We start from the raw sequence: 55365 nt of genomic DNA, 5'->3' as shown, positions 1-55365 counted from the left end.
GGGGCGCCGGTGCCGTCACGGTCGGGGCGCAGCGGACCCGGAAGCCGGGTTCGACCATCATCAAGTGGTTGACCACCACTGACCACAAGACGATCGGCACCCTGTACCTGGGCACGTCGTTCGCCTTCTTCCTGATCGGTGGCATCCTCGCCCTGGTCATGCGCGCCGAGCTGGCTCGTCCCGGGACCCAGATCCTGTCGAACGAGCAGTTCAACCAGGCGTTCACGATGCACGGCACGATCATGCTGCTGATGTTCGCGACGCCGCTGTTCTCCGGTTTCGCGAACTGGATCATGCCGCTGCAGATCGGCGCCCCGGACGTGGCGTTCCCGCGTCTGAACATGTTCGCGTACTGGCTGTACCTCTTCGGCTCGATCATCGCGGTGGCGGGCTTCGTCACCCCGAACGGTGCCGCCGACTTCGGCTGGTTCGCCTACTCCCCGCTGTCCGACGCGGTGCACTCGCCCGGCATCGGCGGCGACATGTGGATCATGGGCCTGGCCTTCTCCGGCTTCGGCACGATCCTCGGTGCGGTCAACTTCATCACCACCATCATCTGCATGCGCGCGCCCGGCATGACGATGTTCCGGATGTCGATCTTCGTCTGGAACACCCTGCTGACCGCCGTGCTGATCCTGCTGGCCTTCCCGGTGCTGGCCGCCGCGCTGTTCGCCCTGGAGGCGGACCGCAAGTTCGGTGCCCATGTCTTCGACCCGGCCAACGGCGGGGCGATGCTCTGGCAGCACCTGTTCTGGTTCTTCGGCCACCCCGAGGTGTACATCATCGCGCTGCCGTTCTTCGGCATCATCAGCGAGATCATCCCGGTCTTCAGCCGCAAGCCGATGTTCGGTTACTCCGGTCTGATCGCGGCCACCATCGCGATCGCCGGTCTGTCGGTGACGGTGTGGGCGCACCACATGTACGTCACCGGACAGGTACTGCTGCCGTTCTTCTCGTTCATGACCTTCCTGATCGCGGTCCCGACCGGTGTGAAGTTCTTCAACTGGGTCGGCACCATGTGGAAGGGCTCGCTGAGCTTCGAGACCCCGATGCTCTGGACGGTCGGCTTCCTGGTCACCTTCCTCTTCGGTGGTCTGACCGGTGTCCTGCTGGCCTCCCCGCCGATCGACTTCCACGTCTCGGACTCGTACTTCGTCGTCGCCCACTTCCACTACGTGGTCTTCGGCACCGTCGTGTTCGCGATGTTCGCCGGCTTCCACTTCTGGTGGCCGAAGATGACCGGCAAGATGCTGGACGAGCGCCTCGGCAAGATCACCTTCTGGACGCTGTTCTTCGGCTTCCACACCACCTTCCTGGTGCAGCACTGGCTCGGCGCGGAGGGCATGCCCCGCCGCTACGCCGACTACCTGGCCTCGGACGGCTTCACCACCCTGAACACCGTCTCGACCATCGGCTCCTTCGTGCTCGGCCTGTCGATGCTGCCGTTCCTCTACAACGTGTGGAAGACGGCCAAGTACGGCGAGAAGGTCACCGTGGACGACCCGTGGGGCTTCGGCCGCTCGCTGGAGTGGGCGACCTCCTGCCCGCCGCCGCGGCACAACTTCCTCACCCTCCCGCGGATCCGCTCCGAATCCCCGGCCTTCGACCTCCACCACCCGGAGATCGCCGCGCTGGACTACCTGGAGAACCACGGTGAGCCGGCCAAGCACCTCGCCGGTGTGACCCCGGCGAAGTACGACGCTCCGCAGCTGGGCAAGGGCAAGAAGGAGGGCGACGCCTGATGAAGGAACAGGGAAAGATCTTCCTGGGCCTGTCCGTCTTCGTGCTGGCCATGGCCGTGACCTACGGCCTGTGGACCAACCACTCGGACAAGGGCATCGAGGCGGCCGGCACCACGGCGCTGTTCCTGGCCTTCGGCCTCTGCGCCTTCATCGGGTACTACCTCGCCTTCACCGCCCGCCGGGTGGACAGCGGCGCGGGTGACAACCCCGAGGCCGAGGTCGCGGACGACTCCGGCGAGCTGGGCTTCTTCGCCCCGCACAGCTGGCAGCCGCTCGCGCTCGCGCTCGGCGGCGCGCTCGCCTTCATGGGCGTGATCTTCGGCTGGTGGCTGATGTTCTGGGCCGCTCCGATCATCCTGATCGGCATCTTCGGATGGGTCTTCGAGTTCTACCGGGGCGAGAACCAGAACCAGTAGGGTTCTCCGCTTCCGGCACCAGGGCCGGTCCTCCCGCACGGGGGGACCGGCCCTGCTGCGTCCCCCGGGGTGACGGCCTCACTCCGGTGGGTGAACCGGGGGTCCCTCGGATGTCGCTTCGCCCGGGCGGGTTCCTACGATCTGATCAATCGTGCGAAACCTTCGGAGGCGGTCATGCCCGACAGACGCGGAATCGCAGCTCTCGGCGGCATCTCGCTGGCCCTCGCAGTACTGGCCCCGCTGGCCGGCTGCACCTCGGGGGAGGGCGACCGCACCACCGGGGGACCGCACCGGATCGACGCGGCCCCGCTGGTCCACCTCTCGGCGGAGGGCAAGGCCGACCCCTCCCAGCCGGTCACCGTGACCGCCGTCCAGGGCAGTCGGCTCACCGACGTCACCGTGGTCGGACCGGACGGCCGGGTGGTCGCCGGGAAGCTCGCCGAGGACCAGCGCAGCTGGCAGACCACCGGCCGGCTGAAGGCCTCCACCGCGTACTCCGTCCGGATCTCCGCCGACGACGGCAAGGGCGGCCGCGGCGACACCACCGCGAAGTTCAGCACCGTCGAGGCCCAGCGCCAGCTCACCGCCAAGCTCGGCCCGGACTCCTCCGGCAGTGGCGTCTACGGGGTGGGCCAGCCGCTCACCGTGCAGCTCTCCGAGGACGTCAAGGACCCGCAGGCCCGCCAGGAGGTCGAGCGGGCCCTGACGGTCAGCTCCCAGCCCGCCGTCAACGGCGCCTGGTACTGGGTGGACGACAAGAACCTGCACTTCCGCCCCGAGGACTACTGGCCGGCCGGTACGACCGTCTCGCTGGCCTTCGACGGCACCGGCAGCCGGATCGCCGACGGCCTCTACGGCGGCGACCGGAGCTCGCTGAAGCTGCGGATCGGCGAGCGGGTGGAGTCGGTGGTCGACGCGTCCGCCCACGTGCTCACCCTCAAGCGCGGCGGCGAGGTGCTGCGGACCATCCCGGTCACCACCGGCAAGCCCGGCTTCGACACCCGCAACGGCGTCAAGGTGGTGCTCGGGCAGGAGCGGTCGGTCCGGATGAACGGGGAGACCATCGGCATAGCGGCGGGCAGCTCGGAGGCCTACGACCTGGACGTGCAGTGGGCCACCCGGGTGACCTGGAGCGGCGAGTACGTCCACGCGGCGCCCTGGTCGGTCGGCTCGCAGGGCCTGGAGAACGTCAGCCACGGCTGTACCGGCATGAGCACCGAGAACGCGCAGTGGTTCTACCAGCACACCCGGGTGGGGGACCTGGTGACGGTGGTGAACAGCCGCGGCGGCGCGATGGAGCCCTTCGGCAACGGCTTCGGGGACTGGAACGTCGGCTGGACGGACTGGCTCAAGCACAGTGCCTCCGGACAGCCCGTCAGCACCACCGCGCCGGCCTCCCAGTCCCCGGCCTCGGGGATGATCCGCCCCGAGCTCTGACGGGCCGGCCCCTAACGCTCCTGGTAGGCCAGTCGCAGGGCGGTGTCCACGGCGGCCAGGGCCTCCGCGGCGGAGAGGCCCAGCCGGCTCGCCCGGGCCGCGTACTCGGCGGCGGCCTCGGCGGCCAGCCGGTGGGCGGCGTCCCCGGTGGCGGCGATCAGCGTGCCTCGCCGTCCGTGGGTCTCCACCACGCCGTCCGCCTCCAGCTCGCGGTAGGCCCGGGCGACGGTGCCGGCGGCCAGCCCCAGCTCCTCGGCCAGGGCCCGGACGGTGGGCAGCTTCAGCCCGGTCGGCAGCTCGCCGGAGCGGGCCCGCTCGGCGATCTGGGCGCGGATCTGCTCGTACGGGGGAGTGGCGGAGGCGGGGTCGACGGAGAGCTGCACGGGGGCTCCTGGTGGCGCGGGCGGCGGGTACACAAAGGCCCGAGGGCCGCTGACCAGATGAACTCTGGTCAGCGGCCCTCGGGGTGACGCGGTGGTGCCTACGGGATCAGTGGTGGCCGTGGCCGCTGGTGATCTCGTGGTGCTCCTCGGAGGTCGGCTTGGGGATCTGGCTGCCCTCGCCGTAGAAGCCGCGGGAGAGCTTGGCCTGGGCGCGGGTGAGGGCGCCGGCCTTGCGGGCCACGCCGTTCTCGTCCGTCTGGGCCGGCAGCTCGATCGGCTGGTTCTGCTCGTGCGCGGTGAGCTTGTGCAGGTCGCCCTGCGGCAGCTGGGCGTGCACCTCGACGAACTCGCCGTGCGGCAGGCGCTTGATGACGCCCGTCTCGCGGCCGTGCAGCACCTTCTCCTTGTCACGGCGCTGGAGGCCGAGGCACCAGCGCTTGGTGATGATGAAGACCGCGACCGGGACGACGAAGAAGCCGACGCGGACGAAGTAGGTGATCGCGTTGATCGACAGGTGCAGGTGGGTGGCGAACAGGTCGTTGCCACCACCGATCAGCAGCACCAGGTAGAGGCTGATCCAGGCGGCACCCAGGGCGGTGCGGACCGGGGCGTTGCGCGGGCGGTCCAGGATGTGGTGCTCGCGGTTGTCGCCGGTGACCCAGCTCTCGATGAACGGGTAGACCGCGATGGCGACCAGGACCAGCGGGAAGATCATCAGCGGGACGAAGACACCCAGGTTCAGGGTGTGGCCCCACAGGCCGATCTCCCAGCCCGGCATGACGCGGATCAGGCCCTCGGAGAAGCCCATGTACCAGTCGGGCTGGGCGTCGGTCGACACCTGGTCCGGACGGTACGGGCCGACCGACCAGATCGGGTTGATCGTGGCGATCGCCGAGATGGCGGCGATGATGCCGAACACCAGGAAGAAGAAGCCACCGGCCTTGGCCATGTAGACCGGCATCAGCGGCATGCCGACGACGTTCTTCTCGGTCTTGCCCGGGCCCGCCCACTGGGTGTGCTTGTGGTAGAAGACCAGGATCAGGTGCGCGACCAGCAGGCCGAGCATGATGCCGGGGATCAGCAGCACGTGGATGGTGAAGAACCGCGGGATGATGTCGTGGCCGGGGAACTCGCCGCCGAACAGGAACATCTGGATGTAGGTGCCCACCAGCGGGACGGCGAGGATCGCGCCTTCCATGAAGCGGATACCGGTACCCGACAGCAGGTCGTCCGGCAGCGAGTAGCCGAAGAAGCCGTCGAACATGCCCAGGACCAGCAGCAGGAAGCCGAAGACCCAGTTGATCTCACGGGGCTTGCGGAACGCGCCGGTGAAGAACACGCGCAGCATGTGCACGAGCATCGCGGCCACGAAGACCAGGGCGGCCCAGTGGTGGATCTGGCGGATCAGCAGACCGCCGCGGATCTCGAAGCTGATGTCCACGGTGGAGGCGTACGCCTCGGACATCGGGAGGCCCTTGAGCGGCACGTACGAGCCGTCGTAGACGACCTCGGCCATCGAGGGCTTGAAGAACAGCGTCAGGTAGACACCGGTCAGGATGATGATGACGAACGTGTAGAGGCAGATCTCGCCCAGCATGAAGGACCAGTGGTCCGGGAAGATCTTCCGCAGGTTGGCCTTGGCGAGGGAGTAGATCCCCACCCGGCCGTCCGTCCAGTCAGCCGCGGCTTCCCACTTGTTGGCGGGCTTCTCACGCGTGCTGGAGGGCTTGGCGGCACCGGTCGTGGTGCTGCTCGCGCTACTCATCGAGCACGCTCCCAGTAGCTCGGGCCGACGGGCTCAGCGAAGTCGCCGGTGGCGACCAGGTTGCCCTTCTCGTCAGTAGTGATCTTCAGCTGCGGCAGCGGGTGGCCGGCCGGGCCGAAGATGACGCGGGCGCCGTCCGCCAGGTCGAAGGTCGACTGGTGGCAGGGGCAGAGCGCGTGGTGGGTCTGCTGCTCGTACAGGCTGATCGGGCAACCGACGTGGGTGCAGATCTTCGAGTAGGCGAGGATGCCCTCGAAACCCAGATCCTTGGACTTGTCGTCCTTGATGTCCTCGGGCGCGATGCGGACCAGCATCAGGGCGTCCTTGGCGATCCGCTGCTGGAAGTCCTCGCTGTGCGTGGACAGGCCCTCCGGCATGGCGAAGGTCAGCGAGCCGATGGTGATGTCCTCGGGCTTCATCGGCTGCATGGTGTTCATGTTGATGAGCGGCAGCGGCTTGGCCTCGGTCGCCTCCTTCCAGCCGGTCTCCTTGAGCTTCTTCTCGGGAAGCGGGCCGAGGTCACGGAGCAGGACCACGCCGGAGAGCGGGACCAGCGCCATGGAGCCGATCAGGGTGTTGCGGATCATCTTGCGGCGGCCGAAGCCGGACTCGCCGGCGCCGGTCTTGAACTGCTCGATGACGTCCGCGCGGACCTCGTCGGAGGCCTCGATCGGGTGACGCTCGGCGGGCAGCTCGACGTCCGACATCAGGGTGCGGGCCCAGTGGACCGCACCCGCGCCGATCATGAACAGCGCGACGCCCAGGGTCAGGCCGAGCGCGAAGTTCAGCGCGCTGACGTGACCGAGCGGGAAGATGTAGACGATCTTGTCCGGGTCGATGGCCACGTACGAGGCGATGAAGCCGATGGTGGCGAGCATCGAGACCACGAACATCAGCGAGACCTGGCGCTCGGCACGCGACGCGGCCTTCTCGTCGATGTCGGTGCGACGGGGCTCGTGGGCCGGCAGGCCCGGGTCGGCGAACGGGCTGCCGTGGTCGGCGACCTCGCCGGCGGAGCCGTGGGGCTCCGGGAGCTTCTCTTCTGACATGTCGTGGCTCATGACTTCTTGGCCTTGGTGGTGTGGGCGGCGACCCAGATCGCGACCGCGATGAGCGTGCCGAGGCCGAAGATCCAGCCGAACAGACCCTCGGTCACCGGACCGAGGCTGCCCAGGGTGAGACCGCCGGGGTTGGGCTCATCGTTGGTGGTGTGGCGGACGAAGGCCACGATCTGCTTCTTCTGCTCCTCGGGCATGGTGGTGTCCGGGAACGACGGCATGTTCTGCGGGCCGGTCTGCATGGCCTCGTAGATGTGCTTGGCGTCCACGCCCTCGAGCGACGGGGCGTACTTGCCCTTGGTCAGGGCACCGCCCTGGCCGGAGAAGTTGTGGCACTGGGCGCAGTTGGTGCGGAACAGCTCGCCACCCTTGGACAGGTCCTCGGGGTTGGTCGAGGTGTACTGCTCCTCCTTCGGGGTCACCGGGCCGGGGCCGAGGGAGGCGACGTAGGCGGCGAGCTGGTCGATCTCGCCCTGCGAGTAGATGTTCTTCTTGCGCGGGACCTGGGCGCCGGGCTGCTGGGCCGGCATGCGGCCGGTGCCGACCTGGAAGTCGACAGCGGCCGAGCCGACGCCGACCAGGCTCGGACCGTCGCTGCTGCCCTGGCCGTTCAGGCCGTGGCAGGAGGAGCAGCCCACGGAGAAGAGCTTCTTGCCCTCATCGATCGCGAGCGACTGCGCGGCGACCTCGGCCTGCGCCTTGTCGGCGGGCGCGAACGCGGCGTACAGCCCCCCGGTTGCCGCCAGGGCGAGAAGTAGGACGACCAGCGCCGCCAATGGGTGGCGCCGTCGTGCGGAGAGCTTTTTCACGGAATAACCCCGGTGTCAGGATCTGGTCGACTGGTGGGTGCACCCGGCGGCCGGTCTGGCCGGCACGAGGCTGCCCGTCTAGGGCTGCGCGCGCGGTCGGTCGGTGGGAGCGTCGGCACCGGCAGAAGCGGCCCGTCGCCGGTGAGGGCGGGGGCCGCAGCCGGTGGCCAGCGACCTGATCAGCTGGTTACTTGATCAGGTAGATGGTCGCGAACAGGCCGATCCACACGACGTCGACGAAGTGCCAGTAGTACGACACGACGATCGCGGCGGTGGCCTGCTCGTGCGTGAAGCGCTTGGCTGCGTACGTCCGTCCCAGGACCAGCAGGAAGGCGATCAGACCACCCGTCACGTGCAGCCCGTGGAAGCCGGTGGTCAGGTAGAACACCGTGCCGTACGGGTCGGAGGACAGCGACAGGCCGTCCTTCTTGACCAGATCGGTGTACTCGAAGACCTGGCCGCCGATGAAGACCGCGCCCATGGCGAACGTGAGGATGAACCACGCCCGGAGCTTCTTCACGTCACCGCGCTCGGCCGCGAACACGCCGAGCTGACAGGTCAGCGAGGAGAGCACCAGGATGGTGGTGTTGACCGAGGAGAAAGGCACGTTGAGGGCGTGGGCCTTCTCGGTCCAGAACTCCGGCCCCTTGACGGAGCGGAGCGTGAAGTACATCGCGAAGAGGGCCGCGAAGAACATCAACTCGGAACTGAGCCAGACGATCGTTCCGACGCTGACCATGTTCGGCCGGTTGACCGATCCGTGCGCGTGCCCGGTTTCTACTGCTGTTGCTGTCGCCACGACGGACATTATGTCGGTCCCTTATTCCGTCTTCACGTCGGGGGGTGTCCCTCGGAGTGTCCGGTGCGTGCGGTATGCCCGCTTGGCGGCCGGTGGAGGGTCCGGACGGGAGCTGAGCAGCGGAGCGTCCCTTTTCTGATGGTTCCTCGGAGCAGCTTACGACCCCCTTGCCCAGCGCGTCGTTGCACGGTCGGAGCAGTCCCGGGAGATAAGGGAGAGCGCCCCCGGGTCGGCCGTACGGGTGGACCGGGCGGGGTCGGGTGACGGGCCGTCCTCCGGGCGGGTGAGCCCGGGGCGCGACGGCCGAGGGGGATCCTGCGCGAGGGGGACTCGGCGGCGGGTGATCGGGAGTAGCATCCGGATCAGGCGAACGTGGTCCGGATCACACTTGAGGGAGCAGGGCCCATGGCGTACACGACCGATGAGACGCTCACCGTCCTCGTCTACAGCGACGACCGCAACACCCGCGAGCAGGTGCTGACGGCGCTCGGCCGTCGGCCCGCCGAGGATCTTCCGGAACTGTCCTACCTGGAGTGCGCGACCACCCCCGCGGTGCTCAAGGCGCTGGAGAAGGGGGGTGTGGACCTCTGCCTGCTGGACGGAGAGGCGGTGCCGGCCGGCGGGCTGGGCCTCGGGCGCCAGCTCAAGGACGAGATCTACGGCTGCCCGCCGGTGCTGGTGCTGATCGGCCGGCCGCAGGACTCCTGGCTCGCCGCCTGGAGCAGGGCCGACGCGGCGATCTCCCGCCCGGTGGACCCGGTGGCCCTGGCCGAGGCGGTGGCCACCCTGCTGCGGGCCCGGCTGGCGAAGCGCGCTCCGGCGGTCCGCTGACCGCGGCCCCGGCGGTCGTCGGAAGAACAAGGGCCGGAAGAACAAGGGTCGGAAGAACAAGGGGAGAAGCGACCGCTTCGCTCGATAGGCTGGCTCCATCCGTACGGACGTCCCCCCGGAGCGGGGGAACCGACAACAGCTGGAGTCAGCCATGGTGAACGTGAACCCTGCGAACGGCGGTAGCGACCCCGCGCAGGTGGTCCGCTCCTGGCCGGACATCCTGACGGCGCTGTTGAAGGGGGAGGACCTCGACCGCTCGTCCACCGCGTGGGCGATGGGCCGGATCATGAGCGGCGAGGCGTCCCCCGCCCAGGTGGCCGGGTTCATGGTCGCGCTGCGGGCCAAGGGCGAGTCGGTCGAGGAGATCAGCGGCCTGGTCGACGCGATGTACGAGCACGCCGAGCCGCTGGACATCCCCGGCCCGGCGGTGGACATCGTCGGCACCGGCGGCGACCGGGCCAAGACCGTCAACATCTCCACCATGTCGGCGATCGTCGCGGCGGCCGCCGGGGCCAAGGTGATCAAGCATGGCAACCGGTCGGCCTCCTCCACCAGCGGCTCCTCGGACGTGCTGGAGAAGCTCGGGGTGGCGCTGGACCTGTCGGCCCGGCGGGTGGCCGAGGTGGCCGAGGAGGTCGGGCTCACCTTCTGCTTCGCGGCGAAGTTCCACCCCTCGATGCGGCACGCCGCCACCGCGCGGGTCGACCTCGGGGTGCCGACTGCCTTCAACATCCTCGGCCCGCTGACCAACCCGGCGAAGGTCACCGCGCACGCCATCGGCTGCTTCGACACCCGGCTGGCCGGGCTGATCGCCGGGGTGCTGGCCCGGCGGGGCGCGACCGCGCTGGTCTTCCGCGGCGACGACGGGCTGGACGAGCTGACCATCACCACCACCTCGCAGGTGTGGCTGGTGCGCGACGGGGTGGTCACCGAGACCACCTTCGACCCGAGGGACGTCGGCATCGAGCTGGTCGGCATCGAGGCGCTGCGCGGGGCGGACGCCTCGTACAACGCCGAGGTGGCGCGGCGGGTGCTGGCGGGCGAGCACGGGCCGGTGCGGGACGCCGTCCTGCTGAACACGGCCGCGGCGCTGGTGGTGCTGGACCTGGGCGAGGCGCCGCTCGCCGAGCAGCTGGCGGCGGGCATGGAGCGCGCCGCGAAGGCGATCGACTCCGGCGCGGCGCGGGACCTGCTGCGGCGCTGGTCGGAGGCCACCAGCCGTTCCTGAGACGGTACTTGGAAGCCCGTGCCGGTACGCCGGTGCGGGCTTCCATGCTGTGTCCGGATACTGGACGGCCGTTTGACCGCCCGCTGGACGGGACCTAGAGTCTTCGCCAGGTCATGAGTGACAGCGCCAAGCCCCAGCTTGCTGTCCGGCAACCCTCCGTCCGTGGCGGGGTGCCCTGGGTGAGGACCGGGTCGTCACGGCAAACCGTCCGTGCGACAAGCGCGGACACCGGACGAATCGCACTCCCGGGGTCCCTCACCCGTAGAAGGAGTGCATCCTCATGTCTTCCACCGCCACCGAAATCTGCGCCCCGCTCGCCGTCCTCGGCGCCGACGTCCAGGTCCCGCTCGCCAGCGGTGAGAAGGTCGGCTACGCGGCGCTCGACTACGCGGCCAGCTCGCCGGCGCTCCAGCGGGTGTGGGACGACGTCGCCGCCTACGCGCCGTACTACGGCAGCGTGCACCGCGGGGCCGGGTACCTCTCGCAGCTGTCCACCGACCTGTTCGAGCAGAGCCGCCGCACCGTCGAGGAGTTCCTCGACCTGCGCGACGGCGACCAGGTGGTCTTCACCCGGGCCACCACCGACTCGCTCAACCTGCTGGCCGCCGCCCTTCCGGCCGGCACCCGGGTGTTCGCCTTCGAGACCGAGCACCACGCCTCGCTGCTGCCCTGGGCGCACGCCGGACTGGACGTCACCTACCTGCGGGCGCCGCGCTCGCGGGCCGAGGCGGTGGCCGCGCTGGACGCCGCGCTCGCCGAGGCGCCCGAGGGCCCCAAGCTGCTGTGCGTCACCGGCGCCTCCAACGTGACCGGCGAGCTGTGGCCGGTCGCCGAGCTGACCGAGACCGCCCACCGGCACGGCGCCCGGGTGGTGCTGGACGCCGCCCAGCTGGCGCCGCACCACCGGGTCTCGGTGCGCGAGCTGGACGTCGACTGGATCGCCTTCTCCGGCCACAAGATCTACGCGCCGTTCGGCGCCGGGGTGCTGGCCGGCCGGGCGGACTGGCTGGACGCGGCCGAGCCGTACCTGGCCGGCGGCGGGGCGACCCGGACGGTGGCCCGGGAGACCGACGGCTCGGTGGCCGTGCAGTGGCACACCGGTCCGGCCCGGCACGAGGCCGGCTCGCCGAACGTCATCGGCGCCTACGCGATCGCCTCGGCCTGCCGGGCGCTGACCGAGGCCGGCTTCGACGCGCTGGAGGCCCGGGAGCAGCAGCTGATCGCCCGGCTGACGGCCGGGCTGGCCGGGATCCCGCAGGTCAAGGTCCTCAACCTGTTCGGGGCCGACTCCGCCCGGGTGGGCGTGCTGTCCTTCGTCGTCCAGGGCTGGAACAGCTCGCACTTCTCGGCCGCGCTGTCCGCCGAGTACGGCATCGGGGTGCGCGACGGCCTGTTCTGCGCCCACCCGCTGGTGCGCACCCTGCTCGGCGACGAGGACGTGGCCCCGTCCGAGTGCGGGGCGCCCGAGCCCTCGCTGCCGGGCGAGCGCAGCCTGAACGCGATCCGGGTGAGCTTCGGCGCCGGGACTCCGGACGAGCACGTCGACCGCTTCCTGACCGCCGTCCGGGAGCTGGTCACGGACGGCGCGGCCTGGAACTACCGCAACGAGGGCGGGCGCTGCGTCGCCGACACCCGGCGCGCGGGCTGACCGCTACTCGTCCAGGCCGAGGGCGAAGGCGGCTTCCAGGTCGTGCTGGGAGTAGGTGCGGAAAGCGATCTGGGTCTCGGTGTCGGCCACGCCCGGGACCTTGTTGAGCCGGCCCGGGATGACCTCGGCCAGGTCGTCGTGCCGGCGCACCCGCACCATCGCCACCAGGTTGTAGCCGCCGGTCACCGAGTAGACCTCGCTCACGCCCTCGATGGCGGCGATGGCCTCGGCGATCTCCGGGATGCGGTCGACACTGGTCTTGATCAGGACGATGGCGGTGATCACTGTTCGGGCTCCTTTGTGAGGTGCCGCCAGCGTATCGGGCGTCAGCCGGGTCGTCGCGGGGGGTGGCGGGCCCCGGCACAGGCGAAGAGGAACCCGGCACAGAAGCCGATCACGTGGACCAGGTACGCCACCCCCGGGCCGGCCGAGTGCACCGACCACCACTGCAGCGCGAACCAGAGGCCGAGCACCAGCCAGGCGGGGAAGCGCAGCGGCAGGAAGAACAGCAGCGGGACCAGAGTGGTCACCCGGGCCCGGGGATGGAAGCGCAGATAGGCGCCGAGGACGGCGGAGATCGCTCCGGAGGCCCCGATGAGCACCCGGGTGGAATCCGGCGAATGCGCCTCGGCGAGCGCGAAGCCGTACGTGCTCAGGCAGCCGGCCGCCAGGTAGAACACGGCGTGGCGGGCCCGGCCCAGCCGCCGTTCGACGGTGGGGCCGAAGACGTGGAGGAAGAGCAGGTTCCCCAGCAGGTGCAGCCAGCCGGCGTGCAGGAAGAGGCCGGTGAGGACGGACAGGGCCGGGTGCTTGCCGGGGGTCGGGGCGGCCGGGCAGCCGGGGACCGGGTCGGGGGCCTCGGCCAGCTGTTCGGTGGTCAGCGGTCGTCCGGCCAGCAGTTCGGCCGGGACGGCGCCCCAGCGCTGCTCGTACCGCTGCTCCGCGCAGACCCGGGTCGGGCCGGAGCCGTACAGCGGGTTGAGCCCGGCGGCCGGGCCGAGCAGGAAGACCAGGGTGTTGAGCGCGATCAGGGCGTAGCTGACCACCGGTGCGGCCGCCGCCGGGCGGTCGCCCCGGGCGGCGGTGTGGTCGGAGGCCGCGAGCGCCATGCGGCCAAGCATCCCTCCGGGCGCCGCAGGTGACACGACGGTTTACGGCAGGTGGACCAGTGCGGTTGTTCGGGCAACCGGTGGTCGCGGCGGTTGCCCCAGGCAATAGGCTTGGGGCGGGCATTCCCGCCTCCCGCCGCCGATGCCGGGGCTCCGTGGGGAGCGCCTAGCCCACCCAGGGACCACCCGAGAGGACCCCCGATGACCGTCCCCGCCCTGACCGCCGAGACGCGCTGGCGCTGCACCCTGTGCGGCAACCTCACCCGCTTCGACGTGACCCGCACCGCGCGGGTGACCGAGTTCCTGCACTTCGACCTGGCCGGCGAGTCCAAGGTCGAGGAGACCGAGGTCCTGAGCGAGACCATCGAGTCGGTGCGCTGCCGCTGGTGCAACGCGGTGGACCAGGTCGAGCTGGTGGCCCGCCCGGGTGCCGGGGGCACGGAGGCCCCTGCCGAGCAGGGCTGACGCCCGTCGGTGCGGCGGGCAGGTGCGCGGCGCGCCCGTCCGCCGCACGGGACAATACGGATACAGGACGCACGGAGCGTGACGACAGGGGCGGCCCCCGCCGTACCCCGCTGGACCAGGATCGGAGCCGAGGACGTGGTGGACGCAGCGAAGGAGCCCGGCGAAGCCCAGGGGCTTCAGCCCGCTGCGGCCGAGGCCCCGGTGGACGCCCCGGCCGAGGCGGCCGGAGTGGCGGAAGGCTCCGCGGCGCCCGAGGCGGAGCGCGTCGTCGAGAAGCTCGACCGGCCGCTGCCGGAGGGGGTGCGCCGGCGGGTGGTCGGGCTGGCCTCGGACGCGCTCGGCGGGCTGCCGCCGGCCGAGCTTCCGCAGAGCCTGCGCCAGTACGTCAAGTTCACCCCGGCCCGGCGGGCCAAGTACGCGGCCACCGCGCTGGCGGCGGCGCTGGAGGCGGAGCCGGCCTTCCGGGTGCGGATAGCGGAGCGGCTGCGACTGGGGCAGCCGGACCTGGTGAAGGCGCTGGAGTCGGGCACCGTCCCGAGCGCCGCCGACCCGATGGACGTCGCGGCCGCCGCCTACCTGGTGCGCTCGGCGGGCTGGAGCCGGCTGGTGGCCGAGGCCGGCGAGGAGGCCGAGCGGGCCGGTGCCGAGGACGCGGCCGCGGAGGCGGCCCGGCTGCTGGAGAAGCTCCAGGCCGAGCTGGCCGAGGTACGGGCCTCCGCGCGGGCGGACCTGGACCGGCAGCGGGCCGAGTCCGAGGGCGTCCGCAAGGAGGCCGAGTCGCTGCGCAAGAAGGTGCGGTCGCTGGAGAGCGACACCCGCCGGGCGCAGGCGGAGGCCCGCCGGGTGACCGGTGAGCTGGAGGCCGTGAAGGCGCAGGCCGCGGCCGAGCGCGGCGCGGCCGAGACCGAGGCGCGCAGGCTCCGGCACCGGGTCTCCGAGCTGGAGAACGCGGCCGAACAGGGCCGCCGGTCGGCCCGGGAGGGGCGCAGCGTCGAGGACATGCGGCTGCGGCTGCTGCTGGACACCGTGCTGCAGTCGGCCCAGGGGCTCCAGCGGGAGCTGGCGCTGCCGGTCTCCCAGATCCGTCCGGCGGACCTGGTGGAGGCCGTGGTGCCGGGGGCGGCCTCGCCGCACGACGTGGCCCGGCGCGGGCTGGCCGAGGACGATCCGGCGCTGCTGGACCAGCTGCTGGCGATCCCCCAGGTGCACCTGGTGGTGGACGGCTACAACGTGACCAAGACCGGCTATCCGACGCTGCCGCTGGAGCAGCAGCGGATCCGGCTGCTGGGCGGGCTGGCGATGCTGGCCCAGCGCACCCAGGCGGAGGTCACCTGTGTGTTCGACGGGCAGGACCTGGACGTTCCGGTGATCATGGCGCCGCCGCGCGGGGTCCGGGTGCGGTTCAGCCGGACCGGGGAGACGGCCGACGAGCTGATCCGCCGTCTGGTCCGGGCCGAGCCGCAGGGGCGTCCGGTGGTGGTGGTGTCCACCGACCGGGAGGTGGCGGAGGGCGTGCGGAAGGCGGGCGCGCGCCCGGTGGCCTCGGTGCTCCTGCTGAACCGGCTGGCCCGGCCCTGAGTCCGGATCAGGGCGTGATGATGCCTGGTCGGACGTGGTCCCGGGGGGTCGGCGCGGGTTCCGTGAAGTCAGTGTGGTGACCGGAATTCACGCCTTCGGGGGAGTGGCAGAACGGATAGAACTTCACTAGGGTCAGGTGTCAAACCTATTTTCCGGAATCTCATCCCATCAGGTGAGTCCGATGGAAGAAGGAGCCGGTCACTTGGCCTCCCACCGCCGTCCCAAGCAGCCGAGCCGCGCACGGATCTCCGTGCTCACCGCGGCCGCTGCGACCGCGGTCGCCCTCTCCGCCCAGGTGGCCGCGCACGCCGCGCCGCAGCCGAACACGTCGGACGTCAAGGCGCAGATCGACCAGCTCCAGCAGGAGCAGGAGCAGTCGGCGGAGAAGTACAACGGCGCCAAGGAGCGGGCCGACCAGCTGCGCAAGCAGGCCGACCAGCTGCAGGACCAGGTGGCCCGCGGCCAGGAGGAGATGACCCAGCTCCAGGGCGGCCTCGCCGAGGTGGCGGGCGAGCAGTACCGCACCGGCGGCATCGACGCGTCCGTCCAGCTGATGCTCTCCTCCGACCCCTCCGGCTACCTGGAGAAGGCCTCCACCATCCAGCAGGCCAGCAGCAGTCAGGCCGAGGCGCTCAAGAACCTGCTGGAGCAGCAGCGCCGGCTGGACCAGGAGAAGACCGAGGCGGCCGCGGTGCTCTCCTCGCTCGAGACCACCACCAAGGACCTGAACCAGGCCAAGACGGACGTCAACGCCAAGCTGAAGGCCGCCCAGGACCTGCTGAACTCGCTCAGCGCCGCCGACCGCGCCGCGCTGAAGGCCCAGCAGACGCAGGACGACCGCGCCTCGCGCGGCAGCGACCGGGTGGACCTCGGCAGCCTGCCGGCGGCCAGCGGCTACGCGGCCACCGCGGTGTCCAAGGCGATGGGCAAGCAGGGCTCGCCGTACGTGTGGGGCGCCACCGGGTCGACCACCTTCGACTGCTCGGGCCTGATGGTCTGGGCGTACGGGCAGGCGGGCGTCTCGCTGCCGCGCACCTCGCAGGAGCAGGGCCACTACGGGACCCGGGTGCCGTCGCTGGACCAGGCCCAGCCGGGCGACCTGGTGGTCTACGGCCCCGACATGCACCACGTCGGGATGTACATCGGCAACGGCATGGTGGTCCACGCGCCGCACACCGGTGACGTGGTGAAGGTGATGAAGGCCGACGCGATGCAGATCAACACCATCCGCCGGGTCTGACGGCCCGACATGCCCGAGGGGCCTTCGCGGCCCTGTGATCAGCGCCACCTCCGCTCGGGGGTGGCGTTGGGGTTTCCCGCCCCTTTCGCGACCACATGCTGAGAACCGATCAGCCTTGTGTGTATCAGTGGTCACCATCGGTCATTTTCACAAAAGAACTTGGGTAATCTTCTGTCTTTTTTCTGACAAGGATTTGAACGGATCACGGTTCAGTTACTAGGGTCATGATTCGAACCACCGCACTGTCGATCGCCCAGCCTGGGTGGCGGCGGTGGTTCCCGCCGAGTTCGCGAGGCAGCGGGGCAGGTCGAAGCGCCTGCCCGACAGGGGAGCCCAGTAGTCGGGGGCGCTGCGGAGCGGAGCCGGGGAACCATGTTCCTCCGGGGTGAATCGGCGCCAGGTCGGCCGCGGGAGCGGCCGTGAGGCGTCGTAGGGCATGCTTCCGGCCCGAACCCGTCAGCTCACCCGGTAGGCGGCCGCAGGAAGAAGGAGTCCGCCTTCGTGGCGTCCCATCGTCGTCCCAAGCCCGCCGGCCGCACCCGCGTCTCGATCATGACCGGCCTCGCCGCCGCAGCCGTCGCCCTCTCCGCGCAGTCCGGCGCCCACGCCGACCCGCAGCCGACCAAGGAACAGGTCAAGGAGCAGGTCGACCAGTACAACGAGCAGGCCGAGGTCGCGACCGAGAAGTACAACGCCTCGCTGGAGAAGCAGCAGGAGCTGGAGAAGCAGGTCTCCGGCCTCCAGGACCAGGTGGCCCGTCAGCAGGCCCAGGTGACCGAGCTCCAGGGCGGGCTCGCCGAGATCGCCGGCGAGCAGTACCGCAACGGTGGCATCTCGCCGACCGTCCAGCTGATGTTCTCCTCCAGCCCGGACACCTTCCTGAACCAGGCCGGGGCGCTGAACCAGGCCGGGGACAGCCAGAAGAACCAGCTGAAGCAGCTCCAGGAGCAGCAGCGCAAGCTCGACCAGGACCGCACCGAGGCCCAGGGCAAGCTCGCCGAGCTGGACTCCACCACCCAGCAGCTGAAGTCCTCCAAGGAGGAGGTCCAGGGCAAGCTGAAGGCGGCCCAGGACCTGTTCAACACGCTGTCCGAGCAGGACCGCCAGGCGATCCAGCAGGCCGAGCAGAAGGCCGCCGCCGACGCCAAGGCCAAGGCCGACGCCGCCCAGGCCCAGCAGGGCGGTGCCGACCGCGCCTCGCGCGACAACGGCCGCAGCGACCTCTCGGCCCCCTCGACCACCGCTCCGGTGAAGGTGGCCGCCGGCAGCTCGCGCGGTGCCGCCGCCCTCTCGTACGCGGCCTCCAAGATCGGCAGCCCGTACGTCTGGGGCGCCACCGGGCCGGGCTCCTTCGACTGCTCCGGCCTGATGGTCTGGGCGTACAACCAGGCGGGCGTGTCGCTGCCGCGCACCTCGCAGGCGCAGGCCGGGGCCGGCACCCGGATCGGCACGGACCTCTCCAAGGCCCAGCCCGGCGACCTGCTGATCTTCTACAGCGACGCCCACCACGTCGGCATCTACGCCGGCAACGGCCAGGTGCTGCACGCCCCCAAGCCGGGTGCGTCGGTGCGCTACGAGGCGGTCTCCAACATGCCGCTGGCCTCCATCGTGCGGGTCTGATCCCCGCTCGGACGCTTCCAGGTCCGGTCTTCCCCCAGGGGGAGGCCGGGCCTGCGGCTTTTCCGGGGTGGTCGATCTGATGTCCGATTAGTGGTCGAATATTCGGGTTGGTAGGGGTTTGGACTCGCCTGCCCGGACTCGCTAACGTCTGCCACCGGACTTCCGCTCGAAGGCCGCCCGCAGTGGTGCGGCGGCGGGGGCCCGCGCCGCAGGATTGGAGCCGCTGCCGCCATGCCCGTGCACCGTCGTTCCCCACTGCTCGCCCGGGCGCTGGTGCTGACCGCGGCCGCCGCCACCGCGCTGGGCGTGGCCGCCGGGGGCAGCGCCCAGGCCGCCCCCGGCAATCCGGACCCGGCCGACCGCCAGGACGTCAAGACACAGGTGGAGCAGCTGTACGACGAGGCCGAGCAGGCGTCCGAGAAGTACAACGCCGCGCAGGAGGCGCAGCGGCGCCTCCAGGGCGAGACCACCATCCTCCAGGGGGAGATCGCCCTCGCCCAGGACCAGCTCAACCAGCTGCGCGGCGACCTGGCGACGGTCGCCGGGGCCGAGTACCGCGGCGGCGGGATGACCCAGACCGCCCAGCTGATCCTCTCGCCCGACCCGGAGGGCTACCTGGCCCGGGCCCGCACCATGGGCCAGGCCGCCACGCGCCAGCAGGAGACCCTGCACGAGCTGCTCACCCGCCAGCGCCGGCTCGACCAGCGCCGCACCGAGGCGGCCGACAAGCTCGCCGAGCTGGACGAGACCCGCCGCTCGCTCGCCGACAGCAAGCAGCAGATCCAGCAGCGGCTGGCCACGGCGCAGAAGCTGCTCAACGGCCTGGGCTCCGGCGAACGGTCCCGGCTGGCGGCCCAGGACGCCCGGGACGCCGAGCGGCGCGCCACCCGGGGCACCGACCGGCTGGACCTCGGCTCCGCGCCGCCCGCCTCCGAGCGCGGGGCGGCCGCGCTGGCCGCCGCGGTGCGGATGATCGGCTCGCCGTACGTCTACGGGGCCACCGGCCCGAACGCGTTCGACTGCTCCGGTCTGATGTACTACAGCTGGCGGCAGGCCGGAGTGACCCTGCCGCGCACCTCGCAGGCCCAGGCGTACGCCGGGCAGCGGATCAGCCTGTCCGAAGCGCGACCGGGAGACCTGGTGATCTTCTACCGGGACATGCACCACGTCGGCATGTACGCCGGCGGCGGTGTGATCGTGCACGCGCCCCGCCCGGGTGCCAAGGTCCGCTACGAGAGCGTCACCGCGATGCCGGTCTCCGGGGTGGTCCGGCTCTGAACGCCTCGCCGTCGGGCTCCCCCCGGATACCCGGTCCCCGTCGCCCGCTGTCCCGGCGCGGCGCGCTGCTGCTCGCGGCCGGCGGGCTGGCCCAGCTGTCGTTGCCGCCGGCCGCCCCGTCGGCGGTGCCCTCGGCGCGGTCGGCGGACCGGCGCGCCGAGGTGGCCGGGGCGCTGGCGCGGCGGGCGGGCTCGGCGCCGCCCTGGGCCGGGCTGCCGGTGGCCGAGGCGGAGTACCGCAACGTGGTGCTCGCCGGGGCCGGTGGTCCGGAGCGGGTGACCGCCGCCGCCGACCTGGCGGTGCGGATCGCCGGGTACGACGCGTACCCGGTGGTGTACCCGCGCCGGATCGAGCTGGCCCTGGCCGGGGACGGCTGGCGGGTCGAGCGCGAGGAGAGCGCGAGCGGGCCGCCCGCGCCGTGGGACTTCGGGCCGCTCCGTTCGGCGCCGGGCACGCACTGCCTGGTCATCGGGCCCGCCGCCGGCCCCGACCCGGCCGAGCTGGTCGCGGTGGGGGACCGGGCGGTGCCCGCCGTCACCGAGGTCTGGGGTCGCGCCTGGCCGGAGCGGCTGCTGCTGGAGCGGCCGGCCACCGAGGAGCGGTTCGCCCGGCTGCTGGAGGGCGACCCGGCGGACTGGGCGGGCATGGCGGCGGTCACCGTGGCCGCCCCGGGCGCGCCCCGGCACACCCCGGCGGACCGGGTGCTGGTCAACCCGGAGGTGTACGGGCGGCTCAGCGACTTCGGCCGCCAGGTGGTCGTCACCCACGAGGCCACCCACGTCGCGACCAGGGCCGACACCCGGGCCTGGACCCCGATGTGGCTCTCCGAGGGCGCCGCGGACTGGACCGCCTACCGCGACTCGGGCCGCGCCGCGCGGCAGATCGCCCCCGAGCTGGCCCGGGACGTCGCCGCCGGGACGCTGCCCACCGCACTGCCCGCCGACCGGGCCTTCGCCGCCGGCGCGACCGGCATCGCCCAGGCCTACGAGCAGTCCTGGCTGGCCTGCGACCTGATCGCCCGCGACCACGGGTCGCAGCGGCTGGTCGCCTTCTACCGGGCCGTCGGCGCGGCCGACGGACAGGGCGAGGACCGGGAGGGCCGGACCGACCGGCTGATGCGCCGCGAGCTGGGCGTCGGCCTGGAGGAGTTCACCCGGCTCTGGCTGGAGCGGGTGGCGGCGCTCAGGGACTGACCGGGCGCGGGGGCCGTCCGGGTGCGACCGCAGGCCGCCGGATCAGCGACGCTGCCGGGCCGGGGCGCCCGGGTGGTCGATGCCGTCCAGCAGGTCCTGTTCGTAGGCGATGCCCGGGCGCACCGGGTAGCCGGCGGCCGGCAGCGCGGCGGGCTCGCGGTCCAGCACCACGGTCGGCGGCAGCGGCGCCTCGCCGCGGGTGGAGCGCCAGAGCCGGATGCCGGAGAGCACGGCCGCGGCCAGCAGCAGCAGGTTGCGCAGGGCCAGGACGGTGACGCCCAGGGGGTCGCTGGCCAGGACCTGGCTGAACACGGTCGGGAACTCGAGCTGGGTCAGCGGGCAGGCCAGCAGGATCAGCACCGCCACCGGCCGCTGGCTGGTGCCGCGCACCGTCAGGCAGACCGCCGCGACGCCGACCAGCCAGACCAGGTACTGCGGGCTGATCACCCGGCTGGTGACCACGAAGATCAGCAGCGCGCACAGCGCCGCGTCGTACATGGTGGCCGCGTTGCGGCGCTTGGAGGTGAAGCGCCACAGCAGCAGCCAGCCGAAGCCCAGCACGGTGCCGGCCATCATCACCTTGCTGATCACGCTGACCCACGGCCCGAGCATCTCGGGGGAGCCGTAGTTCATGGTGACCCTGCCGTCCCAGCCCCCGGCGAGCCGGGCGAAGTGCAGCGGCAGCGCGCCGAGCGACTCGACCTCGATGCCGCGGTCCTTCTGGAAGGCCAGGAAGTCGAAGGCGCCGTTCATCCCGGCCGCCAGGAGGAAGCCGATCGAGACGGCGGTGGCGCCGGCCAGCGTCCAGGAGCGGCGGGTGCGGCGGCCGGAGGGGGTGCCGATCAGGCCGAGCAGCGGCCAGACCTTGACGATGCCGCCCAGGCCCAGCAGCAGCCCGCCGATCGCCGGGCGGCGGATCAGCGCCAGCAGGCCGGCCACGGCGACCGCGGTGACGATGACGTCGAAGCGGTTGTAGATCATCGGGCCGAGCAGCGGGACGCCCACCACCCACATCCAGGCGCCGGTCAGCGCCCGGCCCCGGCGCAGGCCGGTGCGGACCAGCAGCGCGGCCGCGGCGGCGTCGGCGATCCCGCAGATCACCCAGAACGAGACCAGGTACGACCACGGCAGCAGGCCCGGCAGCAGGATCACCAGGGCGGCGCCCGGCGGGTACTGCCAGGTCACGTCGTCGAACGGGAAGGTGCCGGTCTGAAGCACGCCGTACCAGGCGTGGTAGATCATCCAGACGTCGGCCGTGACGTCGCCGCCGGGCCCCTTCAGCACGCCGGTCGTCAGCAGCACCAGCAGGGCCCGGGTGGCCACCCAGGTGGCGCCGAGCGCGGCCAGCGCCCCGAGCGGGCGGCCGAGGCGGCCGCGCGAAGAGCCGGGCTCGGTGGCCGGGGCCAATTCCACTGCGCTCCCTCGTTCGTCTCGTACGTCCCACCGGAGGCGTCGTACCGACGGACGCCCGGGCCGCGTCCTGGACAGCGGCCTAGGTACTAGGACAGACCCGGGGGTCAAACGGTTGCCGTGCGCGGTTCCGTTCCCGGCGGGTCGTGGTGTTGACCTATCGTACGGATCACCCAGCGGTACACCGCGCACCCCCCGACCGAGCGAGCCGTGGCCTGATGCACAGAACCTTGATCGTCACCAATGACTTCCCGCCCCGCCCCGGTGGCATCCAGGCCTTCGTCCACAACATGGCCGTCCGTCAGCCCGCAGGCAGCGTCGTGGTGTACGCCTCGACCTGGCGGGACGGCGGCGAGGTGGCCCGGTTCGACGCCGAACAGCCGTTCCCGGTGATCCGGGACCGGACGAAGGTGATGGTTCCCACACCGCGGGTCACCCGGCGGGCCGCCGAGATCCTGCGCGCGGAGAAGTGCGACTCGGTCTGGTTCGGCGCCGCCGCCCCGCTCGGGCTGATGGCCCCCACGCTGCGCCGGGCCGGCGCCGGGCGGCTGCTCGGCATGACCCACGGGCACGAGGCCGCCTGGGCGCAGCTGCCGGTCTCCCGGCAGCTGCTGCGCCGGATCGGCGCGGGCACCGACGTGCTGACCTACCTGGGCGAGTACACCCGCTCCCGGATCGCCGCCGCGGTCGGGCCGCGGGCCGCGGGCCGGATGGTGCAGCTGCCGCCGGGCGTGGACGAGACGACCTTCCACCCGGCCTCCGGGGGCGCCGAGGTGCGCCGCCGGCTGGGGCTGGCGGACCGGCCGGTGGTGGTCTGCGTCTCCCGGCTGGTGCCGCGCAAGGGCCAGGACACCCTGATCGAGGCGATGCCGCAGATCCTCGCCGACGTGCCGGACGCGGTGCTGCTGATCGTCGGCGGCGGCCCGTACCGGGCGGACCTGGAGAAGCTCGTGGACGCCACCGGCGTCCGGGACTCGGTGCGGTTCACCGGCGCGGTGCCGTGGGAGGAGCTGCCCGCCCACTACGGGGCCGGGGACGTCTTCGCGATGCCCTGCCGCACCCGGCGCGGCGGGCTGGACGTGGAGGGCCTGGGCATCGTCTACCTGGAGGCCTCGGCGACCGGCCTGCCGGTGGTCGCGGGAGACTCCGGCGGCGCGCCGGACGCGGTGCTGGAGGGCGAGACCGGGTACGTGGTGCCCGGCGGCTCGGCCCCGGCGGCGGCCGAGCGGATCGTCCGGCTGCTGCGGGACGAGGAGCTGCGCCGGCGGATGGGGGAGGCCGGGCGGCGCTGGGTGGAGCGCTCCTGGCGCTGGGACCTGCTGGCCGGGCGGCTGACCTCGCTGTTGGAGGGGCCGGCCGCCGGGTGACGCGTAGGGGCCCCGCCTCCTTCCCGGAGAGGCGGGGCCCGTACGGCTGTTCCCGGTCCTACTTCTGGTACAGGGCCTCGATGTCGGCCGCGAAGTCCTTCAGCACGACGTTGCGCTTGAGCTTGAGCGAGGGCGTCAGATGGCCGCTCTCCTCGGAGAACTCGGTGTCCAGCAGCCGGAACTTCTTGACCGCCTCGGCGTGCGAGACGGCCGCGTTGCCGTCGTCCACCGCGGCCTGGAGGGCGGCCAGCAGGTCCGGGTCGGTGGCGAGTTCGGCGACGGTGGCGCCGGCCGGCTTGCCGTTGAGCTCCTTCCACTTCGGGAAGAACTCCGGGTCGACGGTGATCAGGCAGGCGACGAAGGGCTTGCGGTCGCCGACCACCATGACCTCGCCGACCAGGGCGTGGCCGCGGATCCGGTCCTCGATCACGGCCGGGGCGACGTTCTTGCCGCCGGCGGTGACGATGATCTCCTTCTTGCGGCCGGTGATGGTCAGGTAGCCCTCGGAGTCCAGCGAGCCGAGGTCGCCGGTGGCGAACCAGCCGTCCTTGAGGGAGTCCGCGGTGGCCTGCGGGTTGTTCCAGTAGCCGGTGGAGATGTGCGGGCCCTTGAGCAGCACCTCGCCGTCCTCGGCGATCCGGACGGAGCAGCCGGGCACCGGCCGGCCGACCGTACCGATCTTCGGCTTGTCGCACGGGTTGAAGGCGGTGGCCGCGCAGGTCTCGGTCAGGCCGTAGCCCTCCAGGACGGTGAAGCCGATGCCGCGGTAGAAGTGGCCCAGGCGCTCGCCGAGCGGGGCACCGCCGGAGATGGCGTGGGTGGCCCGGCCGCCGAGCGCGGCGCGCAGCTTGCTGTAGACCAGCTTGTCGAAGACGGCGTGCTTGAGCCGCAGCACCAGGCCCGCGCCGCCCGCGTCCAGCGCCCGGCTGTAGGCGATCGCGGTGTCGGCGGCCTTGTCGAAGATCTTGCCCTTGCCGTCGGCCTGGGCCTTGGCGCGGGCGGTGTTGTAGACCTTCTCGAAGACTCTGGGCACGCCCAGGATCAGGGACGGCTTGAAGGCGGCCAGCTCGGCGGTGACGTCCCGGATGTCGGAGACGTGGCCGAGCTTGATCGGGGCCATCGCCGGGGCGATCTCGGCGATCCGGCCGAGCACGTGGGCCAGCGGCAGGAAGAGCAGGACGGAGCTCTCGCCGGTCCGGAACAGTGGGGCCAGCTGCTCGACGACGTTCCCGCACTCGGCCAGGAAGTTGCCGTGCGTCAGCTGGCAGCCCTTCGGCCGGCCGGTGGTGCCCGAGGTGTAGACGATGGTGGCGACGTCGTCGGGGCCGGCGATCCGGCGGCGCTCGTGGACGGTCGCGTCCGGGACGTCCCGGCCGGCCTCGGCCAGCGCGGCCAGCACGCCGCCCTCGATCTGCCAGGTGTGCTTCAGCTCCGGCAGCCGGTCGCGGACCTCGTCGAGCACCTGGACGTGCTTGGCGGTCTCGGTGATCACGGCGACCGCGCCGGAGTCGCCGAGGATCCACTCGACCTGCTCGGCGGAGGAGGTCTCGTACACCGGCACGGTGATCGCGCCGGCCGTCCAGATCGCGAAGTCCAGCAGCGTCCACTCGTACCGGGTGCGGGACATGATGCCCACTCGGTCTCCGGGCTCGACGCCCGCGGCGATCAGGCCCTTCGCGGCGGCGTGCACCTCGGCCAGGAACTGGACCGAGGTCAGCTCCTGCCACCGGCCGTCCACCTTGCGGCTGAGCACGGCGACGTCCGGGTGCTCCTCGGCGTTCCGGTGCACCGGGTCGGCGAGGTTGCCGCCGCTCGGTACCTGATAGAGGGCCGGAAGGCTGAAGTCGAGCAAGACTGCTCCTCGTTCGCGACGCTGCGGGACGGCAGGACGTTACTGCCCGGTAGGCAGCTTCGACCAGGGGGGTCGGCTCCGGTGTTCGAAGTGTCACACCCGGCCGGGTCCGACCAGGCCGTGACCGGGTCGTTCGAATGGCACCCTACGGCAGCGTCGGGCGACCGGCCGGTAACATGCCCCGCCGCCCGCCGCCCGGGGCCCGTCGTCCCGCGGACACCGCCCGGCACCCGCCGCACCGCGGCCGCCCGTCGCCGATCACCGCCGCCGGGCGCGATAGCCTGCTCCGGGCGGACCGGGCCGAGCGCGCCCCGGCCCGGACCGGCAGGCAGAGGGACGAGGCGGAGGGCCATTCCATGGCGGAGCACACCAGGTCGAGCATCACCATCGACGCGACCCAGGCCACGGTCATGGCCGTGATCGCCGACTTCGCCGCCTACCCGGCGTGGACCGGCGAGGTCAAGGAGATCGAGGTCCTGGAGACCGGCCAGGACGGCCGCGCCGCCCAGGTCCGGCTGCTGCTCGACGCCGGCGCGATCCGCGACGAGCACGTCCTCGCCTACACCTGGGACGGTGACCGCGAGGTCGGCTGGACCCTCGTCCGCAGCCAGATGCTCCGCTCGCTGGACGGCTCCTACACCCTCGCCCCGCTGGCCGGCGGCCGCACCGAGGTGACCTACCAGCTCGCCGTGGACGTCAAGATCCCGATGCTCGGCATGATCAAGCGCAAGGCCGAGAAGGTCATCATCGACCGCGCCCTGGCCGGTCTGAAGAAGCGCGTCGAGGACACCGACGGCAAGAAGCCCGCCCAGGGCTGACGGGCCGACCGCACGAGGGGGGCCGCACGGCATGACGGCGACACGCACCATCCTGGTCAGCGGCGACGCGGGCGCGCCCACGGTGGCCGCCGCCACCGCGCTGCACGCCGCCCGGCGCGGCCACCGCACCTGGCTGCTGGCAGCCGACGACCCGCACCGCGCCCTGGACTCCGCCCTCGGCACCCGGCTGGAGCCCGAACCACTGGGCTACGCACCCGGCCTGACCGTCTCCCGGATCGACGAGCAGGCCGCCTTCCGCTACGCCGTCGGCGCGCTCACCGGCCGGCTCAAGCCCGCCCTCGACCTGCTCGGCGCCGAACAGCTCGACCCCGAAGAGCTCACCGCCCTGCCCGGCATCGCCCGGCTCGCCCTGCTGCGCGCCCTGCCCGCCGCCGACCAGGACGTCCTGGTGGTGCTCGCGCCGCCGCCCGCCGAACTGATCGGCGCCCTCGCCCTGCCCGAGCAGCTCGCCCGCTACCTGGACCGGCTCGTTCCCGAGCAGCGGCAGGCCGCCCGGGCGCTGCGCCCGCTGCTGGCCGGGCTGGCGGGCGTCCCGATGCCCGCCGACTGGCTGTACGAGGGGCGCACCAAGGCCGCCGCGGCGCTCGCCGAGTCCCACGCCGCGATCACCGACCCCGGCACCAGCGTCCGGCTGGTCGTCCCGGCCGACGGCCACCCCTACGGAGAGCTGCGCCGGATCCGGGCCGGACTCGCGCTGCACGGGCACCGGCCGGACGCCGTGGTGGTGCACGGCGCGCTGCCCGAGGCCGCCACCGCCTCGCCCGACCCCTGGCTGGCCGCGCTGGCCCGCCGCCGGCACGAGGAGCTGACCGGGCTCGCGGCCGAGACCGACGCCCCGGTGCTGGTCGGCGACCTGACCGACGTCACCCTGGAGGCCCTCGCCGACCGCCTCTACGGCGACGGGGACGGGCCCGAGCGGCTCGCTCCCGCGCCCTGGTCGGTCGAGGACCGGCTCGCCGAGGACGGCCTGCTGGTCTGGCACCTCGACCTGCCCGGCGCCGACCGCTCCGAGCTGGACCTGGTCCGCCGGGGCGACGACCTGGTGGTCGGGCTCGGCGCCCACCGCCGGGTGCTCACCCTGCCCTCCGCGCTGCGCCGCTGCACGGTGGCCGGGGCCGGCCTGGCCGACGGGGCGCTCTCGGTGCGGTTCGCGCCGGATCCGGCGCTCTGGCCGCGGGGCTGACGGGGGTTCGACGGCGGTTCCACGGGGGCCGGGCCTGTTCGGGCTGTCCGGACGGTCGGGTAGCGTCGGGCCGGAGGGCCGCGGGGTGCGGCCACAGCCGAGGAGGCGCCCGCGATGACCAGCACCGACGACCGTACCGAGCCCGCCGGTGACCGTACCGAGACCGCCGACGACCGTACCAAGCCCGTCGGTGACCGTACCGAGCCCGTCGGTGATCACGCCGAGCCGGGAACCGGCGGCACCGGGTCGGGCGGCGGGCAGTCCAACCCGTTCGGGCCGGAACTGGGCCCGCTGGTGGACGAGGTGCGCCGGTTCGCCGGCGCGCTCGGCGAGAAGGCCCAGGAGGCCGGCGCCACCACCCTGATCACGCTCTCCGGGATGGCCGACCGGCTGCGCACCCAGCAGCCGGAGGTCTATTCCCACCTGGCCGCCGTCGGCACCGGGCTCGCCACCGCGGGCAGCGAACTGCTGGCCGCCTACCGCGCCGCCGTGGCCGGGCACGAGAGCCGGTGGACCGCGGGCCAGGGCGGGCCGGCCGAGAAGATCGACCTCGACGGCGATCTCGACGGCGACCTCGGCTCGGGCCTTGACGAGGCTGACGGGCCGTCCGCCAAGCAGTGAAACCGTGACTTCCGGAGTGTGATCATGCTGCTCTCGTGCGTCACGAAGAGGGGGATTAGATACGACTTTTGAAGCATCGCGGCCTGCTGGCTCCGGAATTGCCTTCGGATAATGTATGCGAGGCTGTGTACGGGGGCCGGGTTGGGCGGTAGCGTTCCGCCCAGCGGAACGAGTGAATAGCTGAGGGACACATGGCTCTGACCATCGGCGTCGATGTCGGCGGGACCAAGATCGCGGCAGGTGTGGTCGACGAGGCGGGCGCGATCCTGTCCCGGACCAGGGTGCCCACCCCGGCCGACCCCCAGTGGGCGGTCGACGCCATCGCGCAGGCCGTGCGCGAGCTCAAGGAGGAGCACCCCGACGTCGCCGCGGTGGGCGTCGGCGCCCCCGGCTTCGTCGACAGCAACCGCTCCACCGTGATCTTCGCGCCCAACATCGACTGGGAGAACGAGCCGCTGCGCGGGCGGATCGAGGAGCTCACCGGCCTGTCCACCGTCGTCGAGAACGACGCCAACTGCGCCGCCTGGGCCGAGTTCAGCTTCGGCGCGGCCGCCGACCACCGCGACATGGTGCTGATCACCGTCGGCACCGGCATCGGCGGCGGCATCGTCCTGGACGGCCGGCTGCACCGTGGCCGCTTCGGCGTGGCCGGCGAGATCGGCCACCTCAACATGGTCCCCGACGGCCTGGCCTGCGGCTGCGGCGGCAAGGGCTGCTGGGAGCAGTACGGCTCCGGGCGCGCGCTGCGCCGCTACGGCCGGGAGAAGGCCGCCGCCGACACGCGGCGCGGCCGCCGGATGCTGGAGCTCAACGACGGCGTGGCCGAGACCATCCGCGGCATCCACATCACCCAGGCCGCCGAGGAGGGCGACCCGCTCGCCCTGGAGTGCTACGCCGAGCTGGCCGACTGGCTGGGCCGCGGCATGGCCGACCTCGCCGCGCTGTTCGACCCGGGCGTCTTCGTCCTCGGCGGCGGCGTCTCCGACTCCGGGCGGCTGCTGCTCGACCCGGTCGCCAAGGCCTTCGAGCACTACCTGACCGGCGGGGTGCACCGCCCGCGCGCCGAGGTCGTCCTGGCCTCGATGGGCTCCGCCGCCGGCATCGTCGGCGCCGCGGACCTCGCGCGCACCGCCTGATCCCCTTCCTCCGAGCCCGCCGGCGGCGGTGCGACCGGGCCCCGACCGATCCCGGACGCTCCGCCGCCGTCGCACGTCCCGGCCCCGCCGCGTACCGTCGGAGCGATCCGGTGACCGCCCAGGGGAGGACCATGACCGTCGAGACCGCCGCTGCCGCCGTCCGACCGCTGCCGCCGTCCGGCCCGGGCCGGCTGCGCCTGCTCAGCTACAACGTCCGCTCTCTGCGCGACGACCGGCGGGCGCTGGCCCGGGTGATCCGGGCCTGCGACCCGGACCTGGTCTGCGTCCAGGAGGCGCCGCGCTACTGGCGGCCCGAGGGCCAGGCCGCCTGGCTGGCCCGGCACACCGGGACCGAGGTGCTGGCCGGCGGCGGCCGCACCGCCGCCGGACCGCTGCTGCTCGGCCGGCCCGGCGCGGTGGAGCCGCTCGGGGTGCACGACCGGCTGCTGCCCAAGACCCGCGGCCTGCACGCCCGGGGCTTCGCCACCGCGCTGCTGCGACTGCCCGGCACGGCGCCGTTCACCGTCACCAGCTGCCACCTGAGCCTGGACCAGGAGGAGCGGTACGGGCAGTTCGAGCTGCTGCTCGACCAGCTCAGGATCGCCGAACTCGGCGTCGTGGCAGGCGACTTCAACGAGCACCCGGACGGTCCGGGCTGGCGGCTGCTGGCCTCCCGGCTCCAGGACGGGCACCCGACCGCGCCCTGGGGCGGCGAGTTCACCTCCGTCCCGGAGCGCCCCTACCAGCGGATCGACGCCGTCTTCGCCACGCCCGGGATCACCGTCCTCGGCTGCGGGGTGCCGCACGGGCTGCCCGGCGTCACCGAGGCCGACCTGCGGGCCGCGACCGACCACCTGCCGGTGCTCGCCGTCCTCGAACTGCCGATGAGCTGACCGAGGAGCCGGTCGAGGAGCTGACCGGGGAGCCGGCCGACGAGCCGACCGAGACGTCAGACGACCGCGCCGTGGTCCGGGTCCTCCGGCTCGTCCTCGTCGCGGTCCTTCATCCGCGCGACCAGCGTGACGAAGCCGCCGAGGAAGGCGGTGATCCCGACCCAGGCGGGCCAGCCGGAGATCTCCCGCCAGACCACGGCGTCGACCAGCAGCAGGGCGGGGCCGCCGAGCACCGCCAGCCAGGCGAACTTGGCGGTCACGTCGGCGGCCGGCAGCGGCGGGGGCTCCGGCGGGACGTAGTGGCCCTCGTCGGTCTCCTCGGCCAGTTCGAAGTCGCGCGGGCCGGCGCCGGCGGCCGGCATCACCGGGTGGCCGGAGCGGGGGCGCGGCTGCGGGGCGAGACCGGACAGGTCGTCCAGGTCGCCACGGCCGTCGGTGCCGTCCTTGTGGCGGCCCTTGAGTTCGTTCTGAGCCCGGAGGTTCTCGACCTCCGGCCAGTTGGGGTTGTTGAGGTCGACCGGGTCGTCGAACTGGGTCACCAGGGCGGCGAAGATCTCGTCCTGCTCGGCCTGGCTGCGCTCGGGCGCCCGGCGGGTACGGCGCTCGGCGGGGGCCTCCGGGGCGGCGGTGTCCGCGGTCTGCTCCCCGGCGGCGTCCTGGGCGGGCGGGGGCGTCACGGCGCCGCCCGGACCCGTACGGTCCGTCGGTGCGCCGCCCGGGGCGGTGGCGTCCGTCCCGCCGTTCTTGGTCGCGCCGTCCTCGCGGGGAGTCTCGTCCCCGCCGCCCGCCGTGCTGCTCTCGTGCACTTCCGGCCCTTCAGCCATGGTGATCGTCGGATTCGACCCGGGTGACGCCCACCGCGGGTGCGGTCAGCCGTCGGATGAAGTCCTGGCCGGCCGCGAATATTTCCGCCGCGTCGTGGTCCAGCGTCGCGACGTGGAAGCTGCGTTGGCACAGCCGCTCCGTCACGTCGGTCGAGGATATCCGGGCCAGTACCAGTTCCGAGTTGGCCGGAGAGACGACGTGGTCCCGCGGGCTGCGGAAGAGCAGCACCGGCTGGGTCACCTCCGGCAGCAGCCGCTGGACCTCCCGCCACAGCAGGCTCAGCGACCAGGCGGCGTGCAGCGGGGTGCGGTCGTAGCCGACCTCGGGGGAGCCGGACCGGGCGATGTCGCCCGCGACCCCGGCCACGCTGGGGACCAGGTGGCGCAGCACCGGCAGCAGCACACTCACGGGGGTGTCCGAACGCACCGACGGGTTGACCAGCACCAGCCCGGAGACCGTCGGCCCGTGCAGCGCGGCGAGCCGCAGCGCCAGCGCGCCGCCCATCGACAGCGCGCAGACGAAGACCTGCTCGCACTCCTCGGCGAGCGCCAGCAGCTCCTGCTCGGCCGCGGCGTACCAGTCCTGCCAGCGGGTGACCTGCATGTCCTCCCAGCGGGTGCCGTGCCCGGGTAGCAGCGGCACCGAGACGGTGTACCCGGCCGCCGCCAGCTCCTCGGCCCACGGCCGCAGCGACTGCGGCGACCCGGTGAAGCCGTGGCAGAGCAGCACCCCCACCGGTCCGCCGCGGTGGTGGTACGGCTCGGCGCCGGGCAGCAACGGCATGGCGGGCTCCTTCGCGGACGGGTGGCGCTGGGGGAGGGGACGCTGGCGGGGGCGTTGCGGATTCGCATCGTCCCACGCTCCGCGCCGGGTCGTACACCCCTTACGGTGGGGCCGGGCGAACCCCCGGCGGCGGCGCCGGGCGCGGCGGACGGCCGCGGGGCATTAGGATCGACCGGTCCGCATAACAGGAGGCCCGGGTTGTTCTACCGACTGATGAAGATGATCGTCGCGCCATTGCTTCGGATCTTCTTCCGGCCCTGGATCGAGGGTGAGGAGAACATCCCCACCGAGGGTGCGGCGATCATCGCGAGCAACCACCTGTCCTTCTCGGACTCGTTCTTCTTCCCCGCGCTGATCAAGCGTCGGGTCACCTTCATCGCGAAGGCCGAGTACTTCAACACCCCGGGCCTCAAGGGCCGGCTGACGGCGGCGTTCTTCAAGGGCGTCGGCCAGCTGCCGGTGGACCGCTCGGGCGTGCGCGGCGCCGGCGAGGCCGCGATCCGCAGCGCCATCGCGGTGCTGGAGGGCGGCGAGCTGTTCGGCGTCTACCCCGAGGGCACCCGGTCGCCCGACGGCAAGCTGTACCGCGGCAAGGTCGGCGGTCTGGCCCGCGTCGCGCTGGCCACCGGCGCCCCGGTGATCCCGGTCGCCATGATCGACACCGAGAAGGTGCAGCCGCCCGGCCAGGTGATCCCCAACTTCGGCATCCGCCCCGGCATCCGGATCGGCCGCCCGCTGGACTTCTCCCGCTACCAGGGCATGGAGAACGACCGGTTCATCCTCCGTTCGGTGACGGACGAGGTGATGTACGAGATCATGCGGCTCTCCGGCCAGGAGTACGTGGACATCTACGCGACCGCCGCCAAGCGGCAGATCGCCGAGGACAAGAAGAAGGCCGACGCCGAGCGCCGGGCCGCGGCCAAGGCCGAGAAGGCGGAGGCCGCCGAGGCGGAGAAGGCCGAGAAGGCCGCCGACGGCGAGAAGACCGCCGAGCCGGGCACGTCGGAGAAGCCGGAGTAGACGTTCGGGCCGCCCCGGCGGCCCGAACGGGCGTAGGTCGGGGGCGGGGCGGATGACGGACGACGGCGGCAGAACCGGCGCGGTCGGCGGGACCGTGGCGGCCGGCGGCATGTCCGTCGAGCTGCCGCTGTGGAAGGCGATCTCCTACTTCCGGGTGCTGGCCCTGTGCTACGCCCTGCTGCGCTACGTCAACTCGTACCTGCACTTCCTGCACCCGGTGGCCGGCTGGATCTTCATGGGCGCGCTGACCCTCTGGACCCTGGCCAGCACCCGGGCCTTCGCCAATCCGCAGCGCTGCACCTGGTACGTCCTGGGCACCGACCTCACCCTCGCCGTCACCGGCATCGTGATGAGCGGCCTGACCGACTCCCCGGCCCGGATCAGCCACGGCGCGCCCACCCTGCCGACCATCTGGGCCGCCGGCACGGTGCTCGGCTACGCCGGGAAGGGCGGCTGGCGCCCGGCGGCGGCCTCGGGCTCGGTGATCGGCGTCGCCAACATCCTCGGCCACGGCGGCCCGACCGGCGACAACCTCCACAACATCGTGCTGCTGCTGATGGCCGGCTGCGCGATCGGCTACGTGATCGAGCTGGCCCGGGGCAGCGAGGCCACGCTCACCCGGGCGCTCCAGGTCGAGGCGGCCACCCGGGAACGCGAGCGGCTCTCCCGGGACATCCACGACGGCGTGCTCCAGGTGCTCGCCCTGGTCCAGCGGCGCGGCGCGGAGCCGGGCGGGGGGACGGGCGGCGCGGACCTCGCCGAACTGGGCCGGCTGGCGGGTGAACAGGAGCGGGCGCTGCGGGCCCTGATGACGGGCGGTCCGCTGCCGGCCCAGCGCGTGTCCGGACCGGACGCCGCCGAGCCGGCGGACCCGGACGCCCCGCGCGACCTCACCGCACTGCTGCGCCCGTACGCGGACGAGCGGATCACGCTCTCCGCCCCCGGTACCCCCGTGCTGCTGCCCGGCCGGGCGGCGGGTGAGCTGGCGGCGGCGGTCGGTGCGGCCGTCGACAACGTGCGCAGGCACGCGGGAGAGCGGGCCCGGGCCTGGATCCTGGTCGAGGACGAGCCGGAGGCGGTCACGGTCAGCATCCGCGACGACGGCCCGGGCTTCGCACCCGGCCGGCTCGGCGAGGCGGAGCAGGCCGGCCGGCTGGGCGTCTCCCAGTCCATCCGCGGCCGGCTGCTGGACCTCGGCGGCACGGCCGAGCTGTACTCGGCGCCCGGTGAGGGCGTCGAGGTCGAACTGCGCGCCCCGAGGAAGGCCACTCAATGACCGACCAGCCGATGACCGATCAGCCGACCGCCGACCGGCCGGTGCGGGTGATGGTGGTGGACGACCACCCGATGTGGCGGGACGCCGTCTCGCGCGACCTCGCCGAGGCGGGGCTGGACGTGGTGGCCACGGCCGGTGACGGCGAGGAGGCCGTCCGCCGGGCCCGGGCCTGCACCCCGCAGGTGGTCGTGCTGGACCTCAACCTGCCCGGTCTGCCCGGCGCCGAGGTGTGCCGCCAGGTGGTCGCGCACGACCCGGCGGTCCGGGTGCTGGTGCTGTCGGCCAGCGGTGAGCACCAGGACGTGCTGGAGGCGGTGAAGTCCGGCGCGACCGGCTACCTGCTGAAGTCGGCCGGCCGGGAGGAACTGCTGGACGCGGTGCGCCGCACGGCCGCCGGCGACGCGGTGTTCACCCCCGGCCTGGCCGGTCTGGTGCTCGGCGAGTTCCGCCGGCTGGCCGCCGAGCCGGCCCCGGCCTCGGAGCCGGCCGCCCCGCGGCTGACCGCCCGGGAGACCGAGGTGCTGCGGCTGGTGGCGAAGGGGCTGTCCTACCGGCAGATCGCCGACCGGCTGGTGCTCTCGCACCGGACGGTGCAGAACCACGTGCAGAACACGCTCGGGAAGCTCCAGCTGCACAACCGGGTGGAGCTGGTCCGGTACGCGATCGAGCAGGGCCTGGACGACGAGGTCTGACGACGAGGTCTGACGGCGGGGCACGGTCGGCCCCGGGCGGGGAACGTCCACTCGGGGCCGACCGGCTCGGCTCAGAGCAGCTCGGCCCGGCTCAGCGCAGTGCGGCCGTCGCCTCGCGCAGCAGGCCCGCCACGATGTCCACCCCGTCCCGGGTGAGCACCGACTCCGGATGGAACTGGAGACCGGCGAAGCCGGGTCCGCGCACCGCGTGCACGTCGCCGGTGACGGCGTCCCGGGAGACCTCGACGCCCGCGGTGGCGAGCCGGGCGGCGTCACCCTCCGAGCAGCGCGCGGTGAAGGTGTTGTAGAAGCCGACCGTCCGCTTGCTGCCGAACAGGTCGATGCGCTCCTGCGCCCCCTGGTACGGGACGGCCTTGCGGCCCAGCGGGAGCCCGAGCTCGGCGGTCAGCAGCTGGTGGCTGAGGCAGACCGCGAGCACCGGCGCGGTGCGGGCGCCGGAGCGGACGGCGGCCAGCGCGTCCGCGACGACCGGCCGCAGCAGCGCCATCTTGGGGTCGTCGGCGAGCGCCGGGTCGCCCGGGCCGGGGCCGAGCACCAGGGCACCCCGGTGGGCGGCGACCCGCGCGCGCAGTCCCGGCTCGTCGTAGCGGGCCACCGTCACCCGGTGGCCGAGCGAGCCGAGCAGGTGGGAGAGCATCGAGGTGAAGGTGTCCTCGCCGTCCACGACCAGGGTCGGCTCGGTCTCGGTGATCTCGGCCGGCTGCTGCATCCGCAGCCAGAACGGCGCGAGGTCGGCCCGGCGGGCGTCCAGGGCGGCCTGGACCCGGTGGTCCTCGGCGAGCCGGGGCCCGACCGGGTGGGGCAGCCGGGCGGGCGTGGGCCGGGCGCCGATCGCGGTGAGCACCCCGGCGGCCTTGGCGTGGGTCTCGGCGACCTCGGACTCGGGGACGGAGTGGCGCACCAGGGTGGCGCCGACCCGGACGACCAGCCGGCCGGTGGCCGGGTCGATGTCGGCGGTGCGGATGCAGATCGGCGAGTCCAGCAGCTGCCCGCCGCTGGCGGAGCGGCCGATCAGGGCGAGCGCGCCGGAGTAGTAGCCGCGCCCCGAGGGCTCGTAGCGCTTGATCACCCGGGTGGCGTTCTCGACCGGGCTGCCCGTCACGGTCGCGGCGAACATCGTCTCGCGGAGCACCTCGCGGACGTCCAGCGAGGTGCGGCCGCGCAGTTCGTACTCGGTGTGGGCGAGGTGGGCCATCTCCTTGAGCCGGGGCCCGAGCACCTGGCCGCCGAGGTCGCCGACCGTGCACATCATCTTGAGCTCCTCGTCCACGACCATGGTGAGCTCCTCCAACTCCTTGGGGTCGTGCAGGAACTGGAGCAGTGAGTCGAGGTCGGAGCCGCCCGCCGGATAGCGGTAGGTGCCGGAGATCGGGTTCATCACGACGGTGCCGCCGCTCTGCCGGACGTGCACCTCGGGGGAGGCGCCGACCAGGATCCTGTCCCCGGTGTGCACCAGGAAGGTCCAGTACGCGCCGCGCTCCTGCTCCAGCAGCCGCCGGAACAGCGTCAGCGCCAGTTCGGGGGAGAAGCTTTCCATCGTCGCGTGGAAGTCGCGCCGGATCACGAAGTTGGCGCCCTCGCCGTTGCCGATCTCGTCCCGGATCACCCGGCGGACGATCGCCGCGTACTCCTCGTCGTCGACGTCGAACCCGCCGCCGGCGAGTGAGACCGGCAACTCCGGTAGGGCGGAGGTGAATTCGGCCAACGGAAAGGTGCACTGCTCGGCCACCGAGAGGGCCTGGAGGGGGGTCCCGTCGTCGTGCGCCGCGAAGCCCCGCTCGCGGATCTGGCGGTACGGGACGAGGGCGAGCAGGTCGTGCACCGGGCCGCCCTGGGCCGGCGCGCCGCCGCGGACGGGCAGGTCGGCGAGGTGCTCGTAGCTGTCGACGGTGCCCAGCAGCACCTCGACGGTGTCCGGGCTGAGCCGCGGGGTGCGGCGGTGCAGCAGGGCGAAGGCGGGGGCGCCGGGGGCGGTGAGGCGGGCGAGCAGATCGACGGCGGTGGTCACGTGAACGGTGTCCTTCCGGGTGGACTGGTGGGGGTGCGAGGTCCGCTCCCGGAGGGCCGTCTGCTCAGACGCCGACGGCCGCCCCGAGGGGCGGCCGTCGTGTTCGTCTAGGAACGCGTCAACTGTGGGCCACCCTGGGGGGAGGCCCACCACCAGGAGTGGGTGTGGGGCGCGTGCATGGATCGAGCGTAGCGGATGCGGTGCGAGGGGTGAGGGCGGTCACGCTTTTGTCCGAGATGCGTCTCATCCCTCGGGCAATGGTCACGTGCCACTCCAGTCACCCCGTAGCCTTGGCGATGTGACCGCTACGACTGAGACATCGAGGGCTGCCCACTCCTGGCAGTCCCTGCCCGCGGCGCAGCAGCCTGAATGGCCGGACCAAGAGGCTCTGCGCAAGACCCTTGCCGAGCTCGCGTCCTATCCCCCGCTCGTCTTCGCCGGCGAGTGCGACCAGCTGCGCGCCCGGCTCGGTGCCGTGGCGCGCGGGGAGGCCTTCCTCCTCCAGGGCGGTGACTGTGCCGAGGCGTTCGACGGTGTCTCGGCGGAGCACATCCGCAACAAGCTGAAGACGCTGCTCCAGATGGCCGCCGTGCTGACGTACGCGGCCTCGGTGCCGGTGGTGAAGGTCGGCCGCATCGCCGGCCAGTACTCCAAGCCGCGCTCCAAGTCGACCGAGACCCGCGACGGCGTGACCCTGCCGGTCTACCGTGGCGACTCGGTGAACGGCTTCGAGTTCACCCCCGAGTCCCGCATCCCGGACCCGGAGCGCCTGAAGCGGATGTACAACGCGTCCGCCGCGACGCTCAACCTGGTGCGCGCGTTCACCACCGGTGGTTACGCGGACCTGCGCCAGGTGCACGCCTGGAACCAGGACTTCGTCCGCAACTCGCCGGCCGGCCAGCGCTACGAGCAGCTCGCCCGGGAGATCGACAACGCCCTGGCGTTCATGAGCGCCTGCGGCGTGGAGCCGGAGGAGTTCAAGGCCGTCGAGTTCTTCTCCTCGCACGAGGCGCTGGTGCTCGACTACGAGACCGCGCTGACCCGCGTGGACTCGCGCACCGGCGAGCTGTACGACGTCTCCGGCCACATGGTGTGGATCGGCGAGCGCACCCGGCAGCTGGACCACGCGCACATCGAGTTCGCCTCGAAGATCCGCAACCCGATCGGCGTGAAGCTCGGCCCGACCACCTCGGTGGACGACGCGCTCGCCCTGATCGAGAAGCTGGACCCGGAGCGCGAGCCCGGCCGCCTGACCTTCATCACCCGGATGGGCGCGGGCAAGATCCGTGACCACCTGCCCACCCTGGTGGAGAAGGTCACCGCCTCCGGCGCCAAGCCGGTGTGGATCTGCGACCCGATGCACGGCAACACCTTCGAGGCCTCCAGCGGGCACAAGACCCGCCGCTTCGACGACGTCCTGGACGAGGTCAAGGGCTTCTTCGAGGTGCACCGCGCGCTCGGCACCCACCCGGGCGGCATCCACGTGGAGCTGACCGGCGACGACGTCACCGAGTGCGTCGGCGGCGGCGACGAGGTCCTGGTGGACGACCTCCACCAGCGCTACGAGACGGCCTGCGACCCGCGCCTCAACCGCAGCCAGTCGCTGGACCTGGCGTTCCTGGTGGCGGAGATGTACCGGGGGCAGTGAGCCCCGGCCGGCACCGAGTGTGACGAAGGCCCCTCCGGATTCGGGGTTCCCGAGCCCGGAGGGGCTTCTTCGTGCCCGGATCGCCAGGTAAGGTGAGGCTTAGTGAACTAAGGCAAGCCTTAGTCAAGATCCACTCCGCTTCACCCACCGGGAGAGTCCGCGATGTACGTGTGCATGTGCCATGCGGTCACCGAGGACCAGGTGAAGCGGGCGATGGACGGCGGTGCCAGCACCCCGCGCCAGATCGCCAAGGGCTGCAAGGCCGGCACCGACTGCGGGTCCTGCGTGCGCCGGATCCAGGCGATGCTGGGCGAGCACGGCGCCCGGCCCTGCCCGACCGCCCGGCTGGCCGCGAAGCTCGGTCTCGCGGACCCGGAGGCCGCGACCCGGGAGAACCCGGCTCCGGTGGTTCCGGCCCCGGTGGTGCCGGGAGCCGTTCCGGTGGTCCCCAGGGTCGCCCCGGTGATCCCGCTCCGGGCGGCCTGAGCCCTCAGGAGTCCGGCTGCTCGATGACCTGGGCCAGGTAGAGCGCCTCGCCGAGCTTCTCCAGCAGCTCCAGCTGGGTGTCGAGGTAGTCGATGTGGTGCTCCTCGTCGGCCAGGATGTCCTCGAAGATGTTCGCCGAGGTGACGTCGTTCTTGGCCCGCATCACCACGATCCCGCGCTTGAGCCGGTCGATCGCCTCGACCTCGATCTGGCGGTCCGCCTCGAACATCTCCTTGACCGTCTGGCCGACCCGGACGTGGAACAGCCGCTGGTAGTTGGGCAGCCCGTCCAGGAACAGGATCCGGTCGGTGAGGGTCTCGGCGTGCTTCATCTCGTCGAAGGACTCGTGCCGGGTGTACTTGGCGAGCTTCGTCCAGCCGAAGTTCTCCTGCATCTTGGCGTGCAGGAAGTACTGGTTGATCGCGGTCAGCTCGGCGGTGAGCTGCTCGTTGAGGAACTCGATGACCTCGGGATCGCCCTGCATGGTGATGCCTCCTGCGCTCGTCCGGCCGTGGGTCCCGTGTCTGGGTCCCGCGTCTGGGCATCCTGGCACCGGTTCGGGCGGAAATTCCAGTAAGTTCACACTCACTAGGACATGTGTCGGAATATCCGATTTGGGAGGGGCGCGAGCGGCGGAAAGGGGCGCGCACCGGGGCCCGCCCGCCGTCTGTCACCATGGATCCATGGGTCAGCCGAAACACGAACCGCTTCCGCCGTCTGACCCGAGGCTCCCCCCGGGCCAGCGCTCCCAGCGCGGCTGGCCCGCCCTGCACTACGGGCCGGTGCCCCGCTTCAAGCCGCTGACCTGGGACCTCCAGGTGTTCGGCGCCACCGCCTCGGCGGAGAAGCACAGCTGGGACTTCGAGGCCTTCAACGCCCTGCCGCGCACCACCGTCGTCGCGGACCTGCACTGCGTGACCAAGTTCTCGGTGCTCGGCAACGAGTGGACGGGCGTGTCGGCCGCCGCCGTGCTCGACCTGGTGCCCCCGGCACCCGGCGTCACCCACGTCATGGTCTGGGCCGAGTACGGCTACAGCGCCAACCTGCGGCTCGCCGACTTCGCCGACCCCCACACCCTGCTCGCCACCCACCGCAACGGCGAGGCGCTCACCGCCGAGCACGGCTTCCCGGTCCGGCTGGTGGTGCCGCGGCTCTACGCCTGGAAGGGCCCCAAGTGGGTGCGCGCGGTGGAGTACATGCGGGCCGACCGGCGCGGCTTCTGGGAGGAACGCGGCTACCACAACCTCGCCGACCCCTGGCGCGAACAGCGTTACTCCTACCAGGAGGAGCCCGGCGACGGGCCGCTGCGCTGATCCGCCAGGATCGACCGCCCAGGACCTAGAACAGCGAGAACTTCACCGTCACCGCGCTGCGCTGCGGCCGCCGCTCGCCCGCCACCGGCGACTGGCCGGACGAGGTGACCGCGCCGAACACGTCCCAGCCGCTGGTCTGCATGGTGAAGCCCGCCGCCTGGAGCGTCTTCTGCGCCTCGTCCTTGCTCATCCCGGTGACGTTCGGCACCGCCACCATGCCCTTGCTGACCACCAGCGAGACCGCGCTGTTCTCCTGCAGCAGCTGCCCGGCCGCGGGCGAGCTGCTGATCACCGAGCCCTCCGGCACCGTGTCGTCGTAGGTCTCGGTCACGGTGCCCTTGATCAGCTGGGCGCCGGTCAGCGCCGCGGCGGCGTCGGCGGCGCTCCTGCCGGCCAGGTCCGGCACCGCGATCCGCTTGGGGCCCTTGGAGACGGTGACGGTCACGCTGTCGCTCTTGCGGGTGCGCGCGCCCACCCCGGGATCGGTGGAGATCACCTGCCCGGCCGGGACGGACTCGCTGAACGCCTCGACGAACTTCCCGTGCAGGCCCTCCTTGTCCAGCACCCGCTGCGCCTGCGCCCGGTCGCTGCCGAGCACGCTCGGCACCGAACCGTACAGCCCCTCGGAGATCCCGTAGGTGACGCCGCCGATCGCCAGCACCAGGGCGGCCGCCGCGGCCGCCCAGATCAGCGGCTTGCGGGGGAAGCGGCGCGGCGCGCCCGGCCGGCGGCGGCGCACCGGGGCCGGCTCGTCGTACGGGCGCGGCTCGGTGAGCAGCTGGTCCATCAGCTCGGCCGGCATGTCCAGCACGCTGGTGCGCTCCGTCGGCGGGGCGTCGGCGGGCCGCGGCAGCTGCTGGATCACCGAGGTCGGCTCGCTGGTCGGGTAGCGCGGGCTGGGGCGGGTGGAGGCGGGCGGCTCGGCGTCCAGCTCGGCCGGGGTGAGGGTGCGGCGGACCCGCTGGAGGGCGGCGAGCAGCTCGACCGCGTCGTACGGGCGGGCGTCGGCGGCCCGGGCACAGGCGCCGGCCACGATCGCGTCCAGCGCCGGGCCGACGGCGGGGGCGACCAGCGAGGGCGCCGGGACGTCCTCGTGCAGGTGCCGGTACATGACCTGGACGGGGTTGTCGCCGGTGTGCGGGCGCCGGCCGGTGAGCATCTCGTACAGCAGGATGCCGGACGCGTAGACGTCCACCCGCTGGTCGGTGGGGGCGTCCGGGAGGATCTGCTCGGGGGCCAGGTAGGAGACGGTGCCCATGACCGTGCCGCCGGTGGCGGTGGTGGTCGAGGTGGGGGCGCCGTCGGCGGTGCCGAGCACCCGGACCAGGCCGAAGTCGGCGACCTTGACCAGGCCGCCCTCGGTGATCAGCACGTTCTCCGGCTTGACGTCGCGGTGCACCAGCCCGGCCCGGTGGGCGGCGCCGAGCGCGGCGAGCACCGGCTCCAGGACGTCCAGCGCGGCCCGGACGGACAGCGCACCGCGGTCGCGCAGCAGGTCCCGCAGGGTGCGGCCGGGCACGTACTCCATGGCGAGGAAGACGTGGCCGCCGTCCGCGCCCTGGTCGAAGACGTTGACGACGTTGGGGTGGGTGAGCTTGGCGACGGCCTTGGCCTCGCGGATGAAACGGGCGGTGAAGCCCTCGTCGCCGGCCAGTGAGGGGTGCATCACCTTGAGTGCGACCACCCGGTCCAGGCGGGTGTCGGTGCCCTTGTAGACGGTGGACATCCCGCCGGTGGCGATGCGCTGCTCGACCCGGTACCGGTTGTCGAGCAGGGTGCCGATCAGGGGGTCGTGCAATGCCATGTCCACCCGGAGAGTCTAGTGCCGAAGCGACGGGCCGGGCCCGGAGGACACAGCCTCCGGGCCCGGCTGTGCCCGGCCTGTGACACGCCGGGGCCCAGGTGGGGGCCGGGTCGTGCGCGGGTCGTTCGTAGGTCGGGGCCTCAGAACGCCGGGCGCTCCCGGGTGTCCAGGTCGGCGCGGCCGGCCATCGCGGAGGACGCCTCGGCGTGGAAGCGGCGCGGGATGCGGCCGGCCCGGTGGGCGAGCCGGCCCGCCTCGGCCGCGTGCCGCATCGCCTCGGCCATCAGCACCGGGTCCTGAGCGCGGGTCACCGCGGAGGCCAGCATCACCGCGGCGCAGCCCAGCTCCATCGCCAGCGCGACGTCGGAGGCGGTGCCGGCGCCCGCGTCCAGCACCACCGGGACGCCCGCGCCCTCGACGATCAGCTGGAAGTTGTGCGGGTTGCGGATGCCCAGGCCCGAACCGATCGGCGAGCCCAGCGGCATGATGGCCGCGCAGCCGACGTCCTCCAGCTTGCGCGCCAGCACCGGATCGTCGTTGGTGTACGGCAGTACGGTGAAGCCGTCGTCGACCAGGGTCTCGGCGGCGTCCAGCAGCTCGATCGGGTCCGGCAGCAGGGTGCGCTCGTCGGCGATCACCTCCAGCTTCACCCAGTCGGTGCCGAGCGCCTCGCGGGCCAGCCGGGCGGTCAGCACGGCCTCGCCGGCGGTGAAGCAGCCGGCCGTGTTGGGCAGCACGCGGATGCCGTTGCGGGTCAGCACGTCCAGCACGGAGCCCTGGGTGGAGGCGTCGACCCGGCGCATCGCGACGGTGGTCAGCTCGGTGCCGGAGGCGAGCAGCGCTCGCTCCAGGACCTCCAGGCTGGGGGCTCCGCCGGTGCCCATGATCAGCCGGGAGGAGAAGGTCGCCCCGGCGATGGTGAGGAGGTCGTCGGCCATGGTTCAGCCTCCCTGGACGGCGGTGAGGATCTCGATCCGGTCGCCGGTGCCCAGCACCGTCTCGGACCACGAACTGCGGGGCACCACGGCCTCGTTGAGGGCGGCGGCGACGCCGGTGGGGGCGGCGCTGACGGTGGGCACCAGCTCGGCGAGGGTGGTCGCGGCGGGCACCCGGCGGGGCTCGCCGTTGACGGTCAGGGCGATCTCGGCCGGGGCGGTCTCGGTCCGGGTGGTCTCGGTCATGCGGAGGCCTTCGTCGTGGAGCGGTCGGGGGAGAAGCGCAGCGGCGTGAACGGCCTTGCGAGCTCGGGTACTTCGCCGGTGGCCAGGTATTCGGAGACCAGGTCCGCGGTCACCGGGGTGAGCAGCACACCGTTGCGGTAGTGGCCGGTGGCGGCGACCAGCCCGGGCAGCGAGGTCGGGCCCAGCAGCGGAGCGTTGTCCGGAGAGCCGGGACGCAGCCCGGCCGAGCTCTCCAGCAGCGGGATCTCGGTGATCCCCGGGACCAACTCGTGGGCGTCGCGCAGGAGTTCGTACACCCCTCCGGCGGTGACGGTGGTGTCGTAACCCTGCTCCTCGGTGGTCGCGCCGACCACCAGCTCGCCGTTCTCGCGCGGCACCAGGTACAGGTGCTGACCGCGGACCACGGCACGGACGTTGCGGGACAGGAACGGCCGGTAGGCCGCCGGGACGCGCAGTCGCAGCACCTGCCCCTTCACCGGGCGGATCGCGGGCAGCACCCCCTCGGGCAGACCGGGCAGCCGGTGGCTGTGCGGGCCGGCCGCGAGGACGACCTGGTCGGCGGTGACGGTCTCCGAGGTGCTCAGCCGGGCGCCGGTGGCCCGGCCGTCCTCGACCAGCAGCTCGACGGCCTCGGCGCGGTGGACGGTGACGTGGGCGCGCTCGCAGGCGGCGAGCAGGGCGGTGAGCAGCCGGCGGCCGTCCACCTGGTGGTCGTTCGAGACGTGTAGGCCGCCGCGCACGCCGGGGGCGAGCATCGGCTCCAGCCTGCGGGCCTCCCGGCCGGTCAGCCAGGTCGAGTCCAGGCCGAGCCGGTGGTGGAAGGCGTGCAGTTCGCGCAGTTCCTCGCGGTCGTCGGAGTCCAGGGCGACGGCGAGGGTGCCGCACCGGCGGTAGCCGGTGTCCGCGCCGCCGCTCGCCTCGGTGAGCTCGGCGGCGAAGGCCGCGTACCGCTCGTTCGAGGCCATCCCGAGGCGCAGCAGCGGCTCCTCGCCGTACTGCAGCTCGGTGACCGGGGCGAGCATCCCGGCCGCGACGCGGGCGGCGCCGCCGCCGGGGGTGGGGTCGACCACGGCCACGTGCCGCACTCCGCGCTGGGCGGCGCGCCAGGCGACGGCGAGGCCGATGATGCCCCCGCCGATCACCAGCACGTCGGCGTGGGTGCCTGAGGCCAAGCGTGACAAAGCTGCTCTTCTCCCTTCGCCGGTATGACCCGGATCAGGTTCGGACGGTCGCGGGCCGTGCCAGCCCGCCTCTCAGCCCGGTACGCCGGGCTCCCGTGTGGTCATCCCACCTTAACGCCGGGGGACGGCCCGGCCGAAGGCCCGTGCGAGGGGTGGACGGGGAGGCTCCGGCCCGGTCGTGGCCCCGCTCCCCACCCGCGCCCCGCCACCCGCGTCCCGCCCCCCGGCCGCAGCCCCGACCCCGCGCACCGCCGCCGGACGTAGGCCGGAAGTAGGGGTGGGCAGGGGGCGCCGGGCCCTGGGGCGGCCGCGGGCCGCTGAGTACAGTGACGGGCGTGGCAGAGCTGAGCGGGACGGATCGGGTGGTCGTTGTCGGAGCCGGGCTGGCCGGGGCGCAGTGCGCCCTCAAGCTGCGGCAGGGCGGCTGGGAGGGGCGGATCACGCTGGTCGGTGACGAGCCGCACGCGCCGTACGACCGGCCGCCGCTCTCCAAGGACGTCCTGCTCGGCAAGGAGGACTCCACCACCCTGGGCATCGACTACCGGGATCTCGGCGTCGAGCTGCTCACCGGCCGCCGCGCCACCGGCCTCACCGCCGGCGTGCTGCACACCGACAGTGGCGACCTCCCGTACGACTCGCTGGTGATCGCCACCGGCGCCGTCCCGCGGGCCCTGCCCGGCGCCGAGCGGGCACACCTGCTGCACACCCTGGACGACGCCCTGGCGCTGCGCGAGCTGCTGCGCCCCGGGCTGCGGCTGGTGCTGGTCGGCGCGGGCTGGATCGGCGCCGAGGTGGCCACCGCGGCCCGCGGGGCGGGCTGCGAGGTGACGGTGGTCGAGGCGGGCCCGGCGCCGCTGCCCGGTGCGCTGCCGACCGGGCTCGGCTCGGCGATGGCCGCCTGGTACGCCGAGGCCGGGATCGACCTGCGCTGCGGCGTCGGCGTGGCCGCCGTCGAGCCCGGCGCGGTGCTGCTGGCGGACGGCTCGCACCTGCCCGCCGACGAGGTGGTGGTCGGCATCGGCGCCCGGCCCGCGACGGGCTGGCTGGCCGGCTCCGGGGTCGAGCTGGACGCGGCCGGCGCGGTGGTCGTGGACGAGCGGCTGCGCACCTCGGTGCCCGGCGTCTTCGCGGCCGGCGACTGCGTCAGCTACCCCTCGGCCCGGGCCGGCGCCCGACTGGCCGTCCAGCACTGGGACCACGCCCTGAAGTCCGGGGAGGCGGTGGCCGCCGCCGTCCTGGGCGCGGACGCGCCGGACTACGACCCGGTGCCGTACTTCTGGTCGGAGCAGTTCGGGCGGATGGTCCAGTACGCCGGCCGGCACGCCGAGGGCGACGAGCTGCTGTGGCGCGGCGCTCCCGAGGACGCCGCCTGGTCGGTGCTCTGGCTGCGCGACGGGGTGCCGAGCGCGCTGCTGACCGTGGACCGCCCGCGCGACCTCGCCCAGGGACGCAAGCTGATCGAGGCCGGCACCGCGCTGGACCCGGCCCGCGCCGCCGACCCCGCGGTACCGCTGAAGGCGGCCGTCGCGGGGTAGTGCCTGGTGCGCGGCGGGCCGTGGAGGTGGCAGTCTGGTGGCGTGAGTGAGATCGAAAGCAAGATTGAAGCCCTGGTCACCGACTGGATGTACCTGCCCGACATCTCGGAGCAGTGGGGGGTCCGGGTCACCGAGGTGCGTGACCTGGTCAAGAACGGCGGCCTGATCGCCGTCCGGCGCGGCCCCAACAAGTCGCTCCAGGTCCCGGCCGCGTTCATCGACGGCCCGGGCCTGGTCAAGCACCTGTCCGGCACCCTGACCGTGCTGCGGGACTGCGGGTACAACGACGTGGAGATCCTGGAGTGGCTCTTCACCGAGGACCCGTCGCTGCCCGGCAGCCCGATCCAGGCGCTGCGGGAGAACCGCGGCACCGAGGTCAAGCGCCGCGCCCAGGCGATGCTGATCTGATGGCGGCGGACACGCCGCGCGCCCGGCTCGCCGACGCCCGGCTCTACCTGTGCACCGACGCCCGTCGCGAGCGGGGCGACCTCGCCGAGTTCCTGGACGCGGCGCTGGCCGGCGGGGTGGACATCGTCCAGCTGCGCGACAAGGGCCTGGAGGCCAGGCAGGAGCTGGAGGCCCTGGAGGTCTTCGCCGACGCCTGCCGCCGGCACGGCAAGCTGCTGGCCGTCAACGACCGCGCCGACGTCGCCCACGCGGCCCGGCCGGACGTGCTGCACCTCGGCCAGGACGACCTGCCGGTGCCGGCCGCCCGGGCGATCCTCGGCGAGGACGTGCTGATCGGCCGGTCCTGCCACGCCGAGTCCGAGGTGGACGCGGCGATCGCCGAGCCCGGGGTGGACTACTTCTGCACCGGCCCGGTCTGGCCGACCCCGACCAAGCCGGGCCGCCCGGCGCCGGGCCTCGGCCTGGTCTCGTACGCGGCGAAGCAGGACACCGACCGGCCGTGGTTCGCGATCGGCGGGATCGACCTCGGCAACCTGGACGAGGTGCTGGCCGCCGGTGCCCGACGGATCGTCGTGGTGCGGGCCATCACCGCGGCGGAGGACCCGCGCGCCGCCGCCGCCGAGCTGTCCCGCCGGGTGCGCGCGGCCTGACCGTCCCGGCCGAACCGTCCTGGCTCGACCGTCCCGGCTCGACCACCTCGGTCCGGCCGCCCCGCCGGGGCCGCCGCCGTCCGTCAGTACTTGCGGACGGTGGCGGCCTCGGCCAGCGTCAGCAGCACCGCGCGGGCCCGCTCGTCGGCGAGCGGCGCAGCCTCCAGCGCGGTCAGCGACTGCCGCATCAGCTCGTCGATCCGGCGCTCCACCAGCTCGGGCGCGCCGCTGCCGGCGACCAGCTCGCGCAGCTCGGCGACCTCCTCGGCCTCCAGGTCGGGCGCGCCGAGCCGCTCGTCCAGGTGCCGGGCGTCGGCGGCCGGCAGGCCCCGCATCGCGTGCGCGACCAGCAGGGTGCGCTTGCCCTCGCGCAGGTCGTCCCCGGCGGGCTTGCCGGTGACGGCCGGGTCCCCGAAGACGCCGAGCAGGTCGTCGCGCAGCTGGAAGGCCTCGCCCAGCGGCAGCCCGAACGCCCCGTACGCCTCGACCAGCTCCGGCCCGGCGCCGGCCAGCAGCGCACCCACCTGGAGCGGCCGCTCGATGGTGTACTTCGCGGACTTGTAGTGCAGGACGGTCTGCGCCCGCTCCAGCGCGCCCTCGTCGGTCGAGTCGCCGGCCACCGGCTCCAGCACGTCGAGGTACTGGCCGACCATGACTTCGGTGCGCATCAGGTCGAACACCGGCTTGGCGGCCAGGACGGCGGCCGGCTCCAGACCGGAGCGCAGGAACAGCTCGTCGCACCAGATCAGCAGCAGGTCGCCGAGCAGCACCGCCGCCGAGGCGCCGTACTGCTCGCGGTCGCCGCGCCAGCCGCTGTCGCGGTGCAGCGCCTCGAAGCGGCGGTGGACCGAGGGCAGGCCGCGGCGGGTGTCGCTGCGGTCCATCAGGTCGTCGTGCACCAGGGCGCTCGCCTGGAGCAGCTCCAGGGCGGCGGCCGCGTTGGCGATCGCCTCGCCGGTGGCGCCGCCGGCCGGGCCGCCGGCGCCGCGCCAGCCCCAGTAGCAGAAGGCCGGGCGCAGCCGCTTGCCGCCGTCCAGCAGGAAGTCGCGCAGCGCGTCGGCGGCGGGGGCCAGCTGGGGCGAGATCTTGCCGAGCAGCACGGACTGGCGGTCCATGAACGCGGCGAGCGCGGCGTTGACGCGGGTGCGGACGTCCTCCGCGTCGATGGGGTTGACCGCACGGGGATCGGCAGGCCGGGTGCTGGGCGAGGTCACGATGGGGCTCCGCTGGTTTCTCTGGGGTGCAGCAAGCGTAGCGGGGACGCCGGGAACGGATGTGCGAGAAGCCGTGGCAGGGGTGTGGCGGGGGCGGCCGGGAGCCCGAATCCGGGACGAACCGGAAGGTCGTCCATCAGTTGTCTCGATAGGTGGAATCCGCTGCCCGGCCCTTCCGAAGGCCGGATAGCCTGCCAGCATGGCACTGGGCATCGCTTCGACGAGAACGGATCGCGCACTCACCGTGCGCGAACTCCTGGCGGCCGGCAAGCGCTCCTTCTCCTTCGAGTTCATGCCGCCGCGCACCGAGGTCGGCGAGCAGCGGCTCTGGGACGCCATCCGCCGGCTCGAACCGCTCGACCCCAACTTCGTCTGCATGACGTACGGCGCGGGCGGCTCCTCGCGCGAGCGCACCGTCAACATGGTCGGCCGGATCGCCACCGAGACCACGCTGACCCCGGTCGCCCACCTCACCGCGGTGGACCACTCGATCGCGGAGCTGCGCAACATCATCGGCCAGTACGCCGACCAGGGCGTGCGGAACGTCCTCGCGGTCCGCGGCGACCCGCCCGGCGACCCGCTGGGCGAGTGGGTCAGCCACCCGGACGGCGTCACCTACGCGTACGAGCTGGTGGAGCTGATCAAGGGCATCGGCGACTTCTGCGTCGGCGTCGCGGCCTCGCCGAACATGCACCCGCGCTCGACCGACTGGGACGAGGACATCCGGCACTTCGTGGCGAAGATCCGCTCGGGGGCCGACTACGCGATCACCCAGATGTTCTTCGAGGTGGACGACTACCTGCGGCTGCGCGACCGGGTGGTCGCCGCCGGCTGCGAGGCGCCGATCATCCCGGAGATCATGCCGGTCACCAACGCCAAGCAGCTGGAGCGCTTCCCGCAGCTCAGCGGCTCGGCCTTCCCCGCCGACCTGGAGGCCCGCCTGCGGGCGGCCATCGACGACCCGGCGGCGCTGCGGGCCATCGGCATGGAGCACGCCACGGCGATGTCCGAACGACTGCTCGCCGAGGGCGCGCCCGGTCTGCACTTCATCACGCTGAACCACTCGACGGCGACGCTGGAGATCTACCAGAACCTGGGACTGCACCAGCGCTGAGGGGGCGGGCGGCGGCCGGCCCGGGCAGGGTCCGCCGGGCCGGTGCGCGGGCGTCTCCCCGCCGCGGACGCCGGGTGTTCACGAGCCCGTCACCGGACCGACGGCGGCGGGCTCGGTCGTGTGCGCCCGGCGGCCGGCGGTGGCCGGACGGCGGCGGGAACGCGATGCGGTACCCCGGCCGTTGAACCGGTACAGTCGCGGCACACGCGCGGCGTGGACGCGCGGGTACGCGACTGGAGGTAGCGGGCGGATGGGCATCGGATACCTGCTGCTGTGCGCCGCGTTGGCGGTGGTGGCGCTCTGGCTGGTCGCGGAGGTGCTGCTGCAGAACCGGGCGCCGCTGCACTGGCGGGCCCTGGCCCTGGCGGGCTTCCTGGGCGTGGCCGCCGGGATGGCCCTCGGGTCGGTCGTGGTGATCGGGGCGGGTGCCGCGCTGTTCGCGGTCGGCCAGACCTTCGTCACCCTCTCCGTCAAGCGCGGCCACCAGACCGGCTGGTCGCTGCGGAAGCCCGACGGCAGTCTGCCCGGCCCGCTCGCCAAGGTGCCGCTGCTCGGCGCCCTCACCGGCGGCGCCGCCGCCGTGGCGGCCGTCGCGGTCGCCGGGGAGCGGATCGGCGAGGTCGGCGCCGTCGAGGAGACCCCGGCCGCGGCCCCGGTGCCGGTGCCGGACGAGGTGCCGGAGGTGGAGCAGACCGCCGCCTTCGAGATGCGGGAACTCGCCCAGGACGGCGTCTACGCCCCCGGGTACTACGAGCAGTCGCAGGTCCAGCCGCAGCCCCAGGACCCGTACGCCGCCACCTACCAGGCCGGCTACGACCAGCAGCAGTGGCAGACCCAGCAGCAGCCCGCCTTCGCCGCCTACGACCAGCAGCAGGCCTACGGCGGCTACCCCCAGCAACAGCAGGACCCGTACGGCGGCTACCAGCAGCAGGACCAGTACGCGGCCTACCAGCAGCAGCCGCAGGACCAGTACGCGGGCTACCAGCAGCAGCCGCAGGCCTGGGACCCGAACGCCCAGCAGCAGCACCAGCAGCACCAGCCGCAGCCCGACCAGCCGGACCCGCAGGTCCAGGGCATCCCGCAGCAGCCGATGTACGACCAGAACTACGGCTACCAGCAGCAGAACACCTGGCACCAGGGCTGACCCGGCCCGGCCGGGCCCTACGCCGGGCCGATCAGCCCGGCGGTGACGCAGGCCGACATGCCGACGCGGGCGAGGCCGCCGCCGGGGTGGGCATTGCCGCCGACCAGGTAGAGGCCGGGGACGGGGGACTCGTTGGCGGCCTTCAGCCACGAGCCCGAGGAGCCGGCCAGGGCCGGCCGGGCGACCGAGCCGAACAGCGCGCCGGTCTCCCGGCGGGTGTCCTCCGGAGTGCGCACGACCCGCCACAGCACCCGCTCGCGCAGGCCCAGCCCGGCCGCGTCGACGTGGGCGAGCAACCGGTCGGCGTAGCGGTCGGCGAACCCGGGGGCGGCCCAGTCGACGTCCTCCTCCTGGGCCGGGACCGTGGCGGTCAGCACCACGCTCTCGTGGGCGTCGTCGGGCCGCAGCGTCGGGTCGTCCGGGCGGAGCACCTGCACGGTGGGGCGCTCGCAGGGCGGCACGGAGAGGGTGAGGGCGTTCGCCTCGGCGGCCGGGTCGGCCGCGTGCACCACCGTCCGGTGCACGGTGCCCTCGGGCCGGGGGCCGCGCAGCGCGAGCAGCACGCTGAACCGGCCGGGCACCTCGAACGGCTCCCACTCCTCGGCCGGCAGCCCCGGCCACTCGGCGATGCCGTGGCGGAACAGCGCGCCGGTGTCCATCGCCGAGACCACCAGGTCCGCGCCGATCCGGCCGTCCGCCGTCTCGACCCCGGCCGCCCGGCCGTCCGCCACGACCACCCGGGTGACCGGGGTGTCGAAGCGGAACTCGACCCCGCGCAGCTCGCAGCGCCGGTACACCGCGTCGGCGAGGGCGCGCATGCCGCCCCGGACGTACCAGACGCCGAAGGACTGCTCCATGTACGGCAGCACGGTGGCCCCGGCGGGGGCCAGGCTCGGCGGGATGCCGTGCCGCAGCGCGGGCTCGCCCAGCAGCGCCGTCAGGCCGGGGTGGCCGCCGAGCTGCGACCGGGCCACGTCGTCGAGGCTCCACGGGCGGGGGCGGAACAGCCGGGCCAGGCCGGTGCGCGGCGGGACGGGGTACGGGTCGGTGTCCAGGGCGGCCCGCTCGGCCGGGGAGAGGGCATCGAGGTAGATCGGGCGGGGCTCCTCCAGCAGCGGGCGGCGGGTGGCCTCCCAGACCGTCCGGCCGTGGTTCATCACCTCGCTCCAGCGGGCGCCCGCCCCGGCGCCGAAGGCCGCGTCCAGGGCCTGGCTGACGCCGCCGCGGGAGGCGTTGGGCAGGGTGACGGCGGTGCCGTCGGGGAACAGGTGCCGGCTCTCCGGGTCGACCGGGGCCAGCTCGACCAGCTGCTCCAGCGGCTCCTTGCCGGTCTTCAGCGCGAGGTCGCGGTAGACGGCCGGGAGCGAGAGCAGGCCGGGCCCGGTGTCGAAGGCGAAGCCGTCGCGCTCGTACCGGCCGACCATGCCCCCGTACGTGCCGCTCGCCTCGCAGACCGTCACCCGGTGGCCGAGGGTCGCCAGCCGGGAGGCCGCCGCGAGCCCGCTCATTCCTGCGCCGATGACGACGATCTTTGCCATGGCCCCGATCCTAAGGCGAGGCCTGCGCGCTCCCCGCCGCCGCCCGGGCGGCCTTCCGTTCGCGGCGGCGGGCCCGGAAGGCGCGGATCCTGCTGATCGCCAGCCAGACCAGCAGCAGGGCGGCGGCCAGGGCCACGGCGGCGACCGAGGCGGCCAGCCAGGGGTGGAAGATCGCCAGCGTGACCAGGCCGGCCACCGAGAGGTCCTCGGCCATGCTGACCGCGATGTTGCTGAACGGCTCCGGGGAGGTGTTGACGGCCATCCGCAGCGAGGACTTCACCAGATGGCTGACCAGCGCCGAGGTGCCGCCCATCGCGCCGGCCGCGACCTCGCTCAGCGAGCCGGGGTCGTGGCTCGCGATCAGCACGCCGACGGTGGCCCCGGCGATCGGCCGGATCACCGTGTGCACGACGTCCCAGACGCTGTCCACGTACGGGATCTTGTCGGCCACCGCCTCCAGCGTGAACAGCACGGCGGCCGCCAGCAGCACGTCCGTGCGCTCCAGCGCCTGCGGCACCGAGTCCGTGTCGGCGAACCTGCCCAGCAGGCCGAGCAGCAGCACCACCGCGTAGGCGTTGATGCCGCTGGCCAGTCCGCTGGTGAAGATCAGCGGCAGGACCGTCATCGCGTCGTCCCCTCCTCGTCCGGCGGGCCGGTGGCACCCGGCCCCGCCGCCGTACCGTACCGGCACCCGGGACGCCGCGGCGGCGCCCGCCGGTTCCCGGGAGCGACGGCCGGCCTCCTGAGTACGGATACTCAGATCCACGGTTGAGTACCTGAGCGGATGGCCTCCGACCTGCGCGGACGGGAGAGTGGTGGCACCCGGGAGGGCGGCGCCTGGTGCGCCCGGTCCGCCCGGGCGGCGGATCCCGTCCGTCCTCCGGCCGCTCCTCAGGCGGCAGGAGGCGGTGGACGGACCGCCACGGGGCTGGTCACGGTCCTCGCACCGCCGACACGGGGCGGCGGAGCGGGCCGGGGGGAGACCGGCCACGGGGGCAGTTCGCCACCGCCGACCGTGTGGGGGTCAGCGGAGCGACGGCACACGGCGGCGGCGCGGAACCGGGGGAGGGACCGCGCCCGCCGCCGCTACGCCGTGTCCCGGCCCCCTCCCGCCGGCGGTCGACGGCCGGATTGTCAGTGGTGGCGTTCACGATGGCAGGGCACGGACCACCCGGTCCGCGCGCTGCCTCGGAACGGGGGAGACCATGACCGTCAGCCGTCCTGAGCCCGTCACCGCCCGCCTCCACTCCGCCGCCCTGCCACACCTGCCCGGTCCGGCCGCCGACCGCCCCGCCGGTGCGGACGTCCACCCCGTGCTGCGCCGGGTCGCCGCACCGCCGGCCGCCCTCGACCTGCTCGCCGACGCCCACCGCACCCTCGCCCGGGCCCGCGCCCTGGAGGACCCGCTGGAGCGCTACGCCACCGCCCACCTGGCGGCGCTGCGCACGGTGGCGGCCGTCCTGGCGGTGCGCGGCCGCCCGGAGAAGAACCCGCGCCGCCGCAAGGCCATCCGCAGCGCCTGGGAGGTGCTGCCCGAGGTGGCCCCGGAGCTCGCCGAGTGGGCGCTCTACTACGGCGCCGGCGCCCGCCGCCGGGCCGCGGCCGAGGCCGGGATCAGGGGTGCCGCCTCGGCCCGCGACGCCGATGACCTGATCCGCAACTCGGCGCTCTTCCTGCGCCTGGTCGAGCGGCTGCTCGGCCTGCACGCCGCCCCGCCGGCGGCCCGGCGGCCGTCGGACGGCGTTGGACCGCCGGGCGCGGGCGGGGTCCCGGCGGGGCCGGTCCGGGGCCTGTCCGGCGGGCATCCGGCGGACAGGCCCTAAGGTGGAGGCATCCTGATCGATCTGCACGTGCCAAGGAGCCCCACCTTGTACCCGACGCGTCCCCGCAGTGCCCTGCGTACCGCCGTGGTGTGGGAGGTGGTCCGGGCGGCCCTGGAGAAGCGGGCGGCCGAGCTGGACCAGCCGGTGCTCGACGTGGTCGACACCGGCGGCGGCACCGGGAACTTCGCCGTGCCGGTGGCCAAGCTCGGCCACCGCGTCACCGTGGTCGACCCGAGCCCGGACGCGCTGTTCGCCCTGGAGCGCCGGGCCGCCGAAGCCGGTGTGACGGAGCTGGTGCGCGCCGTCCAGGGCGACACCCAGACCCTGCCCGAGCTGGTCGCCCCCGGCAGCGTGGACGCGGTGTTCTGCCACGGCGTGCTGGAGGTCGTGGACGACCCGGCCGAGGCGCTCGGCAGCCTGGCCGGCACCCTGCGCGAGGGCGGCCTGGTCAGCCTGCTGGCGGCCAACCGCAACGGCGCCGTGCTGGCCCGCGCGCTGGCCGGCCATTTCAACGAGGCCCGCACCGTGCTCTCCGCCGCCGACGGCCGCTGGGGCGAGCAGGACCCGATGCCGCGCCGCTTCACCGGCGAGGAGCTGGGCCGGCTGGCCGAGGCCGCCGGTCTGCGGGTGGAGTCGGTGCACGGCGTACGGGTCTTCGCCGACCTCGTCCCCGGCGTCCTGGTGGACACCGAGCCGGGTGCGCTGGAGGCGCTGCTGAAGCTGGAGGAGGCCGCCGCCGCGCAGCCCGCCTTCCACGCCGTGGCGACCCAGCTGCACCTGCTGGCGACCCTGGCCTGAGGCGCCCCACGGGGCCCGCGCGCCCTCGCACGCACCAGGCCGCCGCCGTCCGGTTCCGCACGCCGTACGGCGGCGGTTCGCGCTCCGGCGGCGGTCGGTTCCCCGGCCGTTCCCCCGCCCGTTTCCCGGGTGTTCCCGGGCCGTGTGGCGCCGTGCGGCGGCAAACCTTCCCAGGTCCGGGACGATTCCATCCGATCGGGCACTTGTCCGGGGCGTGGCGCGTTGGCACCGGTGCGGCCGTCCCCGCTCGAAGTGGCCCGTCCCACGCGGTGCCGACCACTCCGTAACGGGCCCACGGACCGTATGATCTGGGTAAAGCCGGAAAGCATGACAGCCGGACGCGTGGGGCATATGGACGACACGGGCCGGGTCCCCCGCACGGGCGTCCGACCGTGTGCCCCACGGCTGATTGGACTTGCCTCCCCGACCGGGGTGGGCGGACCGGTCGCACCCGCGACCGACGAGTAGGAGGACTCCGTGCCGCTCTCGGAGCACGAGCAGCGACTGCTCGACCAGATGGAGCGAGCGCTGTATGCCGAAGATCCCAAATTCGCGTCGGCGCTCGAGGGATCCGGTCTGCGCACCTACACCCGTCGGCGGGTGTACCTGGCCGTGGCCGGCTTCGTGGTCGGCATCGGCCTGCTGATGGGCGGCATGGTCGTGCCGGACCAGATCTGGGTCAGCGTGGTGGGCTTCCTGGTGATGCTCGGGTGCGCGGTGTTCGCCGTGACCGGCTGGCGCCGCGGGCCCTCGGGCCAGGGCACCGGAGCCCGTCCGGCCGCCGCGCCGCGACGCAAGGCCGGGATGATGGACCGGGTGGAGCAGCGCTGGCAGCGCCGCCGGGACGAGCAGACCGGCGGGTTCTGAGTCCTGACGAATACCTGAGAAGCCGGGGCGGGGCGGGGGGGGGCGGGCCCCCCCCCGGGGGTGGTCCAGGGGGGGCCGCCCACCGGGGGGGCCCCGTGGGCCCGCGCCGGGACCCCCCCCCCGGGGCCCGGGCCCG

52 protein-coding genes and 3 riboswitches (1 of these 55 only partly in view) are annotated in these 55365 nt (G+C 73.2%); of the genes, 32 read left to right on the top strand and 20 right to left on the bottom strand.

The features are described 5' to 3' along the window. The 3 genes from ctaD to ACFRAR_RS08555 form a co-directional block, all read left to right on the top strand. Window positions 1-1742: the 3' portion of a cytochrome c oxidase subunit I gene (gene ctaD / locus ACFRAR_RS08565; RefSeq protein ID WP_380696230.1), read on the top strand. The gene continues 34 nt to the left of window position 1, outside the view; the window shows 1742 of its 1776 coding nt (coding positions 35-1776); its start codon lies off the left edge, out of view; its stop codon occupies window positions 1740-1742. Further along, window positions 1742-2158 carry a cytochrome c oxidase subunit 4 gene (locus ACFRAR_RS08560; RefSeq protein ID WP_380696228.1) on the top strand — a complete coding sequence of 139 codons (417 nt, stop codon included), beginning with the start codon at window positions 1742-1744 and terminating at the stop codon, window positions 2156-2158. Before ctaD ends, ACFRAR_RS08560 begins: the two co-directional genes overlap by 1 nt. 174 nt (window positions 2159-2332) lie before the next feature. Continuing rightward, window positions 2333-3595, top strand: coding sequence for an Ig-like domain-containing protein (locus ACFRAR_RS08555; RefSeq protein ID WP_380696226.1), 1263 nt, complete (start codon window positions 2333-2335; stop codon window positions 3593-3595). A gap of 11 nt (window positions 3596-3606) precedes the next feature. On the opposite strand, the gene ACFRAR_RS08550 is transcribed toward ACFRAR_RS08555, so the two are convergent. From ACFRAR_RS08550 to ACFRAR_RS08530, 5 genes are all read right to left on the bottom strand, one after another. Then, window positions 3607-3978, bottom strand: coding sequence for a GntR family transcriptional regulator (locus ACFRAR_RS08550; protein WP_380696224.1), 372 nt, complete (start codon window positions 3976-3978; stop codon window positions 3607-3609). Between the two features lie 106 nt (window positions 3979-4084). Then, window positions 4085-5743: a cytochrome bc complex cytochrome b subunit gene (locus tag ACFRAR_RS08545; RefSeq protein ID WP_380696222.1), complete on the bottom strand. Its 1659-nt coding sequence runs from the start codon at window positions 5741-5743 to the stop codon at window positions 4085-4087. After that, on the bottom strand, window positions 5740-6792 hold the full coding sequence (locus tag ACFRAR_RS08540) for a Rieske 2Fe-2S domain-containing protein (protein WP_380696220.1): 1053 nt from the start codon (window positions 6790-6792) through the stop codon (window positions 5740-5742). Before ACFRAR_RS08540 ends, ACFRAR_RS08545 begins: the two co-directional genes overlap by 4 nt. 8 nt (window positions 6793-6800) lie before the next feature. Beyond that, window positions 6801-7610 carry a c-type cytochrome gene (locus ACFRAR_RS08535; protein ID WP_380696218.1) on the bottom strand — a complete coding sequence of 270 codons (810 nt, stop codon included), beginning with the start codon at window positions 7608-7610 and terminating at the stop codon, window positions 6801-6803. 187 nt (window positions 7611-7797) lie between these two features. Then, the gene (locus ACFRAR_RS08530) at window positions 7798-8418 is read right to left on the bottom strand and encodes a heme-copper oxidase subunit III (RefSeq protein WP_380696216.1); all 621 of its coding nucleotides are present in this window, start codon (window positions 8416-8418) and stop codon (window positions 7798-7800) included. 396 nt (window positions 8419-8814) lie between these two features. Between ACFRAR_RS08530 and ACFRAR_RS08525 the strand changes: the two genes are divergently transcribed. The 3 genes from ACFRAR_RS08525 to ACFRAR_RS08515 all read left to right on the top strand — a co-directional run bounded on the left by ACFRAR_RS08525 (window position 8815) and on the right by ACFRAR_RS08515 (window position 12116). Then, window positions 8815-9240, top strand: a complete 426-nt coding sequence (locus ACFRAR_RS08525; RefSeq protein ID WP_380696214.1) for a hypothetical protein — start codon at window positions 8815-8817, stop codon at window positions 9238-9240. 151 nt (window positions 9241-9391) lie between these two features. Further along, window positions 9392-10468, top strand: a complete 1077-nt coding sequence (gene trpD, locus ACFRAR_RS08520; RefSeq protein ID WP_380696212.1) for an anthranilate phosphoribosyltransferase — start codon at window positions 9392-9394, stop codon at window positions 10466-10468. Between the two features lie 109 nt (window positions 10469-10577). Next, window positions 10578-10696, top strand: a riboswitch (SAM riboswitch). A 52-nt stretch (window positions 10697-10748) separates the two neighbouring features. Continuing rightward, on the top strand, window positions 10749-12116 hold the full coding sequence (locus ACFRAR_RS08515; protein ID WP_380696210.1) for an aminotransferase class V-fold PLP-dependent enzyme: 1368 nt from the start codon (window positions 10749-10751) through the stop codon (window positions 12114-12116). Between the two features lie 3 nt (window positions 12117-12119). Here ACFRAR_RS08515 and ACFRAR_RS08510 read toward each other — a convergent pair whose 3' ends face one another. Next, window positions 12120-12401, bottom strand: a complete 282-nt coding sequence (locus tag ACFRAR_RS08510; protein ID WP_380696208.1) for an Lrp/AsnC ligand binding domain-containing protein — start codon at window positions 12399-12401, stop codon at window positions 12120-12122. A 41-nt stretch (window positions 12402-12442) separates the two neighbouring features. Next, window positions 12443-13225, bottom strand: coding sequence for a rhomboid family intramembrane serine protease (locus ACFRAR_RS08505; protein WP_380696206.1), 783 nt, complete (start codon window positions 13223-13225; stop codon window positions 12443-12445). A gap of 201 nt (window positions 13226-13426) precedes the next feature. Here ACFRAR_RS08505 and ACFRAR_RS08500 point away from each other — a divergent pair, with 201 nt between their 5' ends. The 6 genes from ACFRAR_RS08500 to ACFRAR_RS08475 all read left to right on the top strand — a co-directional run bounded on the left by ACFRAR_RS08500 (window position 13427) and on the right by ACFRAR_RS08475 (window position 20599). After that, a complete protein-coding gene (locus tag ACFRAR_RS08500) occupies window positions 13427-13690 on the top strand; it encodes a hypothetical protein (protein ID WP_380696204.1) in 264 nt (87 codons plus the stop codon). 201 nt (window positions 13691-13891) lie between these two features. Further along, window positions 13892-15268, top strand: a complete 1377-nt coding sequence (locus ACFRAR_RS08495) for an NYN domain-containing protein (RefSeq protein ID WP_380696308.1) — start codon at window positions 13892-13894, stop codon at window positions 15266-15268. Between the two features lie 202 nt (window positions 15269-15470). Continuing rightward, complete coding sequence (locus tag ACFRAR_RS08490) at window positions 15471-16508, top strand: NlpC/P60 family protein (RefSeq protein WP_380696202.1); 1038 nt, start codon at window positions 15471-15473, stop codon at window positions 16506-16508. A gap of 337 nt (window positions 16509-16845) precedes the next feature. Continuing rightward, window positions 16846-16999, top strand: a riboswitch (cyclic di-AMP (ydaO/yuaA leader). A gap of 10 nt (window positions 17000-17009) precedes the next feature. Then, window positions 17010-18128, top strand: coding sequence for an NlpC/P60 family protein (locus ACFRAR_RS08485; protein WP_380696200.1), 1119 nt, complete (start codon window positions 17010-17012; stop codon window positions 18126-18128). Window positions 18129-18359: 231 nt separating this feature from the next. Next, window positions 18360-19406, top strand: coding sequence for an NlpC/P60 family protein (locus tag ACFRAR_RS08480; protein ID WP_380696198.1), 1047 nt, complete (start codon window positions 18360-18362; stop codon window positions 19404-19406). Between the two features lie 125 nt (window positions 19407-19531). Next, window positions 19532-20599, top strand: a complete 1068-nt coding sequence (locus ACFRAR_RS08475) for a hypothetical protein (RefSeq protein ID WP_380696196.1) — start codon at window positions 19532-19534, stop codon at window positions 20597-20599. Between the two features lie 42 nt (window positions 20600-20641). On the opposite strand, the gene ACFRAR_RS08470 is transcribed toward ACFRAR_RS08475, so the two are convergent. Further along, window positions 20642-22012, bottom strand: a complete 1371-nt coding sequence (locus tag ACFRAR_RS08470) for a glycosyltransferase 87 family protein (protein ID WP_380696194.1) — start codon at window positions 22010-22012, stop codon at window positions 20642-20644. A 215-nt stretch (window positions 22013-22227) separates the two neighbouring features. Between ACFRAR_RS08470 and ACFRAR_RS08465 the strand changes: the two genes are divergently transcribed. Continuing rightward, entirely contained in the window at window positions 22228-23376 is a 1149-nt protein-coding gene (locus ACFRAR_RS08465; protein WP_380696192.1) for a glycosyltransferase family 4 protein, read from the top strand. 58 nt (window positions 23377-23434) lie between these two features. On the opposite strand, the gene ACFRAR_RS08460 is transcribed toward ACFRAR_RS08465, so the two are convergent. Beyond that, complete coding sequence (locus ACFRAR_RS08460; protein ID WP_380696190.1) at window positions 23435-25228, bottom strand: AMP-dependent synthetase/ligase; 1794 nt, start codon at window positions 25226-25228, stop codon at window positions 23435-23437. A gap of 356 nt (window positions 25229-25584) precedes the next feature. Here ACFRAR_RS08460 and ACFRAR_RS08455 point away from each other — a divergent pair, with 356 nt between their 5' ends. From ACFRAR_RS08455 to ACFRAR_RS08435, 5 genes are all read left to right on the top strand, one after another. After that, window positions 25585-26046 (top strand): SRPBCC family protein, encoded by a 462-nt coding sequence (locus ACFRAR_RS08455; RefSeq protein ID WP_380696188.1) that lies wholly within the window; start codon window positions 25585-25587, stop codon window positions 26044-26046. A gap of 31 nt (window positions 26047-26077) precedes the next feature. Next, on the top strand, window positions 26078-27250 hold the full coding sequence (locus ACFRAR_RS08450; protein ID WP_380696186.1) for an ArsA family ATPase: 1173 nt from the start codon (window positions 26078-26080) through the stop codon (window positions 27248-27250). Window positions 27251-27364: 114 nt separating this feature from the next. Beyond that, the gene (locus tag ACFRAR_RS08445; RefSeq protein WP_380696184.1) at window positions 27365-27871 is read left to right on the top strand and encodes a DUF5304 family protein; all 507 of its coding nucleotides are present in this window, start codon (window positions 27365-27367) and stop codon (window positions 27869-27871) included. 191 nt (window positions 27872-28062) lie between these two features. Then, entirely contained in the window at window positions 28063-29007 is a 945-nt protein-coding gene (locus ACFRAR_RS08440) for an ROK family glucokinase (RefSeq protein ID WP_380696182.1), read from the top strand. 131 nt (window positions 29008-29138) lie between these two features. After that, the gene (locus ACFRAR_RS08435; RefSeq protein WP_380696180.1) at window positions 29139-29900 is read left to right on the top strand and encodes an endonuclease/exonuclease/phosphatase family protein; all 762 of its coding nucleotides are present in this window, start codon (window positions 29139-29141) and stop codon (window positions 29898-29900) included. 56 nt (window positions 29901-29956) lie between these two features. On the opposite strand, the gene ACFRAR_RS08430 is transcribed toward ACFRAR_RS08435, so the two are convergent. Together ACFRAR_RS08430 and ACFRAR_RS08425 are read right to left on the bottom strand one after the other, a co-directional pair. Next, window positions 29957-30706, bottom strand: a complete 750-nt coding sequence (locus tag ACFRAR_RS08430; protein ID WP_380696178.1) for a hypothetical protein — start codon at window positions 30704-30706, stop codon at window positions 29957-29959. A gap of 10 nt (window positions 30707-30716) precedes the next feature. Beyond that, window positions 30717-31508 carry an alpha/beta hydrolase gene (locus ACFRAR_RS08425; RefSeq protein ID WP_380696176.1) on the bottom strand — a complete coding sequence of 264 codons (792 nt, stop codon included), beginning with the start codon at window positions 31506-31508 and terminating at the stop codon, window positions 30717-30719. A gap of 213 nt (window positions 31509-31721) precedes the next feature. Here ACFRAR_RS08425 and ACFRAR_RS08420 point away from each other — a divergent pair, with 213 nt between their 5' ends. Genes ACFRAR_RS08420 through ACFRAR_RS08410 form a run of 3 tightly spaced genes read left to right on the top strand, consistent with a single transcriptional unit; the run spans window position 31722 to window position 34496 of the window. Beyond that, the gene (locus ACFRAR_RS08420) at window positions 31722-32528 is read left to right on the top strand and encodes a lysophospholipid acyltransferase family protein (RefSeq protein WP_380696306.1); all 807 of its coding nucleotides are present in this window, start codon (window positions 31722-31724) and stop codon (window positions 32526-32528) included. Between the two features lie 52 nt (window positions 32529-32580). Next, window positions 32581-33804, top strand: a complete 1224-nt coding sequence (gene macS / locus ACFRAR_RS08415) for a MacS family sensor histidine kinase (protein ID WP_380696174.1) — start codon at window positions 32581-32583, stop codon at window positions 33802-33804. Continuing rightward, window positions 33801-34496 (top strand): response regulator, encoded by a 696-nt coding sequence (locus tag ACFRAR_RS08410; RefSeq protein ID WP_380696172.1) that lies wholly within the window; start codon window positions 33801-33803, stop codon window positions 34494-34496. The genes macS and ACFRAR_RS08410 overlap by 4 nt, the downstream gene beginning before the upstream one ends. Before the next feature lie 91 nt (window positions 34497-34587). Here the strand turns inward: ACFRAR_RS08410 and ACFRAR_RS08405 are convergent, their stop codons facing one another. After that, window positions 34588-36525, bottom strand: a complete 1938-nt coding sequence (locus tag ACFRAR_RS08405; protein ID WP_380696170.1) for an anthranilate synthase family protein — start codon at window positions 36523-36525, stop codon at window positions 34588-34590. Window positions 36526-36823: 298 nt separating this feature from the next. On the opposite strand from ACFRAR_RS08405, the gene ACFRAR_RS08400 reads away from it, so the two are divergent. Beyond that, window positions 36824-38173: a class II 3-deoxy-7-phosphoheptulonate synthase gene (locus ACFRAR_RS08400; protein WP_380696168.1), complete on the top strand. Its 1350-nt coding sequence runs from the start codon at window positions 36824-36826 to the stop codon at window positions 38171-38173. 174 nt (window positions 38174-38347) lie between these two features. Further along, window positions 38348-38659 carry a bacterioferritin-associated ferredoxin gene (locus ACFRAR_RS08395; protein ID WP_380696166.1) on the top strand — a complete coding sequence of 104 codons (312 nt, stop codon included), beginning with the start codon at window positions 38348-38350 and terminating at the stop codon, window positions 38657-38659. 4 nt (window positions 38660-38663) lie between these two features. Here ACFRAR_RS08395 and bfr read toward each other — a convergent pair whose 3' ends face one another. After that, complete coding sequence (gene bfr / locus ACFRAR_RS08390; protein ID WP_380696164.1) at window positions 38664-39143, bottom strand: bacterioferritin; 480 nt, start codon at window positions 39141-39143, stop codon at window positions 38664-38666. A 199-nt stretch (window positions 39144-39342) separates the two neighbouring features. On the opposite strand from bfr, the gene ACFRAR_RS08385 reads away from it, so the two are divergent. Next, entirely contained in the window at window positions 39343-39972 is a 630-nt protein-coding gene (locus ACFRAR_RS08385) for a sulfite oxidase-like oxidoreductase (RefSeq protein WP_380696162.1), read from the top strand. A gap of 25 nt (window positions 39973-39997) precedes the next feature. Here the strand turns inward: ACFRAR_RS08385 and pknB are convergent, their stop codons facing one another. The 4 genes from pknB to thiO form a co-directional block, all read right to left on the bottom strand. Next, the gene (gene pknB, locus ACFRAR_RS08380) at window positions 39998-41776 is read right to left on the bottom strand and encodes a Stk1 family PASTA domain-containing Ser/Thr kinase (protein ID WP_380696160.1); all 1779 of its coding nucleotides are present in this window, start codon (window positions 41774-41776) and stop codon (window positions 39998-40000) included. Between the two features lie 140 nt (window positions 41777-41916). After that, a complete protein-coding gene (locus ACFRAR_RS08375) occupies window positions 41917-42714 on the bottom strand; it encodes a thiazole synthase (RefSeq protein WP_380696158.1) in 798 nt (265 codons plus the stop codon). 3 nt (window positions 42715-42717) lie between these two features. Continuing rightward, window positions 42718-42957, bottom strand: coding sequence for a sulfur carrier protein ThiS (gene thiS / locus ACFRAR_RS08370; protein WP_380696156.1), 240 nt, complete (start codon window positions 42955-42957; stop codon window positions 42718-42720). After that, window positions 42954-44129 (bottom strand): glycine oxidase ThiO, encoded by a 1176-nt coding sequence (thiO, locus tag ACFRAR_RS08365; RefSeq protein ID WP_380696154.1) that lies wholly within the window; start codon window positions 44127-44129, stop codon window positions 42954-42956. Before thiO ends, thiS begins: the two co-directional genes overlap by 4 nt. Before the next feature lie 3 nt (window positions 44130-44132). Then, window positions 44133-44245: riboswitch (TPP riboswitch) on the bottom strand. Window positions 44246-44464: 219 nt separating this feature from the next. On the opposite strand from thiO, the gene ACFRAR_RS08360 reads away from it, so the two are divergent. Genes ACFRAR_RS08360 through thiE form a run of 3 tightly spaced genes read left to right on the top strand, consistent with a single transcriptional unit; the run spans window position 44465 to window position 46731 of the window. Then, window positions 44465-45673 carry an NAD(P)/FAD-dependent oxidoreductase gene (locus tag ACFRAR_RS08360; RefSeq protein ID WP_380696152.1) on the top strand — a complete coding sequence of 403 codons (1209 nt, stop codon included), beginning with the start codon at window positions 44465-44467 and terminating at the stop codon, window positions 45671-45673. 42 nt (window positions 45674-45715) lie between these two features. Further along, a complete protein-coding gene (locus ACFRAR_RS08355) occupies window positions 45716-46081 on the top strand; it encodes an Rv2175c family DNA-binding protein (RefSeq protein WP_189915099.1) in 366 nt (121 codons plus the stop codon). Beyond that, window positions 46081-46731 carry a thiamine phosphate synthase gene (thiE, locus tag ACFRAR_RS08350; protein ID WP_380696150.1) on the top strand — a complete coding sequence of 217 codons (651 nt, stop codon included), beginning with the start codon at window positions 46081-46083 and terminating at the stop codon, window positions 46729-46731. The genes ACFRAR_RS08355 and thiE overlap by 1 nt, the downstream gene beginning before the upstream one ends. Window positions 46732-46814: 83 nt before the next feature. On the opposite strand, the gene ACFRAR_RS08345 is transcribed toward thiE, so the two are convergent. Continuing rightward, a complete protein-coding gene (locus ACFRAR_RS08345) occupies window positions 46815-47945 on the bottom strand; it encodes a polyprenyl synthetase family protein (RefSeq protein WP_380696148.1) in 1131 nt (376 codons plus the stop codon). A gap of 199 nt (window positions 47946-48144) precedes the next feature. On the opposite strand from ACFRAR_RS08345, the gene metF reads away from it, so the two are divergent. Together metF and ACFRAR_RS08335 are read left to right on the top strand one after the other, a co-directional pair. Next, the gene (gene metF, locus ACFRAR_RS08340) at window positions 48145-49059 is read left to right on the top strand and encodes a methylenetetrahydrofolate reductase [NAD(P)H] (protein WP_380696146.1); all 915 of its coding nucleotides are present in this window, start codon (window positions 48145-48147) and stop codon (window positions 49057-49059) included. A gap of 250 nt (window positions 49060-49309) precedes the next feature. Then, the gene (locus ACFRAR_RS08335) at window positions 49310-50203 is read left to right on the top strand and encodes a hypothetical protein (RefSeq protein ID WP_380696144.1); all 894 of its coding nucleotides are present in this window, start codon (window positions 49310-49312) and stop codon (window positions 50201-50203) included. A gap of 17 nt (window positions 50204-50220) precedes the next feature. Here the strand turns inward: ACFRAR_RS08335 and ACFRAR_RS08330 are convergent, their stop codons facing one another. Both ACFRAR_RS08330 and ACFRAR_RS08325 read right to left on the bottom strand, forming a co-directional pair. Then, window positions 50221-51741, bottom strand: coding sequence for a phytoene desaturase family protein (locus ACFRAR_RS08330; protein ID WP_380696142.1), 1521 nt, complete (start codon window positions 51739-51741; stop codon window positions 50221-50223). A gap of 10 nt (window positions 51742-51751) precedes the next feature. Then, window positions 51752-52366: a DUF4126 domain-containing protein gene (locus ACFRAR_RS08325; RefSeq protein ID WP_380696140.1), complete on the bottom strand. Its 615-nt coding sequence runs from the start codon at window positions 52364-52366 to the stop codon at window positions 51752-51754. Window positions 52367-52946: 580 nt separating this feature from the next. Between ACFRAR_RS08325 and ACFRAR_RS08320 the strand changes: the two genes are divergently transcribed. The 3 genes from ACFRAR_RS08320 to ACFRAR_RS08310 all read left to right on the top strand — a co-directional run bounded on the left by ACFRAR_RS08320 (window position 52947) and on the right by ACFRAR_RS08310 (window position 55229). Further along, the gene (locus ACFRAR_RS08320; protein WP_380696138.1) at window positions 52947-53564 is read left to right on the top strand and encodes an SAV_6107 family HEPN domain-containing protein; all 618 of its coding nucleotides are present in this window, start codon (window positions 52947-52949) and stop codon (window positions 53562-53564) included. Between the two features lie 45 nt (window positions 53565-53609). Further along, a complete protein-coding gene (locus ACFRAR_RS08315; RefSeq protein WP_380696136.1) occupies window positions 53610-54362 on the top strand; it encodes a methyltransferase domain-containing protein in 753 nt (250 codons plus the stop codon). A 477-nt stretch (window positions 54363-54839) separates the two neighbouring features. Further along, entirely contained in the window at window positions 54840-55229 is a 390-nt protein-coding gene (locus ACFRAR_RS08310; protein WP_380696134.1) for a DUF3040 domain-containing protein, read from the top strand. Window positions 55230-55365 lie beyond the last annotated feature (136 nt).

Origin of the sequence: Kitasatospora sp. NPDC056651, from assembly GCF_042792155.1 — a bacterium.
Lineage (GTDB): Bacteria > Actinomycetota > Actinomycetes > Streptomycetales > Streptomycetaceae > Kitasatospora.
Note: the sequence above shows the minus strand (reverse complement) of the source record. Positions and strands in the feature narration are given on the sequence as shown.

Bases quoted from the DNA above. Each gene is read 5' to 3' on its own strand.
- ACFRAR_RS08425 (WP_380696176.1), bottom strand. From the start codon at position 31,508: ATGCCGTTGCTGCCCGGCGCCGAGCCGTACCACCACCGCGGCGGACCG.
- macS (WP_380696174.1), top strand. From the start codon at position 32,581: ATGACGGACGACGGCGGCAGAACCGGCGCGGTCGGCGGGACCGTGGCG.
- ACFRAR_RS08450 (WP_380696186.1), top strand. From the start codon at position 26,078: ATGACGGCGACACGCACCATCCTGGTCAGCGGCGACGCGGGCGCGCCC.
- ACFRAR_RS08445 (WP_380696184.1), top strand. From the start codon at position 27,365: ATGACCAGCACCGACGACCGTACCGAGCCCGCCGGTGACCGTACCGAG.
- ACFRAR_RS08440 (WP_380696182.1), top strand. From the start codon at position 28,063: ATGGCTCTGACCATCGGCGTCGATGTCGGCGGGACCAAGATCGCGGCA.
- ACFRAR_RS08555 (WP_380696226.1), top strand. From the start codon at position 2,333: ATGCCCGACAGACGCGGAATCGCAGCTCTCGGCGGCATCTCGCTGGCC.
- ACFRAR_RS08525 (WP_380696214.1), top strand. From the start codon at position 8,815: ATGGCGTACACGACCGATGAGACGCTCACCGTCCTCGTCTACAGCGAC.
- ACFRAR_RS08540 (WP_380696220.1), bottom strand. From the start codon at position 6,792: ATGTCAGAAGAGAAGCTCCCGGAGCCCCACGGCTCCGCCGGCGAGGTC.
- trpD (WP_380696212.1), top strand. From the start codon at position 9,392: ATGGTGAACGTGAACCCTGCGAACGGCGGTAGCGACCCCGCGCAGGTG.
- ACFRAR_RS08330 (WP_380696142.1), bottom strand. From the start codon at position 51,741: ATGGCAAAGATCGTCGTCATCGGCGCAGGAATGAGCGGGCTCGCGGCG.
- ACFRAR_RS08385 (WP_380696162.1), top strand. From the start codon at position 39,343: ATGGGTCAGCCGAAACACGAACCGCTTCCGCCGTCTGACCCGAGGCTC.
- ACFRAR_RS08500 (WP_380696204.1), top strand. From the start codon at position 13,427: ATGACCGTCCCCGCCCTGACCGCCGAGACGCGCTGGCGCTGCACCCTG.
- ACFRAR_RS08335 (WP_380696144.1), top strand. From the start codon at position 49,310: ATGGGCATCGGATACCTGCTGCTGTGCGCCGCGTTGGCGGTGGTGGCG.
- thiE (WP_380696150.1), top strand. From the start codon at position 46,081: ATGGCGGCGGACACGCCGCGCGCCCGGCTCGCCGACGCCCGGCTCTAC.
- bfr (WP_380696164.1), bottom strand. From the start codon at position 39,143: ATGCAGGGCGATCCCGAGGTCATCGAGTTCCTCAACGAGCAGCTCACC.
- thiS (WP_380696156.1), bottom strand. From the start codon at position 42,957: ATGACCGAGACCACCCGGACCGAGACCGCCCCGGCCGAGATCGCCCTG.
- ACFRAR_RS08410 (WP_380696172.1), top strand. From the start codon at position 33,801: ATGACCGACCAGCCGATGACCGATCAGCCGACCGCCGACCGGCCGGTG.
- metF (WP_380696146.1), top strand. From the start codon at position 48,145: ATGGCACTGGGCATCGCTTCGACGAGAACGGATCGCGCACTCACCGTG.
- ACFRAR_RS08530 (WP_380696216.1), bottom strand. From the start codon at position 8,418: ATGTCCGTCGTGGCGACAGCAACAGCAGTAGAAACCGGGCACGCGCAC.
- pknB (WP_380696160.1), bottom strand. From the start codon at position 41,776: ATGGCATTGCACGACCCCCTGATCGGCACCCTGCTCGACAACCGGTAC.
- ACFRAR_RS08515 (WP_380696210.1), top strand. From the start codon at position 10,749: ATGTCTTCCACCGCCACCGAAATCTGCGCCCCGCTCGCCGTCCTCGGC.
- ACFRAR_RS08325 (WP_380696140.1), bottom strand. From the start codon at position 52,366: ATGACGGTCCTGCCGCTGATCTTCACCAGCGGACTGGCCAGCGGCATC.
- ACFRAR_RS08395 (WP_380696166.1), top strand. From the start codon at position 38,348: ATGTGCCATGCGGTCACCGAGGACCAGGTGAAGCGGGCGATGGACGGC.
- ACFRAR_RS08505 (WP_380696206.1), bottom strand. From the start codon at position 13,225: ATGGCGCTCGCGGCCTCCGACCACACCGCCGCCCGGGGCGACCGCCCG.
- ACFRAR_RS08480 (WP_380696198.1), top strand. From the start codon at position 18,360: ATGCCCGTGCACCGTCGTTCCCCACTGCTCGCCCGGGCGCTGGTGCTG.
- ACFRAR_RS08545 (WP_380696222.1), bottom strand. From the start codon at position 5,743: ATGAGTAGCGCGAGCAGCACCACGACCGGTGCCGCCAAGCCCTCCAGC.
- ACFRAR_RS08375 (WP_380696158.1), bottom strand. From the start codon at position 42,714: ATGGCCGACGACCTCCTCACCATCGCCGGGGCGACCTTCTCCTCCCGG.
- ACFRAR_RS08465 (WP_380696192.1), top strand. From the start codon at position 22,228: ATGCACAGAACCTTGATCGTCACCAATGACTTCCCGCCCCGCCCCGGT.
- ACFRAR_RS08435 (WP_380696180.1), top strand. From the start codon at position 29,139: ATGACCGTCGAGACCGCCGCTGCCGCCGTCCGACCGCTGCCGCCGTCC.
- ACFRAR_RS08320 (WP_380696138.1), top strand. From the start codon at position 52,947: ATGACCGTCAGCCGTCCTGAGCCCGTCACCGCCCGCCTCCACTCCGCC.
- ACFRAR_RS08560 (WP_380696228.1), top strand. From the start codon at position 1,742: ATGAAGGAACAGGGAAAGATCTTCCTGGGCCTGTCCGTCTTCGTGCTG.
- ACFRAR_RS08455 (WP_380696188.1), top strand. From the start codon at position 25,585: ATGGCGGAGCACACCAGGTCGAGCATCACCATCGACGCGACCCAGGCC.
- ACFRAR_RS08420 (WP_380696306.1), top strand. From the start codon at position 31,722: ATGAAGATGATCGTCGCGCCATTGCTTCGGATCTTCTTCCGGCCCTGG.